Source organism: Mycoplasma anseris ATCC 49234 (assembly GCF_000702805.1).
GTDB lineage: Bacteria > Bacillota_I > Bacilli_A > Mycoplasmatales > Metamycoplasmataceae > Metamycoplasma > Metamycoplasma anseris.
Genome location: NZ_JNJX01000009.1, coordinates 1 through 41,475, shown reverse-complemented (window position 1 = coordinate 41,475; position 41,475 = coordinate 1). Strand labels below are relative to the sequence as shown.

General features: G+C 28.4%; 39 protein-coding genes and 2 rRNA genes. 17 read left to right on the top strand and 24 right to left on the bottom strand.

Features of this window, described 5'->3' with window-relative positions:
• The 12 genes from T401_RS0102645 to infC all read right to left on the bottom strand — a co-directional run.
• Positions 1–2,792: ribosomal RNA gene (locus T401_RS0102645) — 23S ribosomal RNA — on the bottom strand; the annotation flags it as partial.
• A gap of 180 nt (positions 2,793–2,972) precedes the next feature.
• A 16S ribosomal RNA gene (locus T401_RS0102640) occupies positions 2,973–4,490 on the bottom strand.
• Between the two features lie 213 nt (positions 4,491–4,703).
• The gene (gene greA / locus T401_RS0102635) at positions 4,704–5,174 is read right to left on the bottom strand and encodes a transcription elongation factor GreA (RefSeq protein WP_033178946.1); all 471 of its coding nucleotides are present in this window, start codon (positions 5,172–5,174) and stop codon (positions 4,704–4,706) included.
• A 13-nt stretch (positions 5,175–5,187) separates the two neighbouring features.
• Positions 5,188–5,904, bottom strand: a complete 717-nt coding sequence (locus T401_RS0102630) for a BC85_0335 family putative methyltransferase (RefSeq protein WP_033178945.1) — start codon at positions 5,902–5,904, stop codon at positions 5,188–5,190.
• Positions 5,904–6,230, bottom strand: a complete 327-nt coding sequence (locus tag T401_RS0102625) for a hypothetical protein (RefSeq protein ID WP_033178944.1) — start codon at positions 6,228–6,230, stop codon at positions 5,904–5,906. Before T401_RS0102625 ends, T401_RS0102630 begins: the two co-directional genes overlap by 1 nt.
• Positions 6,211–6,654 (bottom strand): Holliday junction resolvase RuvX, encoded by a 444-nt coding sequence (gene ruvX, locus T401_RS0102620; RefSeq protein WP_033178943.1) that lies wholly within the window; start codon positions 6,652–6,654, stop codon positions 6,211–6,213. Before ruvX ends, T401_RS0102625 begins: the two co-directional genes overlap by 20 nt.
• Complete coding sequence (gene alaS, locus T401_RS07045; RefSeq protein WP_033178942.1) at positions 6,654–9,305, bottom strand: alanine--tRNA ligase; 2,652 nt, start codon at positions 9,303–9,305, stop codon at positions 6,654–6,656. The genes ruvX and alaS overlap by 1 nt, the downstream gene beginning before the upstream one ends.
• Positions 9,306–9,314: 9 nt before the next feature.
• On the bottom strand, positions 9,315–10,430 hold the full coding sequence (gene mnmA, locus T401_RS0102610; RefSeq protein WP_033178941.1) for a tRNA 2-thiouridine(34) synthase MnmA: 1,116 nt from the start codon (positions 10,428–10,430) through the stop codon (positions 9,315–9,317).
• The gene (locus tag T401_RS0102605; protein WP_033178940.1) at positions 10,423–10,632 is read right to left on the bottom strand and encodes a DNA cytosine methyltransferase; all 210 of its coding nucleotides are present in this window, start codon (positions 10,630–10,632) and stop codon (positions 10,423–10,425) included. Before T401_RS0102605 ends, mnmA begins: the two co-directional genes overlap by 8 nt.
• A 321-nt stretch (positions 10,633–10,953) precedes the next feature.
• Entirely contained in the window at positions 10,954–11,313 is a 360-nt protein-coding gene (gene rplT / locus T401_RS0102600) for a 50S ribosomal protein L20 (RefSeq protein WP_033178939.1), read from the bottom strand.
• Positions 11,314–11,333: 20 nt separating this feature from the next.
• Positions 11,334–11,522 carry a 50S ribosomal protein L35 gene (gene rpmI, locus T401_RS0102595; RefSeq protein ID WP_033178938.1) on the bottom strand — a complete coding sequence of 63 codons (189 nt, stop codon included), beginning with the start codon at positions 11,520–11,522 and terminating at the stop codon, positions 11,334–11,336.
• A gap of 1 nt (position 11,523) precedes the next feature.
• Positions 11,524–12,258: a translation initiation factor IF-3 gene (gene infC, locus T401_RS0102590; protein WP_241848927.1), complete on the bottom strand. Its 735-nt coding sequence runs from the start codon at positions 12,256–12,258 to the stop codon at positions 11,524–11,526.
• Between the two features lie 131 nt (positions 12,259–12,389).
• Here infC and T401_RS0102585 point away from each other — a divergent pair, with 131 nt between their 5' ends.
• The 15 genes from T401_RS0102585 to T401_RS03365 all read left to right on the top strand — a co-directional run bounded on the left by T401_RS0102585 (position 12,390) and on the right by T401_RS03365 (position 26,575).
• Entirely contained in the window at positions 12,390–13,202 is an 813-nt protein-coding gene (locus T401_RS0102585) for a DnaB-like helicase C-terminal domain-containing protein (protein WP_033178937.1), read from the top strand.
• A complete protein-coding gene (locus tag T401_RS0102580) occupies positions 13,195–13,566 on the top strand; it encodes a hypothetical protein (protein WP_033178936.1) in 372 nt (123 codons plus the stop codon). Before T401_RS0102585 ends, T401_RS0102580 begins: the two co-directional genes overlap by 8 nt.
• A gap of 9 nt (positions 13,567–13,575) precedes the next feature.
• A complete protein-coding gene (locus tag T401_RS07040; RefSeq protein ID WP_033178935.1) occupies positions 13,576–15,222 on the top strand; it encodes a hypothetical protein in 1,647 nt (548 codons plus the stop codon).
• Position 15,223: 1 nt separating this feature from the next.
• Entirely contained in the window at positions 15,224–16,441 is a 1,218-nt protein-coding gene (locus tag T401_RS07035; protein WP_052169668.1) for a hypothetical protein, read from the top strand.
• Positions 16,441–18,744, top strand: a complete 2,304-nt coding sequence (locus T401_RS07030; protein WP_033178934.1) for a hypothetical protein — start codon at positions 16,441–16,443, stop codon at positions 18,742–18,744. The genes T401_RS07035 and T401_RS07030 overlap by 1 nt, the downstream gene beginning before the upstream one ends.
• 63 nt (positions 18,745–18,807) lie before the next feature.
• Positions 18,808–19,344, top strand: coding sequence for a hypothetical protein (locus tag T401_RS07025; RefSeq protein ID WP_033178933.1), 537 nt, complete (start codon positions 18,808–18,810; stop codon positions 19,342–19,344).
• A 6-nt stretch (positions 19,345–19,350) separates the two neighbouring features.
• A complete protein-coding gene (locus tag T401_RS07020; RefSeq protein WP_033178932.1) occupies positions 19,351–20,256 on the top strand; it encodes a hypothetical protein in 906 nt (301 codons plus the stop codon).
• A gap of 11 nt (positions 20,257–20,267) precedes the next feature.
• Positions 20,268–21,605 (top strand): hypothetical protein, encoded by a 1,338-nt coding sequence (locus T401_RS07015; protein WP_033178931.1) that lies wholly within the window; start codon positions 20,268–20,270, stop codon positions 21,603–21,605.
• Between the two features lies 1 nt (position 21,606).
• Entirely contained in the window at positions 21,607–23,085 is a 1,479-nt protein-coding gene (locus T401_RS07010) for a hypothetical protein (protein ID WP_033178930.1), read from the top strand.
• 14 nt (positions 23,086–23,099) lie between these two features.
• Positions 23,100–23,849: a hypothetical protein gene (locus T401_RS0102540; RefSeq protein WP_033178929.1), complete on the top strand. Its 750-nt coding sequence runs from the start codon at positions 23,100–23,102 to the stop codon at positions 23,847–23,849.
• A 525-nt stretch (positions 23,850–24,374) separates the two neighbouring features.
• Positions 24,375–24,632: a hypothetical protein gene (locus T401_RS07005; protein WP_145960558.1), complete on the top strand. Its 258-nt coding sequence runs from the start codon at positions 24,375–24,377 to the stop codon at positions 24,630–24,632.
• A gap of 1 nt (position 24,633) precedes the next feature.
• Complete coding sequence (locus tag T401_RS0102530) at positions 24,634–24,891, top strand: hypothetical protein (RefSeq protein WP_033178927.1); 258 nt, start codon at positions 24,634–24,636, stop codon at positions 24,889–24,891.
• Positions 24,881–25,087: a hypothetical protein gene (locus T401_RS07000; protein ID WP_033178926.1), complete on the top strand. Its 207-nt coding sequence runs from the start codon at positions 24,881–24,883 to the stop codon at positions 25,085–25,087. The genes T401_RS0102530 and T401_RS07000 overlap by 11 nt, the downstream gene beginning before the upstream one ends.
• A 2-nt stretch (positions 25,088–25,089) precedes the next feature.
• Positions 25,090–26,070, top strand: a complete 981-nt coding sequence (locus tag T401_RS06995) for a tyrosine-type recombinase/integrase (RefSeq protein WP_033178925.1) — start codon at positions 25,090–25,092, stop codon at positions 26,068–26,070.
• Positions 26,051–26,575 carry a hypothetical protein gene (locus T401_RS03365; RefSeq protein WP_052169667.1) on the top strand — a complete coding sequence of 175 codons (525 nt, stop codon included), beginning with the start codon at positions 26,051–26,053 and terminating at the stop codon, positions 26,573–26,575. The genes T401_RS06995 and T401_RS03365 overlap by 20 nt, the downstream gene beginning before the upstream one ends.
• 794 nt (positions 26,576–27,369) lie before the next feature.
• Here T401_RS03365 and T401_RS0102510 read toward each other — a convergent pair.
• From T401_RS0102510 to T401_RS0102480, 7 genes are read right to left on the bottom strand one after another with little or no spacing between them, the layout of a single operon-like run.
• Positions 27,370–28,458, bottom strand: a complete 1,089-nt coding sequence (locus T401_RS0102510) for a nicotinate-nucleotide adenylyltransferase (protein WP_033178924.1) — start codon at positions 28,456–28,458, stop codon at positions 27,370–27,372.
• Positions 28,459–28,466: 8 nt separating this feature from the next.
• Positions 28,467–29,702: a Y-family DNA polymerase gene (locus T401_RS06990; RefSeq protein ID WP_033178923.1), complete on the bottom strand. Its 1,236-nt coding sequence runs from the start codon at positions 29,700–29,702 to the stop codon at positions 28,467–28,469.
• A complete protein-coding gene (locus T401_RS0102500; RefSeq protein ID WP_274541128.1) occupies positions 29,695–30,090 on the bottom strand; it encodes an iron-sulfur cluster assembly scaffold protein in 396 nt (131 codons plus the stop codon). Before T401_RS0102500 ends, T401_RS06990 begins: the two co-directional genes overlap by 8 nt.
• Before the next feature lie 25 nt (positions 30,091–30,115).
• Entirely contained in the window at positions 30,116–31,285 is a 1,170-nt protein-coding gene (locus tag T401_RS0102495; protein WP_033178921.1) for an aminotransferase class V-fold PLP-dependent enzyme, read from the bottom strand.
• Entirely contained in the window at positions 31,278–32,024 is a 747-nt protein-coding gene (locus T401_RS0102490) for a TlyA family RNA methyltransferase (RefSeq protein ID WP_033178920.1), read from the bottom strand. Before T401_RS0102490 ends, T401_RS0102495 begins: the two co-directional genes overlap by 8 nt.
• Positions 32,017–32,478, bottom strand: coding sequence for a transcription antitermination factor NusB (locus T401_RS06985; protein WP_033178919.1), 462 nt, complete (start codon positions 32,476–32,478; stop codon positions 32,017–32,019). The genes T401_RS0102490 and T401_RS06985 overlap by 8 nt, the downstream gene beginning before the upstream one ends.
• 59 nt (positions 32,479–32,537) lie before the next feature.
• Positions 32,538–33,341 (bottom strand): TIGR00282 family metallophosphoesterase, encoded by an 804-nt coding sequence (locus T401_RS0102480; RefSeq protein WP_033178918.1) that lies wholly within the window; start codon positions 33,339–33,341, stop codon positions 32,538–32,540.
• 94 nt (positions 33,342–33,435) lie between these two features.
• Between T401_RS0102480 and T401_RS06980 the strand changes: the two genes are divergently transcribed.
• Together T401_RS06980 and T401_RS06975 are read left to right on the top strand one after the other, a co-directional pair.
• Positions 33,436–34,776 (top strand): putative cysteine peptidase, encoded by a 1,341-nt coding sequence (locus T401_RS06980; protein ID WP_033178917.1) that lies wholly within the window; start codon positions 33,436–33,438, stop codon positions 34,774–34,776.
• Complete coding sequence (locus T401_RS06975) at positions 34,763–35,236, top strand: hypothetical protein (protein ID WP_033178916.1); 474 nt, start codon at positions 34,763–34,765, stop codon at positions 35,234–35,236. Before T401_RS06980 ends, T401_RS06975 begins: the two co-directional genes overlap by 14 nt.
• Positions 35,237–35,270: 34 nt before the next feature.
• Here T401_RS06975 and recA read toward each other — a convergent pair whose 3' ends face one another.
• From recA to T401_RS03500, 5 genes are all read right to left on the bottom strand, one after another.
• On the bottom strand, positions 35,271–36,275 hold the full coding sequence (gene recA, locus T401_RS0102465) for a recombinase RecA (protein ID WP_033178915.1): 1,005 nt from the start codon (positions 36,273–36,275) through the stop codon (positions 35,271–35,273).
• A 91-nt stretch (positions 36,276–36,366) separates the two neighbouring features.
• The gene (locus tag T401_RS0102460; RefSeq protein ID WP_033178914.1) at positions 36,367–38,529 is read right to left on the bottom strand and encodes a phenylalanine--tRNA ligase subunit beta; all 2,163 of its coding nucleotides are present in this window, start codon (positions 38,527–38,529) and stop codon (positions 36,367–36,369) included.
• A 13-nt stretch (positions 38,530–38,542) separates the two neighbouring features.
• On the bottom strand, positions 38,543–39,490 hold the full coding sequence (gene pheS, locus T401_RS0102455) for a phenylalanine--tRNA ligase subunit alpha (RefSeq protein ID WP_033178913.1): 948 nt from the start codon (positions 39,488–39,490) through the stop codon (positions 38,543–38,545).
• The gene (locus T401_RS0102450; RefSeq protein ID WP_033178912.1) at positions 39,480–40,703 is read right to left on the bottom strand and encodes a replication-associated recombination protein A; all 1,224 of its coding nucleotides are present in this window, start codon (positions 40,701–40,703) and stop codon (positions 39,480–39,482) included. Before T401_RS0102450 ends, pheS begins: the two co-directional genes overlap by 11 nt.
• 72 nt (positions 40,704–40,775) lie before the next feature.
• A partial coding sequence (locus tag T401_RS03500) for a hypothetical protein (RefSeq protein ID WP_033178911.1) occupies positions 40,776–41,475 on the bottom strand: 700 nt, incomplete at its 5' end.

Below are 41,475 nucleotides of genomic sequence, written 5' to 3'. Positions count from 1 at the left end.
TATTCATCTTTGAGGGGGCTTCCCGCTTAGATGCTTTCAGCGGTTATCCTTGCCGTACTTGGCTACCCAGCTATGCTCTTGGCAGAACAACTGGAACACCATCGGTACGTCCACTCCGGTCCTCTCGTACTAAGAGTAGCTCTCATCAATATTCCAACGCCCACATCAGATAGGAACCAAACTGTCTCACGACGTTTTGAACCCAGCTCGCGTACCGCTTTAATGGGCGAACAGCCCAACCCTTGGAACCGACTCCAGCTCCAGGATGCGATGAGCCGACATCGAGGTGCCAAACCTTCCCGTCGATGTGATCTCTTGGGAAAGATAAGCCTGTTATCCCCAGGGTAGCTTTTATCCGTTGAGCGACGGCCTTTCCACGAAGTACCGCCGGATCACTAAGTCCTGCTTTCGCACCTGCTCGACTTGTAGGTCTCACAGTCAATCACACTTCTACCTTTATGCTCTACATACGGTTTCTGACCGTACTGAGTGTAACTTTGAACGCCTCCGTTACCTTTTAGGAGGCGACCGCCCCAGTCAAACTACCCACCACACACTGTCCTCTTGCCAGATCGTGGCAACAAGTTAGAAGTTCAACGTAACAAGGGTGGTATTTCAACGGCGACTCTGTAAGAACTAGCGTCCTTACTTCATAGTCTCCCACCTATCCTACACATGTTAAATCAAACTCCAATATGAAGTTATAGTAAAGCTCCATGGGGTCTTTTCGTCTAGATGCGGGTCTCCGGCGTCTTCGCCGGAACCATAATTTCACCGAGTCCAATGTCGAGACAGTTAAGAGATAATTACTCCTTTCGTGCAGGTCAGTATTTAGCCGACAAGGAATTTCGCTACCTTAGGACCGTTATAGTTACGGCCGCCGTTCACCCGGGCTTCACATTAATGCTTTGCATAAGCTAACACCTCTGCTTAACCTTCGGGCACTGGGCAGGAGTCACCCCATATACATCGTCTTGCGACTTAGCATAGAGCTGTGTTTTTGATAAACAGTTCCCCCTTACTATTCACTGCGGCCCATGAATTACCATGGGCATCCCTTCTTGCGAACTTACGGGATGATTTTGCAGAGTTCCTTGACATTGGTTTTCTCGCTCGCCTTAGAATACTCATCTTGGGGACGTGTGTCCGTTCTCGGTACAGGTTTCATAGAACTTAAGTTAGAAGCTTTTTTAAGAGGTATGGAATCAGCCAATTCGCTACTTGGTTGCCCTTTCACTATGCATCATAACTCCCGGTTATACAGTGCGGATTTGCCTACACTGACCAGTTATTATTTACCCCACAATCCAATAAGTGGTAGGAATATCCTCCCCCGTCACTCCATCACATTCAAGAAAGTACAGGAATATTAACCTGTTGTCCATCGACTACGCTTTTCAGCCTCGCCTTAGGCCCTGACTAACCCTGGGTGGACGAACCTTCCCCAGGAAACCTTCCCCAATAGGCGTCAGAGATTCTCACTCTGAATCGTTACTCATACCGGCATTCTCACTTGTAAGCGCTCCACCAGTCTTCACAGTCTGGCTTCAATGCACTTACAACGCTCCTCTAACGCATTTTCATGCCCGTAGCTTCGGTATTGTGTTTTAGTCCCGTTGAATTATCGGCACAGAGTCTCTCGACTAGTGAGCTATTACGCACTCTTTAAACGATGGCTGCTTCTAAGCCAACATCCTAGCTGTTTAAGAAACTCCACAACCTTTCTCACTTAACACAATTTTGGGACCTTAGCTGACGATCTGGGTTGTTTCCCTCGCGTGCATCGACGTTATCACCGATGTACCGACTGCATAACAATACATGATAGTATTCGGAGTTTGATTATAGTCAGTACGGCTAGGCGCCGCCATTCCATATTCAGTGCTCTACCCCCATCATTTAACGTTACACGCTAGCCCTAAAGCTATTTCGAGGAGAACCAGCTATCTCCAAGTTCGATTGGAATTTCACCCCTACCCACAAGTCATCCGGGCACTTTTTAGCGTACTACGGTTCGGTCCTCCACTTAGTGTTACCTAAGTTTCAACCTGCTCATGGGTAGATCACCTGGTTTCGGGTCTATATCAACATACTAAAGCGCCCTATTAAGACTCGATTTCTCTACGGCTTCGCTTTAATCCACTTAACCTTGCATGTTGACATAACTCGCCGGTCCATTCTGCAAGATGTACGCCATCACCCATTAACGGGCTCTGACTAACTGTAAGTAATTGGTTTCAGAATCTATTTCACTCCCCTCCCGGGGTTCTTTTCACCTTTCCCTCACGGTACTAGTTCACTATCGGTGTCTGGTTAGTATTTAGCCTTACCGGGTGGTCCCGGCAGATTCAGACAGGGTTTCACGTGCCCCGCCCTACTCAGGATACTATCAAAAGTCTTACGTATTTCGCTTACGGGAATTTCACCCTCTATGTTTAAGCATTCCAACTTATTCTGCTATACGTAAGATTTATAACTTTGAAAGATAGTCCTACAACCCCAACAACAAGTGTTGGTTTGGGCTTTTCCCCTTTCGCTCGCCACTACTAAGGGAATCATTCTTTATTTTCTCTTCCTGCTGCTACTGAGATGTTTCAATTCACAGCGTGTCTCTCCATTCGACTATGAATTCATCGATATGGTAATTGAGGATTAATTCAATTAGGTTTCCCCATTCGGAAATCCCCGTTTCACAGTATATTTCCAACTAAACGAGGCTTATCGCAGGTAATCACGTCCTTCATCGACTTCCAGACCCAAGGCATCCACCAAAAACTCTTATCTTGTTTAATAGTTTTTAAATTTTGTATGACCTATTGTATGTCTATAAATATTCTATAGGTTGATCTAAACTTTGAAATATTAATAAATTTCAATGTCTATATTCAGTTTTCAAAGAACAATTGAGAGAAAGTTCTCTCAAAACTGGATACAAATTTTATTTCCATAACAGTGAGAATTGTACTCCGTAGAAAGGAGGTGATCCATCCCCACGTTCTCGTAGGGATACCTTGTTACGACTTCACCCCAGTCACCAGTCCTACCTTAGGCAGTCGCCTCCGAGGTTAGCAAACCGACTTTGGGTATTACCAGCTCCCATGGTGTGACGGGCGGTGTGTACAAGACCCGAGAACGTATTCACCGCAGCATAGCTGATCTGCGATTACTAGCGATTCCGACTTCATGGAGTCGAATTGCAGACTCCAATCCGAACTGAGATCGGCTTTTTGAGATTTGCTCCATGTCGCCATATTGCTTCTCTTTGTACCGACCATTGTAGCACGTGTGTTGCCCCACTCGTAAGAGGCATGATGATTTGACGTCATCCCCACCTTCCTCCCAGTTACCCAGGCAGTATCTCTAGAGTCCTCAACATTACTTGTTAGTAACTAAAGATAGGGGTTGCGCTCGTTGCAGGACTTGACCAAACATCTCACGACACGAGCTGACGACAACCATGCACCATCTGTCACTCCGTTAACCTCCACTATATCTCTATAGCTTTGCGAAGGATGTCAAGAGTGGGTAAGGTTCTCCGTGTATCTTCAAATTAAACCACATGCTCCACCGCTTGTGCGGGTCCCCGTCAATTCCTTTAAGTTTCACTCTTGCGAGCATACTACTCAGGCGGATCATTTAATGCGTTAGCTGCGTCAGTGATTCTCCACCGACTAATGATCATCGTTTACGGCGTGGACTACCAGGGTATCTAATCCTGTTTGCTCCCCACGCTTTCGTCCCTCAGTGTCAGTATAGACCCAGTAAGCTGCCTTCGCCTTTGGTGTTCTTCCATATATCTACGCATTTCACCGCTTCACATGGAATTCCGCTTACCTCTATCTAACTCTAGTTTACCAGTATCCAAAGCGAGCCAGGGTTGAGCCCTGGGATTTGACTTCAGACTTAATAAACAACCTACGAACGCTTTACGCCCAATAATTCCGGATAACGCTTGCGACCTATGTATTACCGCGGCTGCTGGCACATAGTTAGCCATCGCTTTCTGATAAGGTACCGTCAGCTTCAAAGCATTTCCTCATTGAAGTGTTCTTTCCTTATAACAGCACTTTACAATCCGAAGACCGTCATCGTGCACGCTGTGTCGCTCCATCAAGCTTTCGCTCATTGTGGAATATTCCCTACTGCTGCCTCCCGTAGGAGTTTGGGCCGTATCTCAGTCCCAATGTGGCCGTTCAGTCTCTCGACCCGGCTAAACATCATAGTCTTGGTGAGCCATTACCTCACCAACTAACTAATGTTCCGCACCCTCATCTTCTAGTGGAGCTTTAAGGCTCCTTTCACAAAAGAATCATGCGATTCTCTGCGTATCCGGTATTAACCAATGTTTCCATTGGGTATCCCAATCTAAAAGGTAGATTAAGCACGTGTTACTCACCCATTCGCCGCTAGGTCCGAAGACCCCGCTCGACATGCATGTATTAGGCACACAGCCAGCGTTCATCCTGAGCCAGGATCAAACTCTTAAAAAGTTTTGATTATTATAAAATTATTAAATTGACGTTATGGTATATTCGTATCCAGTTTTCAAAGAACTTTTTTGCGATTATTTTAAAGTCGCTTTTAATATTGTACTATATTTTTTTACATTTAGTTCAAAAAATTTTTTTATTTTGTTTTTAATTGCTAATAAAAAAATAAATAGGATTTCAAAAATAAATGCCTATTTATTTTACATTAAATTTTTAATTTATTTCTAAAATTTTCACTTTATATTTTTTAGGAGCATCTACTTCAATTGTTTCTTCTACTTGTTTATCTAGTATTGCTCTAGCAAGTGGTGAAGTGTTGGAAATTTTATTATTAAAAGGATCTGCATCTAAAGCACCTACAATTTGAACATCCATTACCTTATTATTATTTAATGAAATGATTTTAACTGTTGAACCAATTCTTACAACTGTAGTTTTTGTATTTTCAGAAATAATTTCACAATTATCTAAAATGTGTTGAATTTCAGAAATTTCATTTTCAATTGCAGCTTGTTTATCTCTAGCAGCATCATATTCAGCATTTTCAGAAAGGTCACCTTGGTTTCTAGCTTCCTTTATTTCTTCAATTACTTGTGGACGAGCTACTTCTTGTAAATATTTTAATTTTTCTTCATATTGTTTTAGACTCTCTAAAGTCAAATAAATTTTATTTTCTTCTGACATACATCCTCTCCTTTTAATTATTAGATTCTTCAACCATAGATTTAATTGAATTCTTAGCTAATAGTATAACATTTTTATTTTTTATTTTCAATGTTTCGTATCTAAAACCTAATTCTGAAATTAGAAGTTTTTGTTCTTTGATTTCTTTAATTTGATTAAATACTAAAACCATCATGCCATTATCATTTAAAAAATCTTTATTTTGTTTAATACTATTAATAAAATCATTATTATTGTTAATGACTAATAAGTCTCAATCTTTAATTGCACTATTTGTTATTAAATTGGTTGATTGTAAAATAGGTTTTAGAGTCAAAAAATGACTTTCTTTTACATTATTATTAATATAAACTGGTTTTTGGGTTAATTCAGAAATAGAAATAGCTAAATAATCACTATCATCTTCCACATAAATGCGATTAAACTTATTTAAATAGACGCAATTAACCAAAAATGCTACAAAGAAATCGCCATCAATATTTTGATATTCTTTTTTAATTCCATCTAAAACCATTCCATAATTTGGGTTAATATATTTTAATTTTTTAATTTCGTTTAATTCATCCAAAATTAAATATTTTTTTAGCATTTTCTTTCTTATTAATAATGTAACAACAACACCAACAATAGCAATTACCAAAGCAATAATTCCGGTAATCAATAAAATTAATCTCGTTTTATCAGAAAGTGAAGATTCTTTTCCTAAAACATTTTGGGCATAATTAATCATTAGTTAATAATTTCTTCTTCCTCTTCTTGATCTTCAAAAAATCTAGCTAAAAAATCATTTCCTTCTTCATCTAATAAGAGATTATGATCATAATAATCGTTGATAATTGTTTCAATGATCTCTAATTCTTTTGCTTCTTCATCATAAATTGGCAAAAGATTTTCTGGATTTTTTGGGTCAGCTTTGAAAGAAATTATGACATCTTTATTTGTAACAATTAAATAATGATCTCCATTTTCTTCAAATTCTAAAATAATATAAAATGTTTCATTATTAATTTGAATTTTTCTTTCTTCCACAAATAAATTAAATTTCTGTTTTTCCATCATTCTTCCTTAAAAAGTCTTCTAATATAAGTTGGGCTGCTAAAGAGTCTTTTTTAGTTTTTCTTTTTTTTCTTGTTCAGCCAGCATTAATCAAAATTTCTTCAGCATTTCTTGTACTTTGACGTTCATCTTGTAAATAAATGGGTAAATCAAAATGTTTTTCTAATAGCAATTTAAATTGTTCTACCATTAAAGTTCTTTCACTTTTTGATAAATCCATTCTTAACGGGTATCCTAATACAATTCCATCAATGTTATTTTTATAATTATTAGAATTTATATAATCCTTTAATTTTTCAATGACTCTTAAAAAGTTGTTTTCCTCAAAGCGGAAATTTTCTAAACCAGTGGCAATAATCCCCAATGGATCAGAAATAGCAAAGCCACAAGTTTTTGTTCCCAAATCTAAACAAATTTTTCGCATTAGATTATTTCTTTAATAATGTTTAGAATTTGATCTAAATTTTGGTTTGTAGTAATTGAACCTTGGGCAACAATTGGATTTCCACCACCTTTTCCATTTAATTTAGCAGTAATTTGTTTAAATAAATCTAATGAATTAAAGGTTTTCGAAGCAACCATTAAATAGTAATTATCTTCTTTGGTGTTTGAAAGTCCAATTACAATTGCATCTTGATTTAATTCACGTAGTTGCACAACAGCTTTTCTTACATGGTTTGTATCATTTTCAACAATTAAATAAATTGATTTTTGGTTTACTATTTCAGGTTTGTAATTTGATACATCCACTGTTTCATTTTGTTTTTGTTTTAATAAAGCACGGTAATCATTTCTGATTTCTTCTTCAATGGCTTCTAGTTCGAGCATGTATGATTCTTTTTCAGTTGTGGTTTTTGCTTTTGAATCTGGAAGATTTTTGTCATATTTAGAATCTAGTTCTTGGTTATTTCTGATTAAAGTTTTTAATAAATCCAATTCAGTTTGAATTTCAGCATCTAAATATTCATGAACAAAATTAAATGAAGTAACAACTCTTAGACGATAAACTCCTGTTCCTTTAGAATCAACTCCCACAATTTTAAAATCTTCAATTACACTTGTTTGTGGAACATGAGTACCACCGCATAAATCTTTAGTAATGTTTTCAAATTCTACAACTCTTACTTTATTTGCATCATGATATTCTGATTCTTCAATAGTCATAAAAGCACCCATATCTTGTGCATTTTTAATAGTTGTAATAATATAATTTCTTTTTTCGTTTCTTTTAATATATGAACGCATTATACTTTCAATTTGTCTTATTTCGCTTTTGGTTGGACGATGATCTAAACCAAAGTCAAAAGTAAAATGTTCATGAGTAATATTAGAACCTAATTGTTCAATTTTTTCATTTGGATAAGTTCCTCTTAAAGCATGAAACATCAAGTGAGTTGCAGAATGACCTCTTGCAAAATTGATTCTTTTTTCAGAATCAACATGACATTCAATTGGAAGATTTTTGTCAATTTTTCCTTTTACTTTATGAACATGGTTTCAAAACTTATCTTTAAAAATATCTAATACTTCAATTTCGTTATTTCCTTGAATCATATATCCAAAATCATGATTTTGTCCCCCGCTTGTTGCATAAAATGGAGTTTTGTCTAAAATTACATAACTAATTTCATCTTCAATGGTTGAACTAATTTCTTGTTCATCATTTAATAAGTATAAAATCTTTGAAGTTGAATCTAAATATTCATAGCCAATAAATTCGCTGCAAAAATCCTTAATTAAAGATAATGAATTAATAACTTTTTGCATTCCAACTTCAACATTTCCTCTTGACTTTTCTTGATGTTGTTTTAAAAATTCATTAAATTCTTTAATATCAATTTTTATATTTTTTTCAGACAATATTTCATTTGTTAATTCAATTGGAAAACCATAGGTATCAAACATTTTAAAAGCAATAGCAGCTGTTATTGTGCCATTTTTAGCAATTTCATGTTCTAATAATTTTTCACCATCATTAATTGTTTTGGCAAATAAATCTTCTTCATTCTTAATAACTTCTTTAACAGTCTCAATATCAATATCATAAATTAAAGAATCTTTAACAATTGAAACCAAATTATATAAGAAATGTTTTTCTTTAATGCCTAATGAAATGCCGGCACGATATGCTCTTCTAATTAATCTTCTTATAATATAACCACGTCCTGCATTTGAAGGAGTCACCCCATCATTAATAGCATTTACTGAAGCACGAATATGATCAGCAATTATTTTAAATTTAGTATTAATTTTAGTTTGTTCTTTATCTTTTGTAAAGTAGTTTTGAATATCGTATTTAACATCAACTAGTTTTTCTACTTCTTTAATGATTGGCAAAAATAAATCGGTATCAAAGTTGGTTGGAGCATCTTGCATAATTGAAGTAATTCTTTCTAAACCGGCTCCAGTATCAATGTTTTTGGTGGCTAAATCTGTGTAATTATTTTCACCATCGTTATTATATTGTGAAAAAACAATATTTCAAATTTCAATAAAACGGTCATTTTCAATATCCTCTTTTAAAAGTTCAACTCCCCGTTTATCATATTTTTCGCCACGATCATAAAAAATTTCTGTGTCGGGTCCACAAGGTCCTTGACCAACGTCTCAAAAGTTAGTATCTCTAGTTCCTTTTATCATATGCAAAGGATCAATACCGTTTTTAATTCAAGCATTATACGTGTCTAAATCTTCACCATAATAAGTAATATAAATTTTTTCTTTTTCAAGCTTTAAAACATCAAAGATAAATTCATATCCATAAGCTATGGCTTGTTCTTTAAAATAATCACCAATTGAAAAATTACCTAACATTTCAAAAAAGGTATGATGTCTTGCTGTAACACCAACATTTTCAATATCATTAGTTCTAATTGATTTTTGTGAGTTAGTAATTCTTTTTGAAGGTGGAATTTTTTTACCACTGAAATAATCTTTTAAAGTGGCAACCCCTGAATTAATTCATAATAATGATGGATCATTTTGTGGAATTAATGATTTTGATTCAACAACTAGATGTCCTTTTGATTCAAAGAAATCTAATCACATCTGTCTAATTTGTTTTGAAGTTAACATTTTTACTCCTTATAGATAAGTTTTTTGTTGTTCATGGAAATATATCTTATCAATTATAGCACCACCAACAACCTTATTATTATCATAGATAACAATTTCTTGACCTGGGGTGACTGCTTCTGTTTCTGGATATAATACTTCGATTTGGTTATTTGCTAAGATTTTTAGTTTGATTGGAATATCTTTTTGACGATATCTAAATTTAGCAGTTAAATTATTTAAATTATATTCGTAAGCAATTTGATTGAAATTAATAGCAATTAGTTTATCTGATAAAAGATATTCTGGATGATCTTCATTGGCTACATACAATTCTTTTTTATTAATATTATGTCCTACTACAAAATATGGTTTTTCAAAGCCACCTAAATTTAAACCCTTTCGTTGCCCAATTGTATAATACATTGCTCCAACATGTTTTCCCACAATTTGATGATTGGCTATATCAATAATATTGCCAGGTTGAGCTGGAATATAATTAGTTAAAAATTGTGTAAATCTTCTTTCCCCAATAAAACAAATTCCGGTGGAATCCTTTTTATTGGCGGTTGCCAAGTTTAATTCTTCAGCAATTTTTCTTACTTCAGGTTTTGTTAATTTAGCTAAAGGGAAAATCACTTTTTTTAATTGTTCATTGTTTAATTGGGCCAAGAAATAAGATTGATCTTTATTTTCATCAATTGCTTTAAAAAGTTCACCGTTAATTGCTTCAGCATAATGCCCCATTGCTATAAAATCGGCTTTTAATTGTTCAAAAGCATATTTAGCAAAATAATTAAATTTTATGTATTTATTACAAAAAATATCGGGGTTTGGTGTTCTGCCAACTTTATATTCATTGATTAAATAAGTAAAAACATGATCTCAATATTCTTTAATAAAATCTATTCTGTAAATCTCAATATTTAATTTTTCAGCTACTGCTTTAGCATCTTGTCAATCTTGTTCTTGTGGGCAAATATCTTGGGTTATATTTTCATTACCTGAAATATCATTGTTTAAAAATGAATCTCAATTACGCATAAAAAGCCCAACTACTTCATAACCTTGTTTTTGCAATAAATAAGCACAAACACTAGAATCAACTCCACCGCTCATTCCTAAAACAACTCTTTTTTTATTCATTACGCTCCTTTTCTAAAACTTCTTTTAATTTCAAAGCAATTCTTTTAATAACTGATACTGAAACACTATTACCAGCTTGTTTATATAAATGCGAATTAGCAATTTCTGGTAATTTAAATTCCTTTGGAAATCTTTGAAAATTAAAGTATTTTCTTGGCGGTAATTTTCTTATTTTTTGGTTTTGTTCACAAAAAAATAGCATATGGTTTTATGTTATATGGTTCAATAATTTTTTTATTATCGAAAATCTTGGTTTTTTTCTAGTAGCTTAATTTAAACCAATATTTTCAATTATTACCTCCGGAATATTAACTCCTCTTGTATAAACAACTTCAAATAATCTTTAATGTTTCAATTTTTTTATGTTTTATAAACCTCTTTTAAATTCATAGTTTTTAATTTATTTAACATATTCAAAATTATATAAGTTTTATTTTTTAAACTTATAATATTAGGAATTTATTAGGAAAGTTATTTATTTTTTTAATGCCAATAAAAAATAAATCGGATAACCCGATTTAAATTATTTGTTTTTTAAAGCTTTTTGAGCTTTTTCAACGATTTGTGCAAATGCTGTTGGATAATTAATTGCTAATTCAGATAACATTTTTCTATTAACTTTGATATCAGCTGCTTTTAATCCTTCAATTAATCTTGAGTATGATAAACCTAATGGTCTTACAGCCGCGTTAATACGAGCGATTCATAATCTTCTAAATTCTCTTTTAACGTTTTTTCTGTCTCTAAAAGCGTATGTTCATGATTTAACAACTGCTTGTTTAGCAACTTTATATCCAATTGATTTGTGTCCTCAATAACCTTTAGCTAATTTTATTCATTTACTACGTCTTCTTCTTGTAACTATTCCACCTCTAGTTCTCATAACGATTCCTTTCTAAATTATTAAATAATTTCTTTGTATCTTTTGAAATCTGAATGTGATAATGATGATGATTTACGAGATTGACGTTTTTGTTTTGTGGTTTTATTTTGAGCTAAATGTGATCTATAGGCATTTCCACGTTTTACTTTACCGGTTGCTGTGATCTTAATTCTTTTCTTAAGAGCACTTTTTGTTTTCATTTTTGGCATTTTATTCTCCTTGATTTTCAGAGTTTTCGTTATTTTTTAAAGCTTCGATTTTACGTTTATCTTTTTCAATATACATATCAAGAAAACGATCATTTTGCATGGTTGCTTCTTTAGATATCTTGGCAATATCTTCAACTAATGAGAAAAATCTTTTTAATGTGTCTTCACCTAAATCGGTTCTAGAACGTTCTCTACCTCTAAATTTAACTGAAACTTTAACACGATTTCCATCTAAAATGAATTCTCTTGCCTTTCTAGCTTTGGTTTCTAAATCATGAGTTCCAATTAATGGAGTTAATCTAATTTCACGATTTACAGTAACAGTTTGTTTTTCTTTGGCTTCTTTTTGTTTTTTCTTTTTGTCGTATTTGAATTTGCCATAATCTATGATTCTTGTAATCGGTTTATTGTTTTCTAAAGCAATTAAAACTAAATCCATATTGTAATCTCTAGCTTTTTCAATTGCTTCTTCTTTAGTTAAAACCCCGATTTTTTCACCGTTTGGACCAATGACAAAAACCTTTTTAAAAGGAATGGCATTGTTGACAACGTGTTCTGATTTTGGACGACGATTTTCATGTCCATTTTGTGTATCTAATTCTTTAATAACTTTCTCCTTAAAATAAATAAAAAAGTGGTTTATCCACTTCCCAAAAACTACAAAAATCTTTCTTGTAGCAACCCAGAGAAAAATCCCTAAGGTGAGAAATGAATCTACTTGTGCTAATAAAAGCAAATGTATTATATAACATTTTGTAGTTTTTTGTATACAAAAAGCTAAATTTTGGAAAGAAAAGCTACATTTTACCCTTCAAGGGGGGTAGAAAAAAAATAAGGGGTGTTCCCTTTTAACCTAAGGAGAAAAAAATGAATGGAGTAAATTACTTAACTTTAAAAAAACATATGGCACTATTAAAATCAATCCCCCAAGAAAAGTTATTAACCCATTTTAAAAGTTTTGACAAAGTAACAAATGGATTACAAAAAGATAAGTTTTATATTTTAGCAGCAAGACCAAGCGTAGGCAAAACGACATTCGTTACAAACATAGCCATAAACGTTAATAATCAGAGAAGTGACGGAGTGGTGCTTTTTATAAGTTTGGAAATGACTGCTATGGAAATGGCAAAAAGATTAAAGCAAACAAAAAGAATAATCAAAAACCCACAAAACTTAATTTTTATAGATTTGCCAAGTTTAACAATCGAGGGACTTGAAAAAGAAATAAAAAATTTTGTAAAGGAAAATAAAAAAATAAATCTTATTGTTATCGATCATATCCAATTATTAAACTCTTCAAGGGCAAGCAAAAATAAAGAGTATGAAAAAGTTAGCTACATTTCAAGAAGTTTAAAAGTTATAGCGCAAACCTACAACATACCAATTTTAGCAGTTAGTCAACTTTCAAGAGAGTTTGAAAAAAGAACAATGAAAGCCAAATATGAAGATGGTGAACCTATGCTAAGCGACTTAAGAGATAGCGGAACAATCGAGCAGGATGCTGATGTTGTGGCATTTATTTGAAATTACATAGACATAGATGAAAATAAAAAAATTCTAAAATTCACAATTAAGAAAAACCGTCATGGTAAACATGCCAATGGATTTATAAAGTTTAATTTAAAAAACCAAACCATGAAAGAAATAAAACTTGATATGGAAAAGGAGGAATATGAATAATTTAGTTTTAGCTGTTGAAGTTTTTAAAGAACCCATTTTAAAAGCATTTTACAAAGAAGAAGAGCAGAAAACTTATTCGGGTTTTTTAGGGAAATTTAATTCAAGTTCTACCAGTGCCCCATTTTTCTTATGGTGTTTTACTTTTAATGAAGAAGTTATTAATGTCTTTAAAACTTTAAGTGCTGGAGAACAGGTGATTATTTCTGGTGAGCTTAATATGGAGCTTAAAAAGCAAGGAGAAATAAAAACATATCAACCTACTTTAAACGTCAAAAAAGTGCAATGAAGAAGTGAAGGCAAATCAGAAACCCCAAAAGTCAGCTACAAAGAATTAAAAACTGAAATAGAAGCAGCCCAAAAATAGAGGTAAAAAATGGATTTGGATTTTAACCTTAATATCAAACCTCCAAAATTTACTGAAGAAAAATTATATGAAATTTTAAAATACACTGATTTAGATGCAAACCCAGCATATGAGGCATTTAAATCAAATTCAGTTATAGAAATCCATGCAGGAGCAAAAGGGGTATCAAAATCATTTGGGCAAGCTGTTATAAGCATTTATAGAATTGTTAATGAAATTAATTTCTGTAGTTTATGGTGCCGTAACCAGTATAACCACATTAAAAAAACATTACGACCTACTTTCGAAAAGGTTTTAAGTTTTTTAAAAAATGTTCATAATTTGGATTTTACCCCATTTTTTAAAATTTTTGATAGTGGTTTATATTGAGTTTATGATGACGGAGGAGCGGGTCGGTGCATTCTTTTCGAGAACTGAGAAAGTATGCAAGCATTTCAAGGGATAACCCTAAAACAAAACGATTTCTTTTGGGGAGAATTAGTAATTGATGAACCAATTGAAGATCCAAGTGATAGCAAAAAACAAACTCACCAATTAGAAGAGTTTTATGATATCCAAAGAGAAAAATTGCCCTTATTAAGAGCAAACACCATAGAGAGATTAGCTGCACCTGATAACTTTAAAATCAAACTTAAATTTTTATACAACATTTTCACAATCGAACACTTTTTAATTAAGGATTATCACAACAAAGTAATCCCTTTAGTAAATTCACAAAATAAATTAAATGATAGTGTTTTAACTGAACTTAATGAAAAAAGTTTTATTCAAAAAGAGGACAAAGATTTTGAAGATATTGGGATTATCGTCACTATGTATCATAAAAATTTTGTTCCGGAAAAACAATTCTCTAAATTACAAAGAGCAGCAGCAGAACAACTTAAAAAACAAAATTATAAAAAGTGATTAATTACCATTTGTGGTTTTACCTTTATGGATGATACGAGTAATCAAAGTTATTTTTTGAAAGACATAATTTTTAATGAAGAAGGAAAAATTAATAAAAACATAATAATTAATGAAACTTCAAAAATTTTAAAGAATAAAAAAATATTAGGGATTTTTGACGGGTTTGACGCTGGCATGATTGACAACTCCAGTTGAGTAAGGATCTTTTTACTGGATGACGGAACTATATATGTTTATCAACTTTGTGAAGATATTAAAAACTTTTTGACTATCAAAAATAGAAACAACATTAATAAAAAGCTAATTCAATTACTAGAAGCTTCTAATAAAACTATATTTGAAAAATATGCTGACCACATTGCTTTTAATGCTGAGGAAATCACAAACATTATTTATTGTGATAACGACATTATTATTGAGGATCTAAATTTATTAATGCGAAGAGCTAATTTAAAAATGTTTGCCACCAAAGCAAATAGAAGAGACACCAAAACTCAAAAGTTTGGAATTATCAACCGACAAGAATGAGAAAAATGAATTCTTAAAACTGGGGCTATTTCTTTTAATCAAGCAACTTCATCATTACTTTTCCATTTAGCAAAACAATATATAAACCCATTTGAAGACAAAAGAAATGAAGAAGTTAATAAAAACATTTATGACTTAATAAATGCTTTTGAAATGTCTGCTTCGGTTGCTTACCGTTATCAATTTTATTTAATGAAAGAAAACAAAGAGAGGGATTAATATGGCTTTAAACGATTTATTAAAAGATTATCAAAATCATAGAAATAATTTTTTTGGCAATGGAAATTTTATAAAACCTAATAGTAAAAAACAATATACCGAATTAGGGGCAAAAATTCAAGTTAATTCATTAGCTTTCAAAATGCCAAAAATAGAATTAAAAAACCAAGAAGCCCAAAAATCTTTATTTGAAGTTTTGGAAAAAAATAACTTTTTGGAATTAATCCAATACCTAGAAGAAAACTTATTCAGATATGGAAAATATGCAATTGGAGTTTTTAAATTTAATGGTGAAATAGTTTTAAAACTGGGAAAGGTTTTAAGACAAGAATTTATTAATAATAAGCTTTATTATTTATTAGTTCAAATTGATGAAATAGAGCGCAATACAACACGTTATAACATATGTTTAGAATATGACTTAACTAAATACCCAAATTCATTTAATAAAGCATATGCTGAAGAAGTTGTAAGTAAAAAACAAGTGTCTTTAAATAGTGTAAATTATTTTATTAACTCTAATAGCATTAATGTTGATTATATTCCTTGAGTAATATTTAAAAACAATTACAAGAGCATAAGCGATATAGAAATTGTGGACCCTTCTTTATTTCAAATTTTAGACAATTGTTTAGAAATGTTAATGCTTGATAACTTCTATTCTTCTCCTTTTTTATATATCACCAGTGCAATTAATAGTGAAGCAGCCAAAAAGACCGAAGAAGCCATTTATAAGCTTGATAAAAGGGTTGTGAATGTAAATGGCTATGAAATGGCTTTTTCAGAAAATGGCACCCCTTTAACCATGCTTCAAGGTTCTACTTTATCCGCATCCATTTTACAAAAAATTGATAAGTTAAATTATCTAATTAAAGACGCTTTATTCTTTAGAATGAATTCGGCTGATTTTGGAACCAAAAATATGCATAATGCTGAAGTAGAGAGTTTAAATTCTAATTATGGAGATTATTTAGAAACCAAAGCAAACTTAAGAGAGATTTATTATAAAAAGTTTTTATTAATGATATTAAACATTCTAAATTATGAAGTTAGTGAAGAAGAATTAAAAATAATTGTTGCTTCTTCAACCGAATATTTAAAGAGCCAAGAAGCTATTTATAACACTAATAATGATGGTGTGGCTTTAAACCCTAATTTGCAATTACAAACAGCAACAATTAAAAAAGAAGAAAGTTTTAATAATGAGGAAGAAGAATAATGTTTAATATTCCGGAAATAGAAAATTTTGAAAATACAAAAATATTAAAGCAATATAAAGTATTAAATGTTAATGATAAAAATATATTTCAAATTAGGACAAACATAAACACCAATTTAAAACTAAAGTTTTATAAAAACATAAATGGGACAACAGGAAATTTATACACAAACATTAATGAAAAAATGAATGATATATTTACTGAATATGATTACACTAATAGCATTTCATTTTTTACTAATGAAGTCATTGAAGAAAATGGATTTTATTTATATACCTTTGATGAAAAACCCAACCCCGAAACTTGCTTTTATTATGCTAATGGTTTAACAAGAACAATCAACGACGATAATGAAGAAAGTTTAACAACAATTGAATTAAATGACATTAGAGCATTAAAAACAATTAATAACAATAATTTTAAAATTGAAATAGTAGATTTTGATGATCAAGAAATTTTAAAAAAAATGACCCTTTGTTTTAACACCACTAGTTTTATAAATAATATTTCGTTTGTTTCTAATACTGGTAAAATAATCACCCCTAATAATGTCAAAGTTAAAGACAACTATTTTTTGCCTACAATAGCCACCCCTATTATTGCTAATGAAAATAAAGTAGTTTGGAGTTTTGAGTTTTGAAAACACATAATTAATTTCAATGTTCTGGACTATTTAGAAAATGAAGAAAAAAAGGAATTTTCATTAAATGATTTTTTTGGAGATAATGAACCATTAATCGCCGAAACACTTTATAAATGCATTTTTGTAAGTTTAGTATTACAATCGGGTTTTTTAGGATATACCAAAGAGCAAAAAGAAAATTTCAAAGCGATTTTTTATAGTGGCAATGATGCAGCACCTTTTTGTGATTACTTAATTAATAAAATTATCGATATTTATAAAAGAGCTAATAATCAAGTTAGCTTAAATAAAATTAAAACAATTATTTTAATGCTTTCAAGTTATATAAAAAGTCAACACACTTGAAAAGGTGGTTTTAATACAGAACATTACATTGGTCTTCCTTTTTATCTACTTTTATCAACACCAGAAAACATTAATGATTATGAAGAATTTAAAAGACAAGCAAAATTTGTTTTTCAAAGTGAATGATATAACTGAGAGATACTAGAAGATGGGCTTACTATCACCAGTAAAATCAAATTAAGTGATATTAATAAAGGGTTAATTAATTTTAATGGAAATATTTTAAGTTTTAAGGAATTGCCTAATAAGTTAAATGAAGTTAATTTAAGTAATTCACCAGTGGAATTTAATACTAAAGAAAGCCTAAACCTTAATTATTTATTTTTTAATGCTTTAGAAAATGAAAGACGGGCCTCATTTCCTTTTTATTTAGGGTATCAACCAAAAAACCCAAGTGAAAAACCTAAACCTAAAAAAAGAATTAAAAAGACCATAAGTGGAATAACTTTTACTAATCTTGGATTTAATAAAAAAGCTTTATCAATGTTAAGCAATGAAACAGTTAGGGATTATTATCTATTTAATTCCTCACCCTTCAAACAATTTAAAGCATATTTTTGATTTTATAAATGAAAATATCAAGAACAATGAAATGATGTTTTAGCAGATACAAATAATAACTTTTTACCAATTATGTGAAGTTTTAGTTTACAGAACTATTATACTGATTTAAGACATAAAGCAAGCTTTGCCAAACATAAGGCCCTTAATGATTTATATGAAAAATATAACTATGATTGAAGAAATTATTTAAGAGAGTTTTTAATAAATAATAACTATATTACCACTAATGACAAAATTGATTTTAATACTGTTAATTTCAAAGTGGAAATGCATAGTTCCCCAAAAGGTACAGATTACACCCCATTACCTGAAAAAACCAGAACAATCACATATGAATTCCAAAACCCAAGCTTATTTTGAAATATCTTTAATAACTTTTCTGCTGATAGTGCTAAAGACGAAGAAGGGTGAAGCCATATAAATTATTTAAAATTTAACATTTCAATTAAATTTGAAGTAATAAATGATGAAGTTGATTCAAGTGCTGTTAACAAGAATCAAGTCAGTCATTTAATAGAAAATTCCCAAGAAATTGAAAAATTATTTTATATCGATTGAACCAGTAGGTTAGATAGTGTTTTTGAATTGGAATTTGATTTTCAAGATAATAATGAGGTTTTAGATTACATAGAAATTAATAGCATTTTTGACGATTCAGTAGAAATAAGAATTAATGATAAAAAACCTGTGGTGTTTAATTTATCAAACAAAATTGCAAATGATTTACCAAAGACAATAATTAAAATCTAAAAAACAAAAATGGAACTGCTGCCAAAAAGACGGATTATAAAAACTAATATATTAGGAGAAATAATGAAAGAAATTTTTGAAAAGATTGCAACAACATTAAACTTAAATTTAGAAGACGTTTTAAATCAGTTTAATTTAACTTTAGAAAGCAAACCAGAGGAATTTAAAAAAGCCTTAGGTGTTTATAGTATTTTTGAAACTAAAGACAAACATGAAGAATATATAAACAAAGTTTTAAAATCAAAAGAACAACAAATAAGTCAATTACAAGAAATAGACAAGGAAAACAAACAAGCCCTTGAAATGTTAAAAAATGAAAATGAATTAATAAACCAAAAGCAAACTGAAACTATTAATAAATTAAATCAATTAATAAAAAGTGAATGACAAAATTTGGGAATTAAAAGAGATTTTGAAAAAAGTGGTTTTGATTTAGCAAATTTAGATTTAAGCAACATTAAACAATCATTATTAAACTTTGCTGAAAATGAAGGATATGCAATTAATAAACCACAAGGATTAAACCACAACCAAGATACCACACCTATTTTAACCAAACAAGGTTTTAAGAATGTGAATGGAGCAATTACAAAGGAGTAAAATGATATGAATGAATTAAGTAAACAATTATGACTACAAAGCTATACCAATGCTGACGGAAGCACTAAAAAAGATATTAAACTTGATGATATTGCTAGAGCTAAAATCTTAGGACAAACAGTAAATAAAAACGTCTTTTTAGAATTGTGTAAGGGAAATGAAATTACTACTGCTAATGAATTAACAGTATGATTTTCAAAAGCACAATCAGGTGCATTAAAACGTAAAAGTGAATTAGGAACTGGTAAATTTGATAAATGAACCCAAGGCGAAAAAATTGCTGTAGAATGAGAAACACCTTTTACATCAGCAGAAGCAATTGAAGCAGCAGCATTGATGAACCAAGATTTACCATTATTAGCAAGCAAAAAAATGGAATATTTTATTGACCAATTTAATAAAACATTTGAAAGAGAAAGTTTTAAAATGGTAGAAAAAGCAGCATTGCCATCTAATAAAAAAACTTTAGATTTTGAAAAATTAAGCGGTTTAGAAATTTATACCACCTTAGTAAAAGAAGCAACTGAACTAACATTAACAAAGGATAAATCAGAAGGAATTGATTTAGTTGCAGCAGATAAAGTGGTAATTTTAGTAAGCCCTGAAATTTTAGATAAGATTGCAACTAGTGGAATTATAGGCAATCGTGCTTTATTATCATTTGATGGGGGAGCTTCAACTGTTACTCATATCGGGGGTTATAAAATTATTTCAAATCCATATTTAAATGAAACAAAAGCAATTATTGCAACTGAATTTTCATGTATTGGTGGATTAAGATTTATTGCAGCATCAGCTGGAAAAATTGATAATTTAAGTGAAGACCAAGGGGTATATTTTGAAGCAACATATGCAAATGGAATTGCCTACAAATCATTAATTAAAACTTTTTCACAAAAAGCCATTTTATAGGCCATTAATAAATGTATGTTTTAGGAAAAACCCATAACACCCCATTAAAAGCGCTTTCACCATATAAAAGTATTAAAATTGCAAAATCAATTGCCAAAGACATTTTAAAAATAGCTTTAAAAATAGCTTTAAGTTTAGGTATTGATATTGTTGTGTGGGTAGTGAATTTATTTACTGGTTTTATTGGTGGTGCTGCTATTGGGCTGGTTTTAAACACCGCGTTAGAACTTGCTTTTGATTATTTTGATAATAAAGAGATCAAATGAAAAGACATAGGAATGGCGGTATTAAAAGGCGGGGTTTCCACTATTTTAGGACTTTCCGCCTTTTCTAAACTAGGCAAATATGTTGCCAAGGGTGTTAAATATGTTAATACTGGTAAACAAGTTTTTAAAACAGCTACTAACATAATAGCAAGCCCTGTAGAAACTTCAATTGACATTTTAAAACATGCTAGTATCAAAGCAGTTTCAAAAGTGGCAAAAATAGCTCCTAAAGTGCAAAAAGTGGTTCATTTAGCCTCCAAAATAACAACTGCTACATTAGTATTAAAAAATAATGTAGAAGTGTTAGTAAATGCTAAAAATAACCCACTTAATGCGACAAAGTTTTTTGCTAATGAAACAACGTCATTAATTAAGAAATCAAAAACTAAATTATTTAATAATCTTTGGGATAAAAACCAAAAAATTAATTTAGACACCATTAAAAAAGCAAACCCTAAACATTTTGACAAAAATAAAGAATTAAACCCACAAGCTGACAAAAACACCATTTTTCTAAATAGCAAATGAATTTATGCACTGAAACCTTTACCAGAAACAGAAGCAACCAAGAACTTAAATATTTTTACTTATTTTATTTTATTTAATCAAGCTACAACAAATAATAAAAAACTAATCCGTAGAGAAGGGGCTAAAGAGATTTACACACATGAATTTGAAGAATTCATTAAAGCCCCTAGTGCTGGAAAATATTACATTGATAACATTTCTTGGGGTTGGGATTTTAATAAATTAAGAGTAGACGTAAATAAAAGAGAAAATAAGAGGCATGCTATGGTTGAAGCAGCTGAATTTGAGGCATTAAGTCATTATGAAAATATTAGAAAAACATTGGTTTGAAAAAACCAACTTGATGATAAATCATTAGAGTTTTATAAGCAACATATTAATAGTTTTAGGGGGAGGGATTTTGGCAATATCTTAATTAATGAATATAAGACAGCTAGAGGTAAAAAAGTTAAATGAAGAACAGAACATTGAGTAAGAAGACACCAAAAGAATACAAAATGAACCAAGAAATCAAATCATATTTCTAGTTCATTAAAATTAATAGGAGCAAAATAACATGATTAAAACGGAAGAACTAATCAGATACGGAATAACCTTAGATGACTTTTTAGAATTTGGGATTATTTCAGCAGAAAACTTTAAAGTTCCTAATAAGATTTTAAAGTTAAACCCAGATTATGAAAATGATAGGGAAAAACTTTTTAATCACTTAGCCATCAGCATTTTTCACACCATTAACAACCTTTTAGGACAATTGCCAGAAAAATATAAATCAGCAGATTATGAGGCATTTATAAATGAAGTGGGCAAAACTAATGCTGAGAATTTAAAAGGCGCATTATATAGTGAATTAAGGTATCGAATTTTTAATAATGTCTGACCGGAGTTTGCCGATAAAACTTATTTAAGTTTTGGAGGTTATGCTAATATTGGGGATATTAAAAAATTTAATGAAGTTACTAAGTTATTAAGTCCAGAAGCAATTTTGTATTTAAATAACTCAAACTGATATGAATTAAATAGCCCTGATATTATTGCGGAAATATTAAAAAATCACCCAAGTTATGAGGAATTTGAGAGATTTAAAAACAGTTTAATTATTGAAGTAGAAAAAGCTAAAAACGACGAGATTAATTTAGAATTACAGAAACACACCACATTAATAAATGATAACTTTAATAATTTAGCAAATCAAATAAATGAAGCTAATAATAAAACTGATTTATACCAAACCAAAAATGACGCTACATTTATTAGCATTAAACAAAGTGTAAGAGATTTAGAAAGACAAACTGATAATTTACAAACCACAACTATCCAATTAATTCATGATAACTTAGAGCCAACTAATACAAAATTAAATTTATTAAATGATAGCGTTGTAGATAGTCAAAGTAAAATAATTTTATTAAATCAAAATATAGAAGAAGCTAAAGCAAAAACTCATGCTTTAGAAGCAGCCCTAACAGCTAATACAACAGCTGATGCTGAAACCCTTAAAAAGTTTAATGACCTTAATGCTAAATATCATGCAACTGCTAGTGATAATAATAGCAAAATTAATTATTTAACTAGTCGTTTAAATTTATTAGAAGCTAATAAACCTAAACCTATAAATGATTATGTTTTAAATGAAATTAATAAAGTTTTTAGGCAAATAGATAGTGAAGATTTAAGTCAAACAGAAACAATTTTTAGTATAAGTCCCTATAATTATGCTTTAACAATTAGAGCTGACTTTGAAAACTCTACCGTTATTAAAGACGGTTATGCTGAATTTATTTTTCAAGAGGGCAGTGATGAAGAAAAAACCACAATTTTGGGAAGTGATTTAGTTATTACTTCTGGTAAAGATGTTTTTAATGTTAAAGATGAATTAAAGAAATTGAAAAACCTAATTAATAAAGTTGCTACTTTAGAAAGTAAAATAACAAAATTACAAACCAATGTAAATGATTTGTCATCATTAGTTAATTCATCAAGAACACCAGATCGTCCGCCAAGAACACCAGATCGTCCGCCGGGATTACATTAAAATAAGGAGAAATTATGAACTGAGCGAATATAAAAGATATTGCGATATTCTTTGTGCCAATTATTTCAATTCTTACAAGTATGATAGTTGCAGCATTTGTAAAAATTTATAATGCTAAAAATAACGTGAAGTTATTAACTGAAAAACTTGAAACTGCAATTAAAGAAGCTAGAGAAAAAGAAGCCGAATTAAAACAAGCACTTGTTGAAAGAGATAAGTTAATAATGGATTTAAGAGTGCAATTAGAAACTGCTAAAGACACATTAAGCAGATATGCAAAGAAATTAGAAGCATACAAAGAAAATAAATTGACCCCATATATGGAAGAAACTGAAAAACAAACAGCAAAATACCAAAATGAAAATAAAGCATTAAATGAAAAATTAAATGAAGTTAATGCTTTAATTGAAAACTTTAAAATTAAAGAAGAAAATGCATTGCACCGCATTAATGATTTAGTTGCTGAAAACCTAAAGCTAAAAACTGAATTAAAAGACCATAATAATGTGGTAGAAAGTGCCAAAAAAATTGCTTCTTTAATAAAAGAAATTCCCTTACCTTCTTCAAATACCTCTAATGAAGCAAATAAGCCCATTTTAGAGCCATTAAAAGAAGAAACAATAAAACCCCTTTCTACAACTGAAACTGTGGCAAATAATGCCTCAAATGAAACCATAGAGGATTTACCTGAACCAGAAGACGCAAGTTATTACGAAGAAGAAACAGCTAAAGAAGAGGAAGAAAAAAGAATTGTAGTGCATTAAAAAAATAAGCCGAGTAATTAATACTCGGTTTTTTATTAAAAATCATTAAGAAAGAAAAGTCGTAAAAATTAACTTTAAAAAACTTACAGGCGTTATGTTATTTTCAAAATAAATGGATTAGGGTAATATAATTACCCTAATTACATTATACAAATAATTAATTAATTTTCGATTAAAAATTATTTTTATGAAATTTATATACTTTTTTTTAAAAAAATAAACACATTTGAAAAAAATGTTATAGAATATTAGTAGACACAAAATAACCGACCCTTTTTTGTTGTAATCTTTATATAGATTTTTTTTCAATTATAAAAAAGGGACAGGCATTATATTAATGTTTGTCTTTTTGTGTCTAAAAATTGAAATATAAAAAAGGTGCATGTCTTTTTTCCGACCCTAGACATGCACAACCTAATTATATACGTAATATTAAAAATGTTTATACATTTTGTTTATTTTCGTAATCTAGTTATGGTGCATAGTGAGGGGGGGACCCTCACTTTTTTATTAGAAAGGACACAAATGAATGAAAAAATTAATTTATATGACTACATAAATAAATATGTAAAAATTGACTTAATTAATGGTGAATGATATGAAGGATATTTAGTAAAACATAGAGATAATAAAAACCTTTTTCAAATTCTAAGTATTAATGAAGGTGAAATAAATTTCAAAATAGACGCTATTACTAAAATGAGTATTAAAAAGGAAATAGGACGATTTATTATGCGATTAGATTTTAATGCTGACAACATTTATTATAAAGAGGAAAAATAATATGAGTATTAGTGTTTATATGTATTTAAATGAGATTGTTGAAATTGAATTTAAAGATGGAGAAAAATATAAAGGACTTTTAGTTCAAGACCCCCACAAAAAAGAATATTTTTATTTAATTGATATGAAGAGTGAATTTAGAATTAAGTTTAATACTTTAGCTATAAGAAAAATACAAACAAGTTTTATGGAAAACTTTTGCAGATGGATTGATAAAGTAATTAATAATAAAAAAACAAAGGAAAATAATGGAAACTAAATTAATAAAATTACTTAATAAAGAATGTGGCATAAGTTTTTGTAAAAGTGATTATGTTTTTTGAGGAACATTAACAAGAAATAAAGAAAAAGATCTATGAACTTTACAAGTAATTAATAATGAAAAATTCATTATTTCCTTTAAACCAGAAAACATTAATAAATTATGAAGATTAATTAAAAGAGAGGTTAAATAAACATGGAAGTTTTAAAATGATTAGATGAATTTAATAAATATAAATTAAATCAAGGCAAAACAAAAGCACACGTAAATTCTTTTGGTGTTGCACTTAGAAAGGTGGATTTTAAAATTTTCTCTTATGAAGAAATTAATGAAGCCATTAATAAATTAAATCTTAACAACTCCACTAAAAATACATATTTAATTAGAATTAAGGCATTTCTAAAATTTTGCTTTAAAAATGGTTTTATAAAAAAGTTTGATTTGACTGAAATAATTACCTTTAAACAAGTTTTAAAAATTAATAAACATATTTCTAACGATAAAATGACAGAACTAATTAATTTATTAAATACTTTTGATAAAAAACAAAGTTTATTCACTGTTTATTTTCACATTATAAAAGCTAATGGTTTAAGAATGGGGGAAATATATAACTTACCATGGGATTTAATAAAATCTAAAGTTTCCCAAGCGTTAGAAAACAATGAAGCAAATGACATTATTATCGAATTTTTCCCATTAAAAGGAAATAATAAAAGATTATGCATTATTCCTGCTTATCTTTTTCAAGCCATTAAACGAAATGAAAATAAAGTTTTAACAAGAATTGCATTAAAGTCAAGATTTGACAAATTTGCACAATATATAAAAACCCAAGACGATTTTTGAAAAGAAGTAAATTTCACTACCCACAAACTACGTAAATACTTTATAACTCAAGGGCTTAATAAAAATATTAGCGTCGAAAGAATAGCACAAATTACAGGACATAAAAATGTTGGAACCATTTTAAAACACTATTACACCAGAGACGACAAAGAAATTGCTAATTTAATTAATGTAATTAATAATAATGATACAGCCAAAGAAAAAGATAATGAAATAGAAAACCTAAAACAAAAATTAATTATTTTAGAACAAGCAGCAGAAACCTTTTTAAATTTGGTACAAATGAAACAACTAAAGGAATTTAATAATGAAAAACAAGAGAATTAAAAAAAGGTTTTTACCAAAAGTGAATAATAAAGAACTTAACATAAGAAATTATTTTAAAGATGGAGATTATAAAACTTATGAAGAATTTAAAAAAGCTCATAGCACTAGTTTTTGTGCCTGTTTAGCCACTTATTTAGTTAAAAGGGGTATTTATTCAAAAGAGAATTTTTTGAAGTTCTATAAGCTTATATTTTATTATGGGTTTATAGCGTATAAACAAGAAAAGGAGCTAAGAAAGTTTTTAAACAGAAAACCTAACACTGTAGCATTATTAACCACCGATAAAACTAATGCTAAATATGCTACTGATATAATAGCAAAGTCATGAGGCACAAACTTTTTAATTCAAGTCAAAATAAAAAAGAGTTTATTAACCACAAAAGACAAAAACAAGCTTATTAAAACAGCAAAGAAGTTTGACAACACTAGGGCTTTATTAGCTTTCAAAATTAAAAATAAATGAAATTTCATAGACCTTTTAAGTGGCTTAAAAATTTGGTGATAATTAAAAAATTGATTTTCGTAATGTGGGGGGTAACCCCATATTTTTGTTCATTTCATTATGATTTTTTGGCATTGTGGTTTTAAATCATGTCGTTTTTTCTTTTTGCTTTAGTTTTTCTTTAATAAATAAAAGAAAAACATATAAGTTAATTACATATAAAAAATTAATTCTTTGAATTAATTAATTTTTTATTGTAAGTAATTAACTATTATTATGTTCTTTATCTTTAGTAAATAACTTAAATAATAATAAATAGCTTTAACTAAAGTTACGGAATTACATTCCTATAAATAAATTACTAAACATACTCAAAGTTATAAGTAAAGATCATAAGTTAATAACCTACACAATAAATTAAGTTATAAAACCTACATGAAGTAGATTTAAAGAATGAAGTTAATAACCTACCCATTAATAAATTTCTTAAAACAAACTAGAAACTTTAATATTATTCTTTTCTTTTAGTTTAAAATCAAATCATTAGTAAAATGCTTAAATGATGTAAATAAAACAAGAAGAAAGAAAATAAATATAAATTTTGTAAATAATAAAAATTATTGTTATAATGAAAATGTGAAAGTTTAAAAAGAAAGGTTTTTATTATTATTTAAAACTTACTACATTTATAAACAATATTTTAATTCTTTGCTTACGACAAAGAAATTAAATAATAATATGTATTACTAAACATAGTAAGTTTTAAAACTACAACCAAAAATGTAAAGAATTTTAAAATTCAAAATATAAACCATAAAAATCATTTAAAAAAGTATCTTTTTTGTATACAAATAATATTATTTTTCTATTCCTGACCATTTAGCATAAATTTTTCATTGTTCTTCATCAATTTTAATTCCTTTTGATTGATTAAAAACAATACAACATTCATATACTACTTGTTTAAAGGCTTGTTCAATATCTAAAAAAGCTAATTTTCTTAATTTTTGAATTCCAGGTCAAGCTCTACCTTGACAAATTTTGTCAGCAATAAATAAAATCTTGTCCAATAAATTTAAATCTAAAGTCAATGAAGTGTGTTTTTTTATTGATTCTAGAACTTCCAAATCTGGATATTTATAAGCATCTCTTAAATAATAATAAGCACAAGTTTGATGCAATTTATAAGATGGTAAATTATCTTTGTTATAGCCATATGGTTTTAAAAAATCATAACTTTTTTTATGATCTCATTGCTTAGCAATATCATGTAAAAAACCAGCTTGATATGCTTTTTTGATTGGAAAATTTCATTTTTTAGCCAATTGAGCAGCAAATTGAGCAGTAAAATTTAAATGTTTATAACGTTCAATATCAACCATATTTTTAGCAATCATTTCAATGTATAAAAAGTTTTTTCCAATATATTCTTGAACTTGTGGTTCGACAATTTCTAATTTTCCTTTACGATAATCAGTTGAACTAAAATCATAAAGTGGATTATCTAATTTTTGAACATTGAACTTTTTAATATTTATTTTAGAATATTTATTACCTCTTTCAAACACGACAATTTGGGTTTTTGAAGCAATTTCTTTAATACCTTCTCATTTATTTAATTTAGGAATATTATCGCTTCCAATTAATAAAAATAATTGATCATTTTTATATTTTTGACTTAAATAATTAACAGTATCAATTGTATATGATTTGGTTTTACGTTTGGCTTCGAAATCGCAAATTTCCATTTTGTCTTCCAAAACCATTTTAATCATGTTAATACGATGTTCAACATCAACATAACCTTTTAAATCTTTAAAAGGATTTTGATAAGCAGGAATGAATAACAATTTATCCAAATTTAATTTTTTGATTGCTTCTTTAGCAATTAAAATATGTCCTTTATGAATTGGATTAAATGATCCTCCAAAAATCCCGATCCGCATATAACTCCTTAGATTTTAATTTTTGTTTTTGAATTCAAATTATTATGTACAAATTTTATACTTTTTCCTTCATTTGAATTTTCTTTTTTTAATTGACCCAATGTTTTTAATTCAAAATCAAGGTTTTTTTGCTTGATTTTGTTAATAATCGAATTAGAAGAATTGGGGTTTTGCAATTCAAACAAATCAAATGATCCTTGTTGTTTGAAAATTGAATTAACATTAGAAATACGCAATCCCAAGCCAATAATGGGACTGGCATCTCAAAATTCTTCAAAAATAGCCAGACTAGCTTCAAAAAATGATTGAATATCATTAAAATTAGAAGCATATTTTTTGGTTTTATGAATTCAAATTTTTTCAGTGGTTCTTAAACTAACAGTAATAATATTACCTTCAACATTGTGCGCCTTTGTCCGTTGTATGACCGTTTCACTTAAGTCTTTTAAAAATTTCAAAATAATTGGTTTTTCATTAGTTCTTCCAAAATCAAATGTTATTGAATTGCCATATCCCTTCATATTATTTTGAACAATTTCAATTTCCTTTGGGCTACCTTTTAATTGTGAAATAAAAATTTTATAATTTTTTCCAAACACTCTTCTTAAAAATAACTCATTTGGATAATCTATTAAATCTTTGTAACTAAAAATCTTTGCATCTTTTAATTTTTTAGAATTGGCTTTACCAATTCCAAAAACTTTTTCAATTGGTAAATCATAAAAATTAGTTTTAATATCTGTTATCCTAGTTTCTTTTATACCATGCGGTTTGGCTAAATTTGTACTCATTTTAGCAAGAAATTTAGAAAAAGAAATCCCAATTGAACAAGGCAAATTAAACTTTATTTTAATGTCGTTTTGAATTTTTTTTGCCAATGCCATGGGACTTTGATATTGATTTATAATCTCACTTGCATCGATAAAACATTCATCAATGGAATAAATATCAATTTTTTTAGTGTAATTATTTTTTAAAAATTCAAAAATTTCATTTGAAACAGAACTATACAAATCATAATGAGAATCTACAAAAATTGTGTTAGGCTCAACTGCTTTTACTTTAAAAACTGGATCACCTGCTTTTAATCCTTTTTGTTTTAATTCATTTGATAAAGCCGTAGCAATACCACGATAATGAGTTTTACCAATTGCGACTGGTTTATTTACTAAATTTGGATTTACTTTTCTTTCGCATGAGACAAAAAAAGTGTCCATATCTAAATGCAAAATGGTTTTATTCATTAATCGCCTTTTTAAAAATTCGGTAAATAATTGAAGCACATTCTAAACGATTTAAATGTACCTTAACATTTTTAAAAACAATTAATTTATCTAAATTACTTGCTTTTTGTTCATCAATTTGATTAGTATTAATCATTTCAAAATAATCATCAAGAATTGAATTAATTTCAACTTTAGTTTTATAAAGTGCTTGCTTAATAAAAAGTTCCACTGAAGCAAGAAAAATAGCACATCCCTTAGCTTTATATTCAACATTTTTTAAAACATTGTTTTCAAAAACCAAGTTCATTTGAATATCATCCACACAAACTGTTGAATGTTCTGATAATGTGTTCTTATTCTGAATAATTTGATCCTTTTTATATTGTGGTTTTGTATAAGCGTCCATAATAATTTGTTGACGCTCTTGATTATTATATGAACTCAAGGAAATTACCTCCTGATTTAATTAAAGTTTCAATTAATTTATCAACATCTTCTTTAGTGTTATAAAAAGCAATAGACACCCTTATATAACTATTTTGATATTTTTTAATTTCTCTAAAAGAATGAGCACAAAATACTCCTGATCTAACATAAATATTATGATGGCCTAAATAAGAAGCAACATCTTGAGCTGGTCAATTTTTAATATTAAATAAAACTAAATGAGAACCTCTTTGAGAATCAATTTGAACATTATTGACTTTATTTAATTCATCATATAAATAATCAGCAATTGCTTTTTCATGTTTTTGGATAGCTTCATAACTAATGCTTCTTACAAAATCAATAGCCTTTGAAAATTGAAAAATACCTGGTAAATTAGGGGTTCCTGGCTCAAATTTGGCAATAGTTGGTTTCGGGTTTCAAGAACATAAATTTAAATCCTGAACTTGACCGCCACCTCATTTAACTGGTTTTAATTGATCAAGTAATTGCTTTTTAACAACTAAAGCTCCAGTGCCCATTGGTCCATAAATTTTATTACCAGAAAAAGCAATAACATCACTATGTTTTAAACTTACTTTTTTATGGACGATTGCTTGTGCTGCGTCATTAATTAAAATGGCATTATATTGTTTTGCTTTTAAATAAATTTCTGCCATATTAAAATCAACATCAAAATTATTAGAAATTTCAGGAATAGCAATAATTCTTGTATTTGAATTTATATTATTTAAAAGTTCTTGATTATTTTTTACAAAAATGAATTTAAAACTTGAATGGGGAAAATTTTCAAAAAATGGAACAATGTTTGAATTGTGATTAAAATAAGAAAGAATAATTTCACCTGGTTCGATCTTTTCTTTTAACATCCTTGCAATTAAATTCAAAGACTCGGTTGTTCCACTTGTAAAAATTAATTCCTCTTCACTAGCATCCACAATATTTGCAATATTTTTTCTTGCATAGTTAAATTTTTGGATAATTTCCATACCTAATAATGAATCCGAGGTTCTTGTCGAAAAAGAACATTCTTGGTAAAATCAATTACCTTCATCGATCACCATTTGAGGCTTAAAAGTCAATGCAGAATTATCAAAATAAACAATATCAGGGTGATTTTTAAACATTGGAAAATTATTTTTTACATTATTCATTTATTTCTTCCTTTCTAAATAATGAAATATATTCAATATTTTTTGATTTCTCTCCGGTAATAGGACTTTTAGCAATAAATTCATTTTTAAACTCAAAACTTTTAGCAAAATTTATGACTTTATTAATAATATAATGATGATGTTCTTCTTTAACAAATCCACCTGTTTCAACATATTTACTGCTTGCTTCAAATTGGGGTTTGATTAATAACATTAAAGTAGTATTTTCATTAAGAATTTCTTTACATACCTTAAAGACATGTTTAGAACTTATAAATGAAACATCGCAACTTACAAAATCAATTTCTTCTTCAAACATTGATCTTGTTAAATTCTTTAAATTAGTTTTTTCATAGATTTTGATTTTAGGATTAGTTCTTAAAGAATAATCTAATTGATTGGTCCCACAATCCACTGCATAAACTTTTTTTGCTTGATTTTCTAAAAGGACTTGGACAAATCCACCAGTTGAAGAGCCAATATCTAAACAAACCTTATTCTTAATGTCAATTTTAAACTTCTTTATTGCTTCAATCAACTTCAAAGCTGCTCTTGAAACATATTTATTTTTGTTTTTTTTAAGAATCTCGTATTTAAAAGTATTTTCTTCAAATTTTAAAGAAGGTAAAAAAGTTTTCTCACCATTAGCAATAACATAACCTTCTCTTATTCATGATTCAGCAAGAAATTCATCTAAATTTTCTTTTTCCATAATTAGTTCTAATAAAGTTCTACGCATTTTTCTTATTTACTACTTGAGCTAAAATATCTAAAACTTTATTGACAAATTTATAATGATTTCCTGGAACAAAAATTTTTGTGATATTAATTAATTCATTAATAACAACTTTGGGTTTATTAAACATTAATTCAAATAAACCATAAATTAAAACGGATCTTACATATGGTAAAACTCTTTCATATGTTCATTCATTAGAAAGGGTTTTGATAATAATATTTTTAAAATTATCGTAATTTTTTGAAATGTTTTCTAAAGCAAAAATTTCATCAGCATTTAAATCCTGATTTTCAAAAATTTCGTTTATCTCAATTTTTTGGTCAAACAATTCATAAGAATAAATAATATTAATTAATTTCGTTCTTTTCTCATATTTTTTTAATAGAAAAATAATTTTTTCATCTTCAGTTGAAAGTTTAGAATTTGGTTTTTCTTGGTCAATTTCATTATACATAGAGCGCTCCTTAAACTTTAGTTTAAATATTATAAATAAAAAATAAATATAGAGATTAATTATTCTCATATATTTATTAATTCAATGTGTTTTTCTACACTTTTTTTAGTTAATGTAAATACAATTCCATTCAATTGGCATTTATTTTCAGACACTTGAAAAGGTAATTTGGCATTATATCTCATTTTTTGATACACCTCTTCATAATTAGAACCAATTGCACAATCTCTTGGTCCACACATACCAGCATCTGTTACAAAATAAGTTCCTTTAGGCAATGTTCTTGCATCATTAGTTTGGACATGGGTATGAGTGCCAAATAAAGCTGATGCTTTACCATCCACATATAATGAAAAAATTGCTTTTTCTGATGTTGTTTCTGCATGAAAATCAATGATTCAATAATCAGCTTCAAATTGATTGTATAATTCATCAAATTTATCAAAAAAATCATTAGCTTGTTCTTCTTCTCAAGGGCTTAATAAAGGGTTAAAAGTGATGCCCATGAATGATAAAACGGCAATTTTTTGATTTTTAACTTCAAAAATTCTAATTCCTGAACCTGGATATTTATTATCAATATTCGCTGGTCTTATTAAATCTACTTCCTCAATAATTTCATTGATTTTAGATTTAGCTCAAACATGATTTCCTAAAGTAAAAGCGTTAACTCCTGCTCTTTTTAATCTTTTATAATCTTTTGGTTCAAAACCTTTTCTACCTGAAACGTTTTCAGCTTGAGCAATTACAAAGTCAATATTATATTTAGTTTTTAATTTAGGTAATTCTTTTTCTACCATTCTTATTCCTGGCGAACCAAAGATGTCTCCAAGAAATAAAATATTAATTTTTTCATTATTCATAACTAATAATTATAACCTCAATAATCGTTTTCTTATATTTAAACTAATATAAATTTTAGTAAAATTAAATAGTAGGATGGTAAAAAAGGGGGCTATGAATAAGAAATTAATTTTAAATTTATCATTAATACCATTACTATCTTTGTCAATGATGTCAATGCATATAAGTTACAAAGAAAAAAATGATAAGGGATTATTAGATAAAGAAGAACAACATTTTTTAATCAATTCTGAAATCGCAAGAATAAAAAGAATTATTGGATTAAATATCAAGTATATAGGACATAAAATTATAAATGGTTTTTTAAATGAAAAATATTTTTTTGTTATTACTAATAAAGCCGTTTCAATAATTGATATAAATACAACTGTAACAATACAAGTAATAACAACAAACGATGAAAGATTTTTAAATGAAAATGTAATTTATGCTAATAATTTTGGTTTGCTAATAGAAAGAAATAATGGCAAATTTGAATCATTATTATCTAATCAAATATTTTCAAAAGAAGAAATTGAGAAAAATATTTTACCATTAGAAATTTCAAATGATGTTGAATTTATTAAAAATCAAAGAAACAAAAGAAAAATGGAAATATCAACAATGAATATGGATCGAAGAAAATATGGAACAAATTTAGATTATCCAAAATTGTCTTATTATGGCAAGAATAAGTTTAATGTATCTCACGTTGTACCACATGCTTGATGATTTGCAACAAGAAATAGTGATATGGAAACTGGTTATATAGATTTTGAATATGAAGATCCTAATAGTAAAAATGGACTTTGCGAATACGTAGCATTATCTCAATTACTACTTTATAATCATTTATTTATTGATGCTTCAATATTTTCAGAAGATGATTTTGATAAATACATTCAAATAAATTGATCAAGAAAATTAGAACATTCATCTCCTGTTTTTAAACACATTATAGACGCAAATAAAGAAGCATGACAAAAATTATTACCTTATAAATTATATGAATCAAATGAAAGACATATTAATTTAAAAAACACCAAACATTATTGAACGTCAGTTGAATCAATAATTGGAAAGAATAATTTAAATTGAAAATTAGAAGGAAAATATGCAGGATATTACCAAGCTTGAAAAAATGTTAGAAATGGATATCCAGTTATTTTAGGTGTTGCTCCTTTTCTGAATGAAAAATGATTTGATCATGCATATTTAATGTATGGATATGATGATAATTCTGACATGTTCTTAGGAACGTGTTGCTTTGGAGGAGAGACAAATATTATTTTATATTCTTACTGAACAAAAGCATATGGTTCATATTATTTCACATTAAAATCAGTAGGTAGCTATAGGAAATTAAAAGAGAATTTTTTCTACAAAGACAGATATTACTATGGTCCAGTTATTACTACTTTAATAGAAAGTGAAACCTATAATGAAGAAGATTAGAAATGGATGTTTGATATTCTTCCATATAGCTTTAGCAATCCTTTTATTAATAATATGTCCATTATATTTTGAATATTTTCATTATAAATCAATTGGAGTAGTAAATGGAATTTCATTTCGATATAGTGGGTTTTATTTCTTCGCTGATTATATGGGGTATATAATAATAATTCCATTAAATTGCATTATTTTTTGAGCTTTATTTAAGATTGAAAAAATACCAAAAATAGCTATTTTAATTACTACCTCTATTATTTTTGGGCTTTCTTTAGGCGGAATAATTTATAGTTTAATTTTTATTGGGTTCATTCAATACAAAATAGTTGGAATTGTCATCATTTATTTTATATTTAATATTGGCTTTATTGGTGGATTTATTGGTGTTTATACTTGGTTATTTAAATCAATAATAAAAGAACTTAAAAAAGCTAAGCACGAATGAAATAAAAACAGTTTTTAGAGACAAAAATCTAAAAACTGTTTTTTTAAATTCCTTAAAACCCAATTTTTTCTAATACTAAGGATTTTATTTTTTGAAGTAATTCTTTATTGGTTTCTAAAACTAATTGTAAATTGGTTTTACCTTGGGCAATGTTTTCTCCTTCAAAACTATATCAAGATCCTTTTTTAATTAGAATTTGGTATTCCTCGGCTAAATCAATAATTTCTGAATAATGGTTAATTCCTTTTGAAAAAATGATTTCAATTTGAGCATTTTTATAAGGTGCAGCTAATTTATTTTTAACAATTTTGCATTTAACTTGATTACCTAAAATATCACCATTATTAGTTAAGTTTTGTAGTTTTCTTACTTCCATTCTGATTGTTGAATAGAATTTTAATGCCTTACCTCCAGGGGTGGTTTCTGGATTGCCAAACATTACACCAATTTTTTCTCTTATTTGGTTAATAAATAAAACACTAGTTTTTGTTTTTGATAATGAGCCAGTAATCTTTCTTAAAGCTTTGGACATTAATCTTGCTTGAAGCCCAATAACTTGATCACGCATTTCGCCATTTAATTCAGCTTCAGGTACTAATGCAGCCACTGAATCAACCACAATTAAATCAATTGCACCAGTTTTGGCTAAGCTATCAACAATTTCTAAGGCTTGTTCGCCAGAATCTGGTTGTGAAAGAATTAAGTTATTAATATCAACACCTAAATTCATTGCATAAATTGGGTCTATTGAATGTTCAGCATCAATAAAGGCAGCAATCCCACCAGCTTTTTGAATTTCGGCAATGGCATGTAAGGCGATGGTGGTTTTTCCACTGCTTTCAGGTCCATATATTTCAATAATTCTACCTTTTGGTCATCCTTTAATCCCTAAAGCTCGGTCAATTGCCAAGGAACCTGAACTAAATGTTTCTGGTTGAATATCTGGTTTTGTACCTAGAATCATAATAGATTCATGACCAAATTTCTTTTCAATTTCTTTAAGTGTTGCTTCTAATAATGCATTATTTTTTAAAATTTCTGCTTCGTCTTTTTTCATATTCCTCCACTTCTATTTTATAAATCTAAGCTTAATTATTTTTAGATTTAAGAAAAAAATAGGAAAAAAGCAAAAACAGCTATGGTTTTTGCTAATTAAAATCCTTATCAAACCATTTGGTTGCTCATTCTTCTAATAAAATTGATAAAGTTACATTTCTTGTTTGATCTTCTTTAATAAATACTCCTAATAATGAAACTTTATGAATTCCTTTAATTTGGGCAAGTTTATTGATAGTTGCATCAATTGATTCATTTGGTTTTAAATTAATAGTAATGTCTCTTGATTTTAAAGGAGCATGTTGATAAGGTTTATATTGTAAATTATGATCATTAATCTTATTTAATAAAATTTCAGCATAAATACTTTTATCTTTTAAATATGAAGGATGGATCTTGGCAATATAACCAATCATTTGGTCTTCTAAATAAATTTCGCAGTTAACATTAGGATGAAAAATGTTGCTACTTGATTTTTTAAAGACTAAGGATTTATTGGTTAAAGAAGTAATATCAGTTTTAATTTCATTGAATGTCTTTTCGTTTGATACAATTCCTAAAACATTCATTTCTTCATTAATCATACCGATTTCAAAGAAACTTGCTTTATTCATTCCTTGTTTTTGATTTCTTATTAAAATATCATTTAATGAAAAAATCATTGAATTTCTAATTTGTGAATGTTCTAAATTTTTTGATAAAGGGGTATTGATTTTAGTATCAAAGCCAAATGGATTAAAAATATTGTTTTCAGGGTTTATTAAAGTAAAAGTTCTTATGTTTTGATAACCTTTATCTTTAAATAATTTTAAATAATCTCATTCTTTGTTTTGCCTCATTAACAAACGAATTAAAGTTGGTTGTTTTGAAGGAAAATTATCATATCCATAAAATCTAAATACTTCTTCAACAAAATCTTGCATGGTATGAAGATCATATCTGTAATTAGGGAAATAAACTAAATCATTTTTAAATTCGAAACCTAAATTACTTAGTTTTGATAAAGTTTCTTGATATTTTTTGGTTCTAGTAATATTAAAACCAGCATATTTATTAAGATATTTTTTATCCAAAATAATTGATGTTCTTTTAATTTTAGGAGGATTGACTAAATTTGAAAAATCATTTAATTGTGAAGCAATAAATGAATAAGCCAATAAAATTTCGCCACCGTTAATTTCTTTAGAAGCACGGTTGGAAGATAAAGTTTCTAATTTAATTTGTTTAGCGCTTCTTCTTACTTCTTTTAAATTAAATGAAGCTAATTCTAAAACAGCTTTAGTTGCTGGAGTTTTAAACATTTTAGTTTCTAAACCAATAGTTGCTGCTAATGAAACAATATCTTTACCGTTTTTAACAACTAAATTGTTTTCTAATTGAACATTTTTATTACCTAAAATGCTAATTTCTTGGTTTGATAAACCAGTTGAAAATGTTTTAGAAGTTAAATCGTCACCATTATAAACGTGACAAGGAACACCGCTATAAAGCAATACTAAATTGGTTAAATCAATTAAATTGTTAAAAGTTTTGATCTTGTGTTTTCATAGAAATAATTGATCTTGAATTTCTAAATTAAAATTGGTATCCTTAGTTTCAGTTAAAGTAAAATGATGGGTTTGAATTAAATCAGCAACTTTTAAATCTGATTCAAAAGTTGGTTTTTTATTTTTTAATGCGGGAATTTGGTGATTAAAATAAGCAGCGATTTCTTTTGCCATAATTAAATAAGAATTGGCATCAGCACGGTTAGATAAAATGCTAACATCAATTAAATAATCATTTAATTCTAAATATTCCATTGGATCATTATTTAAATCAATGGCTTGATCAAACACAAAAATTTGATCTTGAAATTCATCAGGAATAATGTTTTCGTCAAAACCAATTTCACCTAACCCTACTAACATTCCATCAGAAACAATTCCTTGCATTGTTCTTGGGGCAAAAACTGTCTTTCCACTTCTAGAACCAGGAACAAATGCCATTAAATATTTATTAACCCTTACATTAGTAGCGGTAGTTTGAATAATTCTTTTTTCGTTATTAGCAAATTGAATTTCACAAACAGTTAATTTATCAGCATTAGGGTTTTTATAGGTGTTTAAAACATATCCAAATTTAATCCCTTCTACTTCATTAAACTTTTGATATCCTTCTACTTCAAAACCAATGGAATTAATAGCTTGCACCATTTCTTCAACTGAAATTGGTTTATTAATGATACTTAATAATCTTTTATATGAAAAAATCATTTATTCCTCCTTATTATAATTCTTTAAATTGTTTTAAAAAACGTTTGTCATTTGAATAAAGTTCACGAATATCATCAATTCCATATTTAATCATTGTAATACGTTCAATCCCAATTCCAGCAGCAATACCATTCATATTATTAGTATAACCAGCCATTTTTAAAACATTTTCATGAAGCATTCCAGCCCCTAGAACTTCAACTCAACGATTTTTAAAAAACACATCGACTTCAACAGAAGGTTCAGTAAATGGGAAATAAGATGGTCTTAATCTAACTTTTATTTTTTCTTCTAAAACATAAGAAAGCATTTCTTCTAATGTATAAATTAAGGTTCCAAAAGAATGATTTCCTACGCTAACTAAATCAAGTTGAGTAAATTGGTGAGTATGAGTAGCGTCTTCTTCATCATTTCGATATACTTTCCCTAAAGCAAATTGTGAAAAAGCTTGATTTTGGTATGTTTCTAAAGCTCTAGCAGTAATTCCGGTATTATGGGTTCTTAGTAATTTATTTGGTTCAATATATAAAGAATCTTGCATATCTCTTGCTGGATGTTCTTTAGGAATATTTAGTCTTTCAAAATTGTATTCGTCGTTTTCAATTTCTGAATATTGTGTTTCAAAATAACCATTTGCAATTAATCATTCTCTAAATCTTTGACAAATGATATTAATTGGGTGAATTGTACCTTCAAAATTAATTGGTTCAGCAAAATCTACATACTCATTTGCTAAAGTTTTTTCAATTTCTAAATTAGTGATTTTTTGTTTTGCTTGTTCAAAAAATAATTCAGCTGCTTGTTTTAATTCTTGGATTTGTTTTCCAATTAATGCTTTTTCCTCTTTTGGGGCAGTTTTTAAATTTTCCATTAATGTTTTTAATTCAACAGAGTTATTAAATTTATTTTTAATTAATTTCAAATCTTCAATTGAGTTAATTTCATCTAAATTAAATTTCATCTTTTTCTCCTTTAATATCATTTCAATATTTATTGATTTTTTCTTCTCATCCGATTTTATTTTTCAAATAAAACTTTTGGGCTAATAATTGTTTAGGTAAATAATTTTGTTTTACATAGTGTTTAGAAAAATCATGAGGGTATTTATAATCAATTCCTCTTTTTAATTTTGAAGCCGATTGATAATGAGCATCCTTTAAATGATTAGGAATTTCATAAATATGACCTTCATTTAAATATTTTTCGACTTTATTTATACTAGTATAAACTGAATTTGATTTAGGACTTAAAGCAATGTTTAAAATAGCAAAGCCAATTGGTAATCTTCCTTCTGGCAAACCTAATCTTTCAAAAGCGTTAATTGCATTTAAAACCTCATTGCCTAATTTAGGATTAGCTAAGCCGACATCTTCATAAGAAGCACAAAGCATTCTTCTAAAAAGGCCATCATAATCTCCTGTTTTTAAAATTAGCAATCCATAATACAAGGCAGCATCAGGATCGCTTCCTCTTAAAGATTTATGAAAAGCACTTAAATAATCATAATGTGCATCTTGATTTTTATCAGAACTAAAATTAATTTGTGGAATAATTTTTTTTACTCCATCAAGTTCAACGTAATCTTTATTTTTAAATAAAAAATATATTAATTCATATTTATTAATTGCATTTCGAAAATCTCCACCAGATTGCAAAGCAATAAACTCATAAATTTCATTGGTTAAATTAAGATTATGATTGCATTCTTGATTAATTTGTTTTAACCTTTGAACAATAATTTCAGGACTTGGTTGTTGAATTTCAATAATATGGCACCTTGAGCGTAAAGCAGGATTTAATTTAAAATAAGGATTTTCGGTTGTAGTAGCATAAATTGTGATTAAATCATTTTCTAAATATGGTAATAAAATATCTTGCTTATCTTTATTTAAACGATGAATTTCATCAATGATTAAAATTTTATTTAATTCAATTTTTTTAATTAAATCCTCTTTTTTATCAATGGCAGCATTAAAATAATCAAAAGAAACATTTAATTGATTGGCCAAAATATAAGAAATAGTGGTTTTACCAGTGCCTGGTTTTCCATAAAAAATAAATGAACGAAAATCATTATTCTCAATAATAAATTGGAATAATTTTTTTAAATTTTCATCACCTAAAAAATCTTTTAATAAAACTGGTCTAGTTTCAGCTGCTAAATTTTTTGCCATAACTTTAATAATTATATTATTAATTCTTAAAAAAAGAAAAAGTTAGTCAAAAGACTAACCTTTGATTTTTTATTAGATAATGCTGGTTGCTCTTAAAGTGATTAACACAACATTAGTAATAATTAGAAGAATTAAAATAACAATAAGTGCTCAAAAACCATTTGAAACTTTGTCGTTAGTTACAACGGTTGTTTCATATTCATTTTTAAATCCATGTAAGGTTTGAACAGCAATAGCTGATTGTTCTTGACCTTTTCTTACTACGTATTGAACATCTAAAGCTCTGTTGTTTGGAACAACTTTGATAATTTCAACTTCGTGTCCTTCTAATTCTGCTTCGATGTCTTTAGCACCAATTTGGTAAGCAGTTTTTTCCTCAATGTTTTCAATATGGAATTTTACTAATTGTGAGTTTAAGTTCAAACCACAGCAGCATGAAGATTTGTCTTTTGAACATTTGTCTAAACAACAAGCTTCTGATTTTTCTTCGCAACAAGCTGATGATTTTTCTAAACAACAAGCTTCTGATTTTTCTTCACAACAAGATTCTGATTTTTCTAAACAACAAGCTTCTGATTTTTCTTCACAACAAGATTCTGATTTGTCTAAACAACAAGATTCTGATTTTTCTTCGCAACAAGCTGATGATTTTTCTAAACAACAAGCTTCTTCTAATTTTTCTTCTTCTTTAACTTTAGAAACTGGTTTATCAACTAAGTTTTCTTTTTCTAAATAAGTAATAACTTCCTCTTTAGCAACTCTTTCTTCGTTT